General features: G+C 71.1%; 50 protein-coding genes (1 of these 50 running past the window's edge). 28 read left to right on the top strand and 22 right to left on the bottom strand.

Features of this window, described 5'->3' with window-relative positions:
- Window positions 1–604: the 3' portion of a DNA polymerase Y family protein gene (locus OO52_RS24915; protein ID WP_030645985.1), read on the top strand. It extends 416 nt beyond the left edge of the window; only the last 604 of its 1020 coding nucleotides appear in the window; its start codon lies beyond the left edge, outside the window; its stop codon occupies window positions 602–604.
- Window positions 601–873 (top strand): hypothetical protein, encoded by a 273-nt coding sequence (locus OO52_RS24910; RefSeq protein WP_158712555.1) that lies wholly within the window; start codon window positions 601–603, stop codon window positions 871–873. The genes OO52_RS24915 and OO52_RS24910 overlap by 4 nt, the downstream gene beginning before the upstream one ends.
- A 218-nt stretch (window positions 874–1091) precedes the next feature.
- Here the strand turns inward: OO52_RS24910 and OO52_RS24905 are convergent, their stop codons facing one another.
- The 3 genes from OO52_RS24905 to OO52_RS24890 all read right to left on the bottom strand — a co-directional run bounded on the left by OO52_RS24905 (window position 1092) and on the right by OO52_RS24890 (window position 3766).
- A complete protein-coding gene (locus tag OO52_RS24905; protein WP_030645981.1) occupies window positions 1092–1970 on the bottom strand; it encodes a GNAT family N-acetyltransferase in 879 nt (292 codons plus the stop codon).
- 426 nt (window positions 1971–2396) lie between these two features.
- The gene (locus OO52_RS24895; RefSeq protein ID WP_030645977.1) at window positions 2397–2729 is read right to left on the bottom strand and encodes an antibiotic biosynthesis monooxygenase family protein; all 333 of its coding nucleotides are present in this window, start codon (window positions 2727–2729) and stop codon (window positions 2397–2399) included.
- Window positions 2730–2914: 185 nt separating this feature from the next.
- Window positions 2915–3766: a helix-turn-helix domain-containing protein gene (locus tag OO52_RS24890; RefSeq protein ID WP_030645975.1), complete on the bottom strand. Its 852-nt coding sequence runs from the start codon at window positions 3764–3766 to the stop codon at window positions 2915–2917.
- Window positions 3767–3868: 102 nt separating this feature from the next.
- Between OO52_RS24890 and OO52_RS24885 the strand changes: the two genes are divergently transcribed.
- Window positions 3869–4678, top strand: a complete 810-nt coding sequence (locus OO52_RS24885) for an SDR family NAD(P)-dependent oxidoreductase (protein ID WP_030645973.1) — start codon at window positions 3869–3871, stop codon at window positions 4676–4678.
- A gap of 68 nt (window positions 4679–4746) precedes the next feature.
- On the opposite strand, the gene OO52_RS24880 is transcribed toward OO52_RS24885, so the two are convergent.
- Window positions 4747–5013 carry a hypothetical protein gene (locus tag OO52_RS24880; RefSeq protein ID WP_030645970.1) on the bottom strand — a complete coding sequence of 89 codons (267 nt, stop codon included), beginning with the start codon at window positions 5011–5013 and terminating at the stop codon, window positions 4747–4749.
- Window positions 5014–5309: 296 nt separating this feature from the next.
- Here OO52_RS24880 and OO52_RS24875 point away from each other — a divergent pair, with 296 nt between their 5' ends.
- Entirely contained in the window at window positions 5310–7289 is a 1980-nt protein-coding gene (locus tag OO52_RS24875; protein WP_030645968.1) for a hypothetical protein, read from the top strand.
- Window positions 7290–7781: 492 nt separating this feature from the next.
- Here OO52_RS24875 and OO52_RS24870 read toward each other — a convergent pair whose 3' ends face one another.
- Both OO52_RS24870 and OO52_RS24865 read right to left on the bottom strand, forming a co-directional pair.
- On the bottom strand, window positions 7782–7985 hold the full coding sequence (locus OO52_RS24870; RefSeq protein WP_030645966.1) for a hypothetical protein: 204 nt from the start codon (window positions 7983–7985) through the stop codon (window positions 7782–7784).
- Between the two features lie 420 nt (window positions 7986–8405).
- Complete coding sequence (locus OO52_RS24865) at window positions 8406–9164, bottom strand: DeoR/GlpR family DNA-binding transcription regulator (protein WP_030645964.1); 759 nt, start codon at window positions 9162–9164, stop codon at window positions 8406–8408.
- Between the two features lie 48 nt (window positions 9165–9212).
- On the opposite strand from OO52_RS24865, the gene OO52_RS24860 reads away from it, so the two are divergent.
- The 4 genes from OO52_RS24860 (at window position 9213) to OO52_RS24845 (ending at window position 12801) form a co-directional block, all read left to right on the top strand.
- Window positions 9213–9596, top strand: a complete 384-nt coding sequence (locus tag OO52_RS24860; protein ID WP_030645962.1) for a hypothetical protein — start codon at window positions 9213–9215, stop codon at window positions 9594–9596.
- The gene (locus tag OO52_RS24855; protein WP_106972051.1) at window positions 9593–10267 is read left to right on the top strand and encodes an NUDIX domain-containing protein; all 675 of its coding nucleotides are present in this window, start codon (window positions 9593–9595) and stop codon (window positions 10265–10267) included. The genes OO52_RS24860 and OO52_RS24855 overlap by 4 nt, the downstream gene beginning before the upstream one ends.
- A gap of 744 nt (window positions 10268–11011) precedes the next feature.
- On the top strand, window positions 11012–12247 hold the full coding sequence (locus tag OO52_RS24850) for an MFS transporter (RefSeq protein WP_051818485.1): 1236 nt from the start codon (window positions 11012–11014) through the stop codon (window positions 12245–12247).
- A gap of 215 nt (window positions 12248–12462) precedes the next feature.
- Window positions 12463–12801, top strand: coding sequence for a hypothetical protein (locus OO52_RS24845; protein ID WP_030645955.1), 339 nt, complete (start codon window positions 12463–12465; stop codon window positions 12799–12801).
- Window positions 12802–13088: 287 nt separating this feature from the next.
- Here the strand turns inward: OO52_RS24845 and OO52_RS24840 are convergent, their stop codons facing one another.
- Window positions 13089–13958, bottom strand: coding sequence for a helix-turn-helix transcriptional regulator (locus OO52_RS24840; protein WP_030645952.1), 870 nt, complete (start codon window positions 13956–13958; stop codon window positions 13089–13091).
- Between the two features lie 77 nt (window positions 13959–14035).
- Here OO52_RS24840 and OO52_RS24835 point away from each other — a divergent pair, with 77 nt between their 5' ends.
- Window positions 14036–14797: an SDR family oxidoreductase gene (locus tag OO52_RS24835; protein ID WP_030645950.1), complete on the top strand. Its 762-nt coding sequence runs from the start codon at window positions 14036–14038 to the stop codon at window positions 14795–14797.
- Window positions 14798–15149: 352 nt separating this feature from the next.
- Entirely contained in the window at window positions 15150–15359 is a 210-nt protein-coding gene (locus OO52_RS24830) for a tautomerase family protein (protein WP_030645948.1), read from the top strand.
- Window positions 15360–15481: 122 nt separating this feature from the next.
- Here the strand turns inward: OO52_RS24830 and OO52_RS24825 are convergent, their stop codons facing one another.
- Both OO52_RS24825 and OO52_RS24820 read right to left on the bottom strand, forming a co-directional pair.
- The gene (locus OO52_RS24825; protein ID WP_030645946.1) at window positions 15482–16774 is read right to left on the bottom strand and encodes a cytochrome P450; all 1293 of its coding nucleotides are present in this window, start codon (window positions 16772–16774) and stop codon (window positions 15482–15484) included.
- Window positions 16775–16809: 35 nt separating this feature from the next.
- Window positions 16810–18165: a glutamine synthetase family protein gene (locus OO52_RS24820; RefSeq protein WP_030645944.1), complete on the bottom strand. Its 1356-nt coding sequence runs from the start codon at window positions 18163–18165 to the stop codon at window positions 16810–16812.
- 339 nt (window positions 18166–18504) lie between these two features.
- Between OO52_RS24820 and OO52_RS24815 the strand changes: the two genes are divergently transcribed.
- The 11 genes from OO52_RS24815 to OO52_RS24765 all read left to right on the top strand — a co-directional run bounded on the left by OO52_RS24815 (window position 18505) and on the right by OO52_RS24765 (window position 29054).
- Window positions 18505–18693: a ferredoxin gene (locus OO52_RS24815; RefSeq protein WP_030645942.1), complete on the top strand. Its 189-nt coding sequence runs from the start codon at window positions 18505–18507 to the stop codon at window positions 18691–18693.
- A gap of 3 nt (window positions 18694–18696) precedes the next feature.
- Complete coding sequence (locus tag OO52_RS24810) at window positions 18697–19905, top strand: NAD(P)/FAD-dependent oxidoreductase (protein WP_030645940.1); 1209 nt, start codon at window positions 18697–18699, stop codon at window positions 19903–19905.
- A gap of 10 nt (window positions 19906–19915) precedes the next feature.
- Window positions 19916–20722, top strand: a complete 807-nt coding sequence (locus OO52_RS24805; RefSeq protein WP_030645938.1) for an acetoacetate decarboxylase family protein — start codon at window positions 19916–19918, stop codon at window positions 20720–20722.
- Between the two features lie 35 nt (window positions 20723–20757).
- Entirely contained in the window at window positions 20758–22221 is a 1464-nt protein-coding gene (locus OO52_RS24800) for an aldehyde dehydrogenase (protein ID WP_030645936.1), read from the top strand.
- On the top strand, window positions 22214–23140 hold the full coding sequence (locus tag OO52_RS24795) for a 3,4-dihydroxyphenylacetate 2,3-dioxygenase (protein WP_030645934.1): 927 nt from the start codon (window positions 22214–22216) through the stop codon (window positions 23138–23140). Before OO52_RS24800 ends, OO52_RS24795 begins: the two co-directional genes overlap by 8 nt.
- A gap of 28 nt (window positions 23141–23168) precedes the next feature.
- On the top strand, window positions 23169–24014 hold the full coding sequence (locus OO52_RS24790) for a fumarylacetoacetate hydrolase family protein (RefSeq protein ID WP_030645932.1): 846 nt from the start codon (window positions 23169–23171) through the stop codon (window positions 24012–24014).
- A 28-nt stretch (window positions 24015–24042) separates the two neighbouring features.
- Window positions 24043–24657 (top strand): TetR/AcrR family transcriptional regulator, encoded by a 615-nt coding sequence (locus OO52_RS24785; RefSeq protein WP_030645929.1) that lies wholly within the window; start codon window positions 24043–24045, stop codon window positions 24655–24657.
- Between the two features lie 192 nt (window positions 24658–24849).
- Entirely contained in the window at window positions 24850–25173 is a 324-nt protein-coding gene (locus tag OO52_RS24780) for a hypothetical protein (RefSeq protein ID WP_030645927.1), read from the top strand.
- A 120-nt stretch (window positions 25174–25293) separates the two neighbouring features.
- Window positions 25294–26754, top strand: a complete 1461-nt coding sequence (locus OO52_RS24775) for an APC family permease (RefSeq protein ID WP_030645925.1) — start codon at window positions 25294–25296, stop codon at window positions 26752–26754.
- A 90-nt stretch (window positions 26755–26844) separates the two neighbouring features.
- Window positions 26845–28335 carry an aldehyde dehydrogenase gene (locus OO52_RS24770; RefSeq protein WP_030645923.1) on the top strand — a complete coding sequence of 497 codons (1491 nt, stop codon included), beginning with the start codon at window positions 26845–26847 and terminating at the stop codon, window positions 28333–28335.
- A complete protein-coding gene (locus OO52_RS24765; RefSeq protein ID WP_030645921.1) occupies window positions 28332–29054 on the top strand; it encodes a gamma-glutamyl-gamma-aminobutyrate hydrolase family protein in 723 nt (240 codons plus the stop codon). Before OO52_RS24770 ends, OO52_RS24765 begins: the two co-directional genes overlap by 4 nt.
- A 75-nt stretch (window positions 29055–29129) precedes the next feature.
- On the opposite strand, the gene OO52_RS24760 is transcribed toward OO52_RS24765, so the two are convergent.
- The gene (locus OO52_RS24760; RefSeq protein ID WP_030645919.1) at window positions 29130–29702 is read right to left on the bottom strand and encodes a MarR family winged helix-turn-helix transcriptional regulator; all 573 of its coding nucleotides are present in this window, start codon (window positions 29700–29702) and stop codon (window positions 29130–29132) included.
- Between the two features lie 786 nt (window positions 29703–30488).
- On the opposite strand from OO52_RS24760, the gene OO52_RS24755 reads away from it, so the two are divergent.
- Window positions 30489–31802 carry a DUF1254 domain-containing protein gene (locus OO52_RS24755; protein WP_030645916.1) on the top strand — a complete coding sequence of 438 codons (1314 nt, stop codon included), beginning with the start codon at window positions 30489–30491 and terminating at the stop codon, window positions 31800–31802.
- Complete coding sequence (locus OO52_RS24750; RefSeq protein WP_030645914.1) at window positions 31799–32146, top strand: YidH family protein; 348 nt, start codon at window positions 31799–31801, stop codon at window positions 32144–32146. The genes OO52_RS24755 and OO52_RS24750 overlap by 4 nt, the downstream gene beginning before the upstream one ends.
- Before the next feature lie 54 nt (window positions 32147–32200).
- Here the strand turns inward: OO52_RS24750 and OO52_RS24745 are convergent, their stop codons facing one another.
- From OO52_RS24745 to OO52_RS52940, 3 genes are all read right to left on the bottom strand, one after another.
- The gene (locus tag OO52_RS24745; RefSeq protein WP_030645912.1) at window positions 32201–34993 is read right to left on the bottom strand and encodes a helix-turn-helix transcriptional regulator; all 2793 of its coding nucleotides are present in this window, start codon (window positions 34991–34993) and stop codon (window positions 32201–32203) included.
- Window positions 34994–35551: 558 nt separating this feature from the next.
- The gene (locus OO52_RS24740; protein WP_307819982.1) at window positions 35552–36892 is read right to left on the bottom strand and encodes an epoxide hydrolase family protein; all 1341 of its coding nucleotides are present in this window, start codon (window positions 36890–36892) and stop codon (window positions 35552–35554) included.
- Window positions 36893–37463: 571 nt separating this feature from the next.
- Window positions 37464–37847, bottom strand: a complete 384-nt coding sequence (locus tag OO52_RS52940) for a hypothetical protein (protein ID WP_231406264.1) — start codon at window positions 37845–37847, stop codon at window positions 37464–37466.
- Between the two features lie 388 nt (window positions 37848–38235).
- Here OO52_RS52940 and OO52_RS24730 point away from each other — a divergent pair, with 388 nt between their 5' ends.
- Together OO52_RS24730 and OO52_RS24725 are read left to right on the top strand one after the other, a co-directional pair.
- Window positions 38236–39087: a putative RNA methyltransferase gene (locus OO52_RS24730; RefSeq protein ID WP_030645907.1), complete on the top strand. Its 852-nt coding sequence runs from the start codon at window positions 38236–38238 to the stop codon at window positions 39085–39087.
- A 135-nt stretch (window positions 39088–39222) separates the two neighbouring features.
- Window positions 39223–39996, top strand: coding sequence for an HAD family hydrolase (locus tag OO52_RS24725; protein WP_234339882.1), 774 nt, complete (start codon window positions 39223–39225; stop codon window positions 39994–39996).
- Between the two features lie 13 nt (window positions 39997–40009).
- On the opposite strand, the gene OO52_RS24720 is transcribed toward OO52_RS24725, so the two are convergent.
- The 8 genes from OO52_RS24720 to OO52_RS24685 form a co-directional block, all read right to left on the bottom strand.
- Entirely contained in the window at window positions 40010–41443 is a 1434-nt protein-coding gene (locus tag OO52_RS24720; RefSeq protein ID WP_048910508.1) for a hypothetical protein, read from the bottom strand.
- Window positions 41444–41874: 431 nt separating this feature from the next.
- The gene (locus OO52_RS52160) at window positions 41875–43674 is read right to left on the bottom strand and encodes a TIM-barrel domain-containing protein (RefSeq protein WP_106972049.1); all 1800 of its coding nucleotides are present in this window, start codon (window positions 43672–43674) and stop codon (window positions 41875–41877) included.
- Complete coding sequence (locus OO52_RS24710; protein WP_158712554.1) at window positions 43671–44564, bottom strand: carbohydrate ABC transporter permease; 894 nt, start codon at window positions 44562–44564, stop codon at window positions 43671–43673. Before OO52_RS24710 ends, OO52_RS52160 begins: the two co-directional genes overlap by 4 nt.
- Window positions 44548–45609 carry a carbohydrate ABC transporter permease gene (locus OO52_RS24705; RefSeq protein ID WP_030645895.1) on the bottom strand — a complete coding sequence of 354 codons (1062 nt, stop codon included), beginning with the start codon at window positions 45607–45609 and terminating at the stop codon, window positions 44548–44550. Before OO52_RS24705 ends, OO52_RS24710 begins: the two co-directional genes overlap by 17 nt.
- A 49-nt stretch (window positions 45610–45658) precedes the next feature.
- Window positions 45659–46918, bottom strand: coding sequence for an extracellular solute-binding protein (locus OO52_RS24700; protein ID WP_158712553.1), 1260 nt, complete (start codon window positions 46916–46918; stop codon window positions 45659–45661).
- Window positions 46919–46967: 49 nt separating this feature from the next.
- Entirely contained in the window at window positions 46968–48209 is a 1242-nt protein-coding gene (locus tag OO52_RS24695; RefSeq protein ID WP_030645891.1) for a hypothetical protein, read from the bottom strand.
- A gap of 503 nt (window positions 48210–48712) precedes the next feature.
- Window positions 48713–49708, bottom strand: a complete 996-nt coding sequence (locus OO52_RS24690) for a LacI family DNA-binding transcriptional regulator (RefSeq protein WP_030645890.1) — start codon at window positions 49706–49708, stop codon at window positions 48713–48715.
- 107 nt (window positions 49709–49815) lie between these two features.
- Window positions 49816–52191 carry a glycoside hydrolase family 95 protein gene (locus OO52_RS24685; RefSeq protein ID WP_051818480.1) on the bottom strand — a complete coding sequence of 792 codons (2376 nt, stop codon included), beginning with the start codon at window positions 52189–52191 and terminating at the stop codon, window positions 49816–49818.
- A 130-nt stretch (window positions 52192–52321) separates the two neighbouring features.
- Between OO52_RS24685 and OO52_RS52935 the strand changes: the two genes are divergently transcribed.
- The 3 genes from OO52_RS52935 (at window position 52322) to OO52_RS24670 (ending at window position 55946) form a co-directional block, all read left to right on the top strand.
- Window positions 52322–54070, top strand: a complete 1749-nt coding sequence (locus tag OO52_RS52935; protein WP_158712552.1) for a right-handed parallel beta-helix repeat-containing protein — start codon at window positions 52322–52324, stop codon at window positions 54068–54070.
- 182 nt (window positions 54071–54252) lie between these two features.
- Window positions 54253–54780 carry a GNAT family N-acetyltransferase gene (locus OO52_RS24675; RefSeq protein WP_030645884.1) on the top strand — a complete coding sequence of 176 codons (528 nt, stop codon included), beginning with the start codon at window positions 54253–54255 and terminating at the stop codon, window positions 54778–54780.
- A 248-nt stretch (window positions 54781–55028) separates the two neighbouring features.
- Window positions 55029–55946 carry a DUF6891 domain-containing protein gene (locus OO52_RS24670; RefSeq protein WP_030645882.1) on the top strand — a complete coding sequence of 306 codons (918 nt, stop codon included), beginning with the start codon at window positions 55029–55031 and terminating at the stop codon, window positions 55944–55946.
- A 558-nt stretch (window positions 55947–56504) separates the two neighbouring features.
- Here the strand turns inward: OO52_RS24670 and OO52_RS24665 are convergent.
- A complete protein-coding gene (locus OO52_RS24665; RefSeq protein ID WP_030645880.1) occupies window positions 56505–57215 on the bottom strand; it encodes an HAD family hydrolase in 711 nt (236 codons plus the stop codon).
- Window positions 57216–57671: the final 456 nt, after the last annotated feature.

Here is a 57671-nt window from a genome sequence, read left to right as displayed (position 1 = left end):
GCTCCGCGACTACGGCATCCACTCGGTCGGCCTGCTCGCCGCTGTCTCCCCGGCCACCGTGCAGCGTCTGCTGGGGAAGAAGGCCGGCCGGCTCGCCGCCGACCGCGTCCGCGGCATCGACCCCCGCCCCGTCGTCCCCCGGGCCCTGCCGGCCTCCGCCGCAGTACGCCATCGCTTCACGAGCCACACCCTGGACGGCGCCGCCGTGCGGGCCGCCCTGCTCGACCTCGTCGTCCAGCTCGGCGTCCGGCTGCGCCATCGCGGCCAGGCCGCCCGCGCCCTCACCCTGACCCTGCGCTTCGCGGGCGGCACCGCTTGGGAGAAGACCCGCCGTCTGCCCGAACCCTCCGCCCACGACGAGGATCTGCGCGCCGTCGCCTACCAGTTGATGGACGCCGCCGGCCTGCAACGCGCCCGCCTGACCGGGATCGGCTTGCGGGCCGAGGACCTCGTCGATGCAGGTCAGGTCGCCGAGCAGATCAGCCTGGACGGCGCCCGGGAGTCCCGCCTGGCCGCCGAGCAGGCCATGGACCGCATCCGCGACAAGTTCGGCCCCGCATCCATCGGGCCGGCCACCGTCCTGCCCTTGCGCCCGGCCTCATGAACGCTCTCTTGGGGAGGCGAGACGGCGCGAGCGCGGCCCCGGACGCCCCGGAGCCGCACCGGCCACACCTGACCGCCTCCGGCCGTTACCACCTGCTGCTCGAATCCGGCGGCCGGCCGGTACAGCACGGCTGGTGGGAGCGCGAGGAGGTGGCACGGGACAAGTTCCGCCGCTGGGTAGGGGAGTACGGAAGCATGCCCGGCGCCCGCCTCACCCTCACGGACGAGCAGTCGGTCGAACCGCTGGCTGTCTGGCCCGACCAGCCATAGACCGGGACCCCGCTATGCGGCAGCCGGCCATCCTGGTCGTGCCGGCTCCTGCCCTGGCGCCCAAGACGGTTGTCACTGCCCCATGTTGAGGTTGTCAGCACCGTCGTGGGACACGCTGGGTGAGCGGGTCTTGCTGGTCGCCGTGCATTACCTCGCACGAATTTCACCATGCGGCAGCTCGCCCCGCTCTTGTCCAGGCCCGGACCGTCCGTCTGCCGCTATACGTCGAGTTGGTATTGGTGTGTCGTGTGGGTGGGTGTGTAGCCGAGACTGTCGTTGATCCGTCTCATGTGCGTGTTGCTGTCGGCGGTGTCGGTCAGGAGGCCGCCGAGGTCTGGATGACGCACATGGGCGTGTCGGATCGACTCGGCCTTCATCCATCGGCCGAGGCCGTGTCCACGGTGTTCGGGCAGTACGCCGGTGCCGTAGTGCTGGCCGTCACCTTTGCCGTCGCCGGGGACGACCAGCTCGGTGAACCCGGCGATCGACCCGTCGGCGTCGACGGCGACGACGGTGTGCAGGTGGTCGCCGCGCTGTTCGACGGCCTTCGCCGCGGCCCGGACACGGTCCACGTCCCAGGTCACCGTGCCGTGGTCGGCGTCATCCATAGGCATGTCGTCCATGGCGCGACGCGAGGCGGCGAACGTCTCGGCGAGGCTGTCCGGCACGGTTCCGTGCCATGACGTAAGCCGGTAACCGGGATGCGGACTCTCGATGATGCGGACGAGGGCGGTGGTGTCCACATCGGCCAGTGACAAGCGGGAGAACCTCAGGGTGAGGACCTTGCGGAAACCGCGCGTCGGCAGGAAGTGGTCGCCCGGCGAGCCGGCCTCGGCCTGCGCGATGACGCGGCGTCGGGCATGGGCCCGGGCAGCAGCCACGGCGGCGCCGACGAGCCGGGAACCGACGCCCTTGCGTCGTTCCGTGGGATGGACACCGAGGGTCAGCTCGGCCAGGTGCTCCTGTGCGGGATGGGCGAACAGCCGCAGGAAGGCTGTCCCGACAGGGATGGAATCGGCGTCGGACGCCAGCCATGCCAGACGCCGGCTGTTCGGCCCGTCAGCGGGGTCGGTCAGTGGGGTGATGCGAAGCGACAAGGTGTCTCCGTCGTGAGGAGGTGGCAAAGGTCGGTGCGCGGGCTCAATCGCTGGGCACTCCTGCACATGTGCGCCACACCTCCTCCTCGTCGACGGCGCCGGTCCCGAACAACATCGGACGGCTGGGAGAAGCTAGCTGACCCTCGGCTCCCCGGCAAAGGGTTAACGAGCAGCCGGTGCGAGCTTGCGGTCACAGCCATTCGCTGACGGCCGCGACCAGCTCGGTTGCCGCGCAGCGGACCGCGAGTTTGCCGCCCCTCGTGGCCAGGGCCCGGTGGCACCTGAGGCGATTGATGCCGCACTCGACCGCGTGCCGGTCCCGGTAGTCGATTTCGTCTGCCAGTCCGTCTTGACGCTGACCGAGGTCCAACGGTGACAGGCCGTCCTACAGGGGCCGGGCGTCAGTTGTCGGCCGGGCTCCCATCCTCAATCGCGGCTGAAGGCGTAGGCGCGCTCCACCCGCGCGACTTCCACGCTGTACGAGGAGTACCAGCGTTCACGTCCGAGTCGCTGTGCCTCGAGATGTTCGGGATGAGCCTTCCACGCCGCTATCGATGCCTCGTCTGCGTAGTAGATGACGACGAGGTCCCGGCCGTCCTCGTCCGTCAGCGACTCGCGGCCGAGATAGCCGGGCTGCGTTTCACCGAGTTCGGCCATGCGCTCACTCATGGCTGCGTAGCCCTCGAGGTCCGCTGCCGGCCGGGTGGTGATGATCACTGCGTAGTACGGCGGTTCGGGGCGGACGAACGAGGTTGTCATGCGGAGCCCTCCGTCGGTAAGGAGCGTACGGCGCCAAGGCTACTGACGTGATTCTTCGGTGGCTACCGCGTTGGACGACGAGCAGTCGGTGGAACGTCGGGAGCGGATCGGGGTGCCGGCGATGACGGCAGACGTCCGCGCCCGGCGACGTCGGCCGTATACGGCCCTCGACCCGGAGCGCGCCGTCAGGAGGCTGCGGCGCGCGCGGTGTTCCAGCTGGCCAGGATCGGCAGGACGCGGGCGGTGTGAGAGTCGGGCTGGGCCGTGTAGACGACGAGCCGCTGGTCCGGCTCGTGCGGCGCGCAGACGATCTCGATGTCGAAGGACAGCGGGCCGGCCGTGGGGTGCTGGATGTGCTTGGCCACCGACGTGTAGTCACGGACTGTGTGGTCGTCCCACCAGCGGGCGACATCGTCGTCGCCGGAGCGCAGCTCGGCCATGAGTGCCGCCAGACGGTTGTCGTGCGGGCGGCGAGCGGTCTCCCGGCGCATCGTGGCGACGGTGGCCGAGGCGAACTCCGCCCAGTTCACGATCCGTTCGCGGGCGGCGGGGTCCTGGAACATGTAGCGGACGAACGACGTCCCGGGCTCCAGCGGACGGCCGAGCACCTCTGTCAGCAGGGCGTTGCGGGCCAGGACCGTGCCGCGGTGCCCCAGGAGCAGCACCGGGACGTGGTCGAGGGTGTGCATCAGCCGCAGCAGCCCGGGATCGGGGCGCTGCATCGCGTGCGCGGTCGTCGCGGCGCGGTGCCGCGGCGTGGGCGCGGCGAGGTCGCGCAGATGAGCGTGCTCGACCTCGTCCAGGCGCAGTGCCCGGGCCAACGCGTCCAGCACCTCGTCGGAGATGTTGGCCTGGCGTCCCTGTTCCAGCCGGCTGTAGTAGTCCGGGCTCAGGCCGGCCAGCACGGCCAGTTCCTCCCGGCGCAGCCCCGGCACCCGTCTGGCCCCGGGAAAGGGTTCGATGCCCGCCTGGGAGGGGGTGAGGCGGTCCCGACGGGAGCGGAGGAACGCACCGAGTGCGGCGCGGTCGCGTGACATGCCTCCAGGGTAGGCGGCCCGTCGGCGCCCTGGGTGGTCCTGCCGTGCCCAGGTACGTCCTGACCTGGCCCGATGCCCTCGGGCCGACCTACAACGGGACCCATGACTTCCCTTCACACACATCACACGAAGATCGGCACCCCCCTCGCCCCCGGCTCCCGGCTGACCGGCCGTACCGCCGTCGTCACCGGCTCGACCAGCGGGATCGGCGAGGCGATCGCCCGCGTACTGGCCGGAGAGGGCGCCCACGTCGTCGTCAGCGGCCGGCAGGCGGCCCAGGGGCAGCGGATCGTCGAGGAGATCAGGCAGGCCGGCGGGCGTGCCGACTTCGTCGCGGCGGACCTGGCAGGCAGCTACGAAGAGCTCCGCGCCTTCGCCGCACAGGCCACGGGCGCGCTCGGCGGACGCGTCGACATCCTGGTCAACAACGCGGGCATCTACCCGGCCACGCTGACCGAGGACCTGCCGGATGCGGACCTGGACGCCATGCTCGCCGTCAACGTACGGGCCCCTCACGTCCTGGTCGCCGCGATGGCGCCGGCCATGGCCGAGCGGGGCCACGGCGCCATCGTCACCATCGGTTCCTGGATGGCCCGGCTCGGCAGCCCTTACGCCGCGATGTACTCCGCGACCAAGGCCGCTGACGAGCAGCTCACCCGCAGCTGGGCCGCGGAGTACGGGCCCCGCGGTGTGCGGGTGAACACCGTCGCGCCCGGGGCTACCCTCACGCCGGGCAACGAGGAAGCCCGCGCGCAGCTCGACGCGATGACCGCGACCACGCCGGCGGGGGTGGTCGTACGGCCGGACGACATCGCCAAGGGCGTCCTGTACCTCGTCAGTGACGACGCCGCCATGGTGCACGGCGTCACGCTCAACGTGGACGGCGGCCTCACCGCCACCCGCCTGGCCTGACCGGCACCCGTCCCGACCAGCCTCCGGCCTGGCCGCCTCCGCCGGGGGCGGTCAGGCCGGAGGCTCACCTACGACCCGTACCACCTGCCGACCGTGCGATCCGGCGACTGCCGGAGCTTGCTTCGTCCGGGGCAGGTGCTGTCCGTGCCATACAACCGCAGCACATCGAAAGCGACGAAGTGGGCCGGACACTCCTCGGCCTCCCGGGCCGCCCTGGCACCACGCCGGGCCAGCCGGTCCTGCGGCCGCTCGAAGTCCGGCCGACCCGTGGCGTCCCGGACGACCGGCTTGCCGCCCAGCGCGGTCGCGTCCGGTAGCTGCACGGTCCTGGCCACGACCCCGGCAAGGACACGGGTGCTGCTCCGGGTCGCACCGATCTTCGGACGGCGGGTGAAGATTTGATCATTTCTAGACTGCTCGGAGCGAAAAGCGTGAAGACCGGCTGCGTATTGTCGTCCACGCGTCCAACGGCGGGGGGCCGTGCGACGGCGTGGCGTGGCGGGGGGCCTGCGCAGTGTTCCGGCGCCAGGTGCTCACCGGATGTGATTCCGCTCGACCGCACAGCCCCAACGCTGGAACTCGGACGCGTTGTCGGGTGTGAGAGGCGCGCCCGTCCGAGACAGGAGCCGTAATGGCACTGAAGATACCGAGACCGCGGGCCACCGTTGCCGTGTGCGCGGCAGCAACGGTGACCGCACTCACGGTGGGCGCCGCTCTGCCCGCCACCGCCGCGGGATACACGGCGTCGGCCGGCCCGTTCGGTCCCGGCGTCAGCCTGACCGGCGCCGACGGCCAACAGAGCCTGATCGACGTCAAAGTGGCCGGGAACGGCACGGCCTTCGCCCTGTGGCGCGACAAAGCGGCCGGCTCCACCACCTGGGACGTCCAGGCCGCCGTCAGGCCCTCGGGCAGCGACACCTGGTCCGCTCCCCACTCCCTGTTCGCGAGTGATGACGCCACCGCCCCGGCCGTGCTGACCGTGACCGCCGACGGGCGCGCCGAGGCGGCCTGGACGACCGGCAGCGGCAACGACGGCTCGCTGGCCGCCGTCTCGGCCGGCTGGGACCCGGCGACGGGCCGGTGGTCGGAACCGATCACGCTCACGGCCTACGCCGGCCTGGACCTGTCGATGCCCCAGCTCGCCTCGGCGGCGGACGGCACCGTCACCGCCGTATGGGCCCAGGGCGACGGATTCTGGAACTACGAGGCGATGACCGCCACGCTCACCCCAGGCGCGACCGCCTGGTCGGCGCCTCACCGTCTGGGGTCCTTCTCCAACGGAGCCATCGAGCAGTTCGCGGTCGCTGTGGCCCCCGACGGAGCGGCCACCGCGGTCTGGGACGCCTTCGACAGGACCGATGACTCCCACGTTCTCTCCACCGTGACCCGTGCCGCTGCCGGCGCAGCGTGGAGCAGCCCAGCCGCCGTACCGGGCACGGACGCCAAGTCGACCGATGTGCAGGTGTCCATGGCCGCCAAGGGCACCACCACCGTGCTGTGGCAGAGCGCCTCGGCCGACGGGATCGAGAGGCTGAAGTCGATCAGCAGGCCTTCGCCGACGGGCAGTTGGGGACCCGTCCAGACCGCCGTGCCGGTCATCCAGGACAACGACGACAGCGGCCCGCTCACGGCCCCCAACGGCGACGTCACATACGTGTGGGCGGGCTGGACCGGCAGCGCCGGCATGCCGGTCGTGCAGGCCGTCACCCGAAGCGCGAGCACGGGCACCTGGTCCGCGCCGCGAACGCTGTCCACCGGCTACGTCGACTGGCAGGTCGACGCGTCCATCGGCGCGGACGGGACCGTACAGGTCGTGTGGCCGCAGACACCCGGCATCGACAACGGCAACGATTTCTACCTGGAGTGGGCCGTCCGGGCCGATGGCGCATGGAGCAAGGCCACCGCACTCGACACCACGCCGGTCGCCGACGTGCCCGACATGACCGCCCTGACGGGCGAAGTGGCGGCAGGACCGGACGGCCGGGCCACCGTGCTGGGACGGACGGCCGTCTACGCCCCCGGTTCCTCCGACCGCTACACCTCCCAGGTGTGGAGCAGATCGCAGTCCCTGCTGACCAAGCCGAACATCACCAAGAAGGCCACGGTGTCCGGGACCATCCGTACCGGTTCCAAGGTCACGTGCTCCGCGGCCTGGTCCGGCTACAACGCGACCGGCGTGTGGTCATGGCTGCGTGACGGCAAGACCATCTCCGGCGCCACCGGCAAGACCCGCACCCTCAGCTCGGACGACTACACCCACAAGATCGCGTGCAGGATCACGGTCACCAACGGCGCCGGTTCGGTCAACTCGACGGCACCAGCCGTCACGGTCGCCATCGGCCCTCCCCTCAAGGCGACCAAGGCCCCCTCCCTCAGCGGCACCGCCAAGGTCGGTCACACGCTGACGGCCGCACACGGCACCTGGTCTCCGACGGCCACGTCGTACTCCTACTCCTGGAAACGCAACGGCAAGGCCATCACCGGGGCCACCAAGCCCACTTACGTCCTGGTGAAGGCCGACAAGGGCCAGAAGGTCGCCGTGACGGTGACCGCCCACCGCTACGGCTGGACCGGCGGATCGGCATCCACCGCGTCTGTCGCGGTGCACTGAGGGAACACGCGCGTATGGGCCGGCCGGCTGAGCTCGCCTCACTTTCGGCGCGTGACTGACCGGCTATCGCCCGGACAGCACATCACCTCTGCAGCAGGCGGCGGTGGGCCGACCCGCCCGCCGCATCCTGGCCCGTCATCGCCCAGCACACCTTGGCCGTCAGCCCACCCGTGCCGGGATCGACCGCGCCGGCACGGGCGGCGCCTGGCTGCTGCCGACGGACCTCGACGCCTCCGCCCGCCCTGGGGGAGCCTGGATCATCCGCAGCGGAGCCAGTGCGTAGTGGCGGGCCTGCCATCGAGTGGGCCCTCGGCGGCGAGCGCCATCAGTGGGCGGGCCAGACACTGATCCGTGGGACCTGGACGGCAGACAGCTTCCCGCTGCTCTCGGCGCGAGGTCGACACCGCTGTCTTCCGAGTAGTTCGCCACGGTCGGGTTCGGGGAAAACGCCGAGTCCTCGAACCCCTGGCCTCGGATCTCCGCGGCGGCCGCCTACTGGTAGCAGGGGCTGCCGCACAGCACGGTGACCGTGCCGCTGCTGCCGCCGGCTGTCGTGGAGGTGGTGCCGTGGCTACTGGTCACGGGGACCTGGCTCGTCTCCCAAGGCATGGGGGCGGCCATGGCCTGTGGAGCGAGGGCGGTGAAAGCCGCGGTGGCCACGAACACGGCGGCGACCGCTCGCTTGCGCAGACGCATCTGTACTCCTTGATCGACGATCGGCCAGTGAGGGTTCGCTGCCGGAGCGCTGCCCGGACAGGCCGCCACTGCTGGTTGCCAGCTTCAAGGTTCGGGCAGCCCCAAGCCAGGTTCGCCGGGGAAATGCGGCGCATCTCCATACGATCAGCGCGAATGGCGAACTGCATTCCGGGCAGGTCGACGGCGCCTTCAAGGTGTCCCGTTGCTGGTGGTGATCAGGTGGCCGGCGACTGCCGGGCACGGGAAAGGGCGTGGCCGGCGGCACGGTGTTGCCGTGAGCGACCCCACCAGGCAACCGCACCCGGTGCGCGTGGGCACCGGGACGGCCCTGTTGGAAGCCGCAGTCGCTGACGTGTTCCCGCCCTGCCCTCCTTGAGCCCGGGTGGGAGCCCAGGCCGGCCCCTGTCCGGAGCGTGGTCGTCAGCCGGCCGTCAGGACCTCGACGCCGAGCTCCCTGACCTGTTCGACGACCGTGTCGTGGGGGTCGGCGTCGGTGATCAGGCCGCTGACCTTCTCCCAGGACAGGACGCGGAACCGCGAGGCCGTGCCGATCTTCTCCGACGAGGCGAGGATGTACGTGTCCGCGGCCCGAGCGGCCAGGGCCCGTTTCATGGCGGCCTCCTCGGCGTCGCCGGTGGTCAGACCTGCCTCGGGGTGGACGCCGGTGACGCCGAGGAGACAGAGGTCGGCGGAGACGTTCTGCGCCGCCTCGACAGCGGCCGCACCGCAGGCGACCGCCGAGTGCTTGAAGACACGGCCGCCGAGCAGGAAGAGCTCCGCCAGCGGATGGTCGAGCAGCGCCGCGGCGATCGTCGGACTGTGGGTGATCACGGTGCATGCGAGATCGTGCGGAAGTGCGCGCGCGACTTCGAGTGCGGTGGTGCCGCCGTCGAGGATCAGCGCACCGCCCGACCGCACCAGCCCGGCGGCGACCGACGCGACCTTCCGCTTGCCGTCCGGCGCCACGGTCTGCCGGGCGGCGTAGTCCACAACGGCCGGCGAAACAGGCAGCGCCCCGCCGTAAACGCGCTGGCAGAGGCCTTCGGCGGCGAGGTCGCGCAGATCGCGCCGCACGCTGTCCTCGGAGATGCCCAGTCGGGCGGCGACGTCCTTGGCGACGATCTTCCCCTCGCGGGCGAGCAGACCGAGCAGATGGTCGCGCCGTTCAGCAGCCAGCATGCACACTCTCTCCTGTTCTTGCACGTTTGTGCATGTAGTGTAGCCGTCATGACCGACAAGCCGATGCTGATCCTCATCGCCGGGCCGTACCGCTCCGGGACCGACGGCGACACGCAGGCCATGGCCGCGAACCTGGCCCGCCTCGAAGCCGCCGCCTGGCCCGTGTTCGCCGCCGGGCACCTCCCGGTGATCGGGGAGTGGATCGCCCTGCCCGTCCTCCGCTCCGCCGGCGCGGGTCCCACGGACCGGTTGGCCGACGAGGTGCTCTACCCGACCGCCGACCGCCTGCTCACCCACTGCGACGCCGTGCTCAGGCTCCCCGGCGACTCCACCGGGGCCGACCAGGATGTCGCCACCGCCCTCCGTCGCGGCCTGCCCGTCTACCACCACGTCGACGAGATCCCGCGCCGCACCCCGCAGGAACCCGCGTGACCGTCCGCCCCGGCATGGACATCCCCGACCACCGTGGCCGCACCGGACTCGACCAGGCCGGACGCGACCTGCACCGCAACCCCGACGTCGTGGTCCGCGATGTCGAGCTGACCTCCCAGGGCTGGCACGTCCTGCGCCGCACCACCTTCGACTACCGTCGCCGTGACGGACGTTGGGAGACCCAGCAGCGCGAGACCTACGACCGCGGCAACGGCGCCGTCGTCCTGCCCTACGACACCGCACGCGGTTGCGTCCTGCTCACCCGCCAGTTCCGCTACCCGGCCTACGTCAACGACCACCCCGACGGCATGCTCGTCGAAGCCGCCGCAGGACTGCTCGACGCGGACGACCCGCCCACCGCCATCCGCCGGGAGAGCACCGAGGAACTCGGCGTCACCCTGGGCCCGCTCACCCACGTCCTCGACGCCTACATGAGCCCCGGCTCCGTCACCGAGCGCCTCCACTTCTTCGCCGCTCCCTACACCCCGGCCGACCGGACCGGAACCGGCGGCGGACTGGAGGAGGACGGCGAGGATATCGAGGTCTTCGAACTGTCCTTCGCCGACGCCCTCGCCATGACCCGCGACGGACGCATCGTCGACGGCAAGACCATCCTGCTCCTGCAATGGGCAGCTCTCCACGGCCCGTTCGCTCCCGAGGCGCAGCGGTGACGGCCGCTCGGGCCGCGGGGTGGGAGGCCACCACGCACCTGCGTCCGGGCCACTCCCGAGGTATCGGCAACCGACCGGAACACCCCAGCCGATCGCGCGCCGCCCGGGGGAGGCCGCAGGCTCAGGGCACTGCTCCCGGCCGCCGCGTGTCCCCGGCCACGTGGGAACGCGGCCTGGCGACCGTGGTGGCCCTGCCCACCTGCTGGGCAGGGGCCGCGGTGGGTGGGCGGCGCCGGTGGCGCCGAGCCGTCCGCCGCCCGTCGTGGCCGGTGCCCTTACCATCGGCGTTACGGTGGGCGATCCGCGCCCGCACCCCGATGCGGCCCTGGGCGGCCGGGCGCTGCCGAGGCGCGCGTTTACGGCATGCGGCGTAACGCAGCGGACGGTGGCTGCGCCCCTGCGGCGCGGGGGCTCGTGGAGGTCTTCACCGCTGTGCACGTCTCACCTCCGCGGCTGCCGGTGTACGGCTCGCTGACGAGGTGGTCGTCGACTGGCCGCACCGGCATCTGCGCTCGGCGGCCGACGCGGGCGCCCTGGACGCCCGCACCGTGGTCTGCGTCCTGACAACGCAACGCCAATCGACCTGCCGCCGTCGGAGCTCGCGTTTCTCTGCCCGTCGGCTCCGTCGGGGCCATGGAACATCAGTGCGCTCGCCGCGGCGAGTCGGGACGGGCACCCCGTACGCCCGACGGTCCGATCCACACTTTGGAGCCTGCGGCGGCTCCGTCCCCTAGGTTTCACCCCATGGCCTCATCCGTCGATCCTGAACACCGAGTTGCCGAGGGGCGGCCGCGTCTGGTGACCCGCCCGCTGCTGTTGCGCTTTGTGACGGTCATCGGTTCCTCTGCGAGCTTCTACCTGATGCTGTCGGTCGTCCCGGCGTACGCGCAGAGTGTTCCAGGCGGGGGTAGCGACAAGGCGGGTCTGGTCACCGGTGCGCTGATGCTGGCCACAGTGGCCGGGGAGCTGATGGCCCCATGGCTGGCAGCACGCTGTGGCCACCGCGTGCTACTGGGGGCGGGGTTGTTGCTGCTGGGCGCTCCCGCACTGGTCCTGACCGCGTCGCAGAGCATGGGGTGGATCGTGGGGGTGTGCCTTGTCCGGGGGCTCGGCTTCGCGTTCACTCTGGTGGCGGGTGGGGCGCTGACGGCGTCGCTGATCCCGCCCGAACGCCGTGGGGAAGGGCTGGCCCTGATCGGCGTCATGGCCGGTGTGCCGTCGCTGGTGGGCCTGCCGCTCGGGGCCTGGCTGGCGTTGCACACGGGGTACGGGCCCGTCTGCGTGGTAGCGGCACTGATCGCCCTGGGCTCCATCGCCGCCGTTCCGGGCCTGCCCGGCCGGGAAGCGGCGGCGGGACCGCCCTTGGGGATCTTCGCAGCGGCCCGTTCCGGCACCCTCGGCCGTCCCACTGCCGTGTTCGCGGTGACGGCGGTGGGCGCGGGGATCGTCGTCACCTTTCTGCCACTGGCCGTGGCGCCCGGTCACTCCGGCGTGGTCGCCGCAGCGCTCTTCGTGCAACCGGCCGTCGCGACCGCATCCCGCTGGTCGGCCGGTCGGCGGGCCGACCGCCGTGGAGCCGCCGGACTGGTTGTGCCCGGGCTGGTCGCCTCAGCCGCCGGCATTCTCGTCGTTGCCCTCACAGCCGTCCCCGTCGCAGTCGTCGCCGGTGTGGCCGTGTTCGGGGCCGGCTTCGGCATCACCCAGAGCGCAACCCTCACGTTGATGTACTCACGGGTGCCGGCCTCCGGGTACGGGACGGTGAGCGCCCTGTGGAATGTCGCCTACGACGCGGGCATGGGCATCGGCGCGGTCGGCTTCGGCGCGATGGCCGGCTTGACCGGCTACCCCTGCGCGTTCGTCCTGACCGCGCTCATGATGCTGACAGCTGTCGTCCCGGCCTGGTGGGACCGAAAGACAACACGCAAGCAAGACGTGACGACCAGGGAGGACCGGGCAGTGACTGCGGAGGGGCAACAGTGAGGGGACTGTTCCGAAAACGGGGGAGAGTTGGCCGACCAACAGGACGACTCAAGCCTGCGTCCTCGTCCTGATCGGCGTGCACGCCGACGGCTCGCAGAAGCCGGTCGGGCTCAGGGACGGCTGCCGCGAGTCCGCCGAGTCATGGGCCGACTTGATTCTGAGGCGCCGAAGACAAACAGCAGGCTCCGGCAATGCAGCTGTGACAGCCTGCGGGCATGTCGGAGCTGCGGGTCCATGCGGGCCGTCACTACGCCATCCAGTTCCCCTACGCGTTGCCGGACGACGCCTGGTGCGTGGAGCTGAGCGAGGCCGTCCCGGCGCCGGCCGCCTGGCGCGAGATCCCTGACGCGGCTACGCACCTGCCCGGGGCCGCCTTCCTGGTGGCGATGATTCCCGACGAGGACCCGGACCGGGAGCCGACCGTCCACGTCCACAGCCACGATGAGCACGTCATCCCCTACGAGATCATGCGCTGGTTCATGGAACAGGTGGCCGAACAGGTCGACCGCTGCCGCATCGCGTTCGAGCAGGGAGAACCTGAAGCAGTGGAATGATCATGGGGTGGCTGGTGTGAGCACGGCGTCGGAGCCCTCCTGGACGGGGAGGGCGTATCCCCGGTAGGCAGTCACACTGCGGTAACCCGCCCTCTTGTTCGGGTTCTCCAAGTCCGCCAGTCGCAGGTCGGCCCAGCAGACGGCACAGTGCGTCGGCGACACGTACGGTCCGGCCGTATTCGGCGCCCATATCCGCCACGGTGGCCGAGGTGCCGGTGGGCTCCCGACGGTGCCGACGCAGTTCGGCGGAACGGAAGCGCAGGGCCGGGCTGAGCCGGCTGAGCCCTTCAGCGGGTCGAGTCGACGAATTCCTGGGTGCCGACGACCGTGAGCAGGTCGAGCAGACTGGCGCTGTCCGTGCCGACCGCGGGGGTGAACCAGAGCAGTCGTTGCCGCCCGTCCTCACTGAACAGGGTGAGGCAGTTGACCTCGATCAGGCCGAGCGTGGGGTGGTTGAGGCGCTTGCGGTCATCTCGCCGGAACGCCACGTCGTGGTCGGCCCACAGGGCGGCGAACTCGGAAGAGAAGTCGAGCAGCGCACCGATCATCGAGCGGGCTTCGACGTCCTTCGCGTCCCGCCTGGCGGCGGCTGCTCTCAGGTCGGCGACGAAGGCCCGGGACTGGGCCTCGTGGTCGGCTTCGGGGTAGAGCTGCCGGGCTTTGGGGTCGGTGAACCAGCGGTGGATGAAGCTGGCCCGGGCACCCCGGAAGCCGGACTGGTCTCCGAGCAGGGCCACCGCGAGTGGATTCTGCACCAGGGTGACGTGCAGGTCGGTGATGACCTGCGCCGGTGTCGAGGTCAGACGTTGAAGCAGGTCGAACATGCCGGGGTGGACATGGGACGCGGCCCCGCCCGGCACGGGCACCGGGCGACCGGCCAGATGGTAGAGGTGGTCGCGTTCGTCGGCGCTCAGCCGGAGCGCCCTGGCCAGGGCGGCGATCATCTGCTCCGACGGCTGGGATCCGGCTCCGCGCTCCAGCTCGTTGTAGTAGTCCACCGACGCCCCGGCGAGCTGGGCCACCTCGTCACGCCGCAGCCCGGGGACCCGGCGGCGGGGACCGGTGGGGAGGCCCACCTCGGCCGGGCGGATGCGTTCACGGCGCGAACGCAGAAAAGACCCCAGTTCGGTGTATTTCGCAGAACCCATGGGCCCCATTGTGCGCCAGCCCGGGGCGCGGACACAGGGGATGAGATCCCCTGGTTGCGCTGGTCAGGAGCGCTCACCCTGGAGACATGAACGCAAGTCCTTCCACTCGGCCGTCATCGGCCACGCGGGTCGCCGTCGTCACCGGCGGATCACGCGGCATCGGCCGGGCGATTTCCAGGGAACTGGCGCAGGACGGTCTGGCCGTCGTGGTGAACTACGCCCGTGACGCGACTGCCGCCGAGGAGACGGTGGCAGCGATCACCGCCGGCGGCGGGCAGGCGATCGCCGTCCAGGGCGACGTCGCCGACGAAGACGCGGTCGACGCGCTGTTCCGCCGGGCGGAAGAGGAGTTCGGCGGCGTGGACGCCGTCGTCAACTCCGCGGGCAGACTCGCTCTGTCCCCCATTGCCGAGCTCGATCTGGGGGTCCTCGACGCGGTGCACCGCACCAACATCCGCGGCACCTTCGTAGTCGCCCAGCAGGCCGCACGGCGGCTTCGGGCGGGCGGCTCGTTCGTAGCGTTGTCGACCTCCGTGATCGGTACGCAATTCCCCGCTTACGGGGCATATGCGGCGAGCAAGGGTGCTGTCGAGGCGATGACGCTGGTCCTCGCCCGCGAGCTGCGCGGTCGTGACATCACCGTGAACACCGTCGCCCCCGGTCCCACGGCCACGGATCTGTTCCTCGAAGGCAAGAGTGACGAGGAGGTCGACCGGCTCGCCAAGGCCCCGCCGCTGGAGAGGCTGGGGACCCCGCAGGACATCGCCCACGTGGTGGCCTTCCTCACCAGTCCGCAAGGCCACTGGGTGAACGGGCAGATCCTGCGCGCCAATGGAGGCCTGGTGTGACGGCACAGGCAAGCGTCGTCGTCACGGACGCCTCCAGCGGCTCCGGGAACCTCACCGCTTGAGCCCTGCCGAGGCCAGGCATTCACCGCCGCTCCACTCGCCGTGGCCCACGCCGGCTCGCTTGCCGACACCACCCGCGCCGCGGCGTACGAAGAGCCCTGCACCCGGCTCGGAGAGACGATGACCGAGGCCGTCGGCGCTCGCTTCCCGCACGGACGCCATGCCTCCGATCCGCACACCCCGCGCGCCAGCCCCTGACCACTCACCACATCCGAGGAACGGCCGCCGGCCGCACATTCCTCGACCAGATACTTCCCAGTTCGCGGAAGAAGCCAATCCAAGGAGAAGCACAGTGCCTTTCGCTCATTTCAAGGTCCCTGCCGGCACCATCACCGCCGAGGACAAGAAGAAGATCATCGAGCGCACCACCGACCTGTACGCCGAAATCTACGGTGAGCGGGCCCGCCCCACCACCGTCGTCCTCGTCGACGAGGTCGTCGACGGCGGCTGGGGCGTCGGCGGCAACGTTCTGACGGCCGCCATGCTCAACGGCGACGCCTGAGTACGACCACCCGTACGGGCCGGCGCCGCGCTGCCGGGCCCGTACGGGTGGCAAGGCCTGCGCCGACCGCCCCGCCGTGGCCCCGGCCCGCGGCGCGGACGGGGCCGGGGCGCCGCTGTGGATCAGGCCGGAGTGACCTCGACCGGCAGCTTCTTGATGCCGTTGACGAAGTTGGAGCGGACCCGCGGGACGTCGCCGGCCAGCTTGATGTCCGCCAGACGAGGGATCAGCTCCTCGAACATGATGCGGATCTCCGTGCGCGCCAGCAGGTTGCCCAGGCACAGGTGGGGGCTGCCCTTGCCGAACGTGATGTGGTCGTTGTTCTGCCGGGTGACGTCGAAGTCGTAGGGGTTGCCGAAGACCTCCTCGTCGCGGTTGCCGGAGGCGAACCACATGACGACCTTGTCGCCCTCCTTGATCCGCTTGCCGCCCAGTTCGACATCGCGCGTGGCGGTGCGGCGGAAGTGGTAGACGGGGGAGGCCCAGCGCAGGAACTCCTCCACCGCCGTCGGGATGAGGGAGGGGTCCTCCTGGAGGCGGGCGAGCTGTTCGGGGTGCTGGATGAGGGCCAGCATGGAGTGGGTGATGGTGTGGCGGGTGGTCTCGTTGCCGGCGACGACCAGGAGCAGGAAGTAGTTGTCGAAGTCCTGCGCGGAGAGGGGAACGCCGTCGCGGGGGGTCTCGTTGACCAGCTTGGAGATCAGGTCGGTGCCGGTGCCGCCGCGTCGCTGCCGGGCCAGCTCGCGGCCGTAGGCGAAGACCTCCAGGGAGGCGGGGGAGCGGAAGGGCAGGTCGCGGTACTTCTCGCTCTCCTCGCTGTGCAGCAGGACGTCCGCGTAGTCGGGGTCGGTGTTGCCGATGATGCGGTTGCCCCAGTCGATGAGCTGCTGGTTGTCCTCCGGGGGCACGTCCAGGAGCCGGGCGAGGACGTTGATGGGGAAGTCGGCGGAGACCTCCTTGACGAAGTCGAAGGTGCCCTTGGCGAGGGCCGCGTCCAGGGTGGTCGCGGTCAGGCCGCGCAGGAAGTCGGCGTAGCTGTTGATGACGCTCGCGCCGAACTGCCGCTGGAGCAGGCTGCGCAGGGCGCGGTGGCGGACCCCGTCCAGCTCCAGGATGGAGGCGCGCTTCTTGATCTGGTCGTCGTCGACCTCTTCGAGGTTGACGAACCTCGTCGAGGTGAAGGTCTCCGCGTCCCGGTCGACGCGGGCGATGTCGGCGTGCCGGGTGAGGGCCCAGAAACCGGAGTTGGGCGCCTCCTCGGGCTGCCAGTGGACGGGGTCCTCGTGGCGCAGGGTGTGGAACATGCGCCACGGGGTGACGCCGTCGGTGAAGTTGTCGAGGTTCGCGAGGTCGACGTCGGCCAGCGGCAGCGGCTCGGGTACGGCGTCGGTCAGGGGCCGGGCGGTGGTGGTCATGCGGTGTGCTCCTCGGTGTACCGGGCGGGCCGGCGTCACAGGTGGTAGGCGTACTCGGTGAACTCCCAGTCGGTGACGTGCCGTTGGAAGCGCGCGACCTCGTCGCGCTTGTACGCGAGGTAGGAAGTGGTGAAGTCCTTGCCGAGCACCTCGGCCAGCGCCGTGTCCGCCTCCAGGGCGTCGAGGGCCGCGGGCAGGTCCATGGGCAGCACGGCGGACTTCGCGGTGTCGTAGCCGTAGCCGTCCAGCGGTGCGGGAGGTTCCTCGCCGGCCAGTACACCCAGCAGGGCCGCCGCGAGGGTTCCCGCGATCAGCAGGTAGGGGTTGGCGCTCGCGTCGCCGAGGCGCAGTTCGAGACGGGAGCCCGAGCCGCGCTCCGGGGGGATGCGGATCATGGCGCTGCGGTTGTCCAGACCCCAGTCGATCAGCCAGGGCGCGAGGGTGTCGGGGCCGAAGCGTTTGTAGGAGTTGACCGTCGGGTTGGCCAGCGCGGCCAGTGCGGGGGCGTGGGCGAGGATGCCGGCCACGGCGTGGCGGGCGGTGGCGGAGAGGCCGTAGGGGGCGGAAGGGTCGTCGAAGACGTTGCCGTCCCGGTCGTCCACGCAGGACAGGTGGAGGTGGAAGCCCGAGCCTCCGACGCCGTTGAAGGGCTTGGCCATGAAGGTGGCGAGGCGGCCCTCTCCGCGGGCCAGTTCCTTGATCGCCGCCTTGAAGCGGAAGGCGCGGTCGGCGGCGGCCGTGGCGTCGGAGTGGGTCAGGTTGATCTCGAACTGTGAGCCGTCGAACTCGTGGTTGCCGCTGCTGACGCCGAGGTTCATGTCGCGCAGCAGGCGCAGGGTGCGCAGCAGGTGGTTGTCCCCGTCGGCGCGCAGGCCCGCCGTGTAGACGACGCCCGCGGTCTGGTCGTAGCGGCGCCAGCCGGCGGGGGTGCCGGGGGCGGCGTCGCAGAGGAAGTACTCCAGTTCCGGGCCCACCACCGGGCGCAGTCCGTGGTCGCGGCACCGGTCGACGACGGCGCGCAGCAGGTCGCGGGGTGACTCGGGGGCGGCCAGTCCGGTGGCCGGGTCGGTGACGTCGCCCAGGCAGGCGGCGACTCCGGGCTCCCACGGCAGGGGGACGAGGGTGCCGAGGTCGGGCCGCACGCAGATGTCGGGCAGGCCGGCGTCCAGGCCCCCGGGCACCGGGACCACGTCGCCCTGGGGGGTGGTGTGGTAGACGGCGCGGCAGAAGGCGAGCCCGTGGTCGCAGGCCGCGGGCAGGTGGTCGAGCAGGACGTCCCGGGCGCGTTCGGTGCCGATGAGGTCGGGATAGGTCACCCGGACCACGTCGATGCCCTCGGCGGCCAGCCGCTCCATGTGGTGGCGGACGGGTGAGGTGTCGGATGCGCTCACCGGTGTCTCCTCTAGGGGAAGGGGGCGCCTCCCAGAGCTCAGCGCGCTGGGGGAGGGGAGGGGGCGACGGCCGCGGACTGCGGCGAAGGGGCAGTGGGCCGCCGGGTTGTTTGGTGCCAAACGGTAGGGACGGGCGTCACCTTCCCGCAAGGGTCCTGTCGCAGAAATTTATCCATGCGGATAGCTATTGACCAGAGCCAGGCTCGTTCCTATGTTGTTTGAAGCCAAACGAGTTGGGGGTGTGGTGATCCGCACCCCTTTGGCCGGGGCCCGGCCCGCACGGTCCGGGCCCCCTCTCTCTTCTCCCCGACGCTCCCCTCAGCACCAGGAGGACCGGCCATGAAGGTCGTCGTCGACATGAACAAGTGCCAGGACCACGGCCAGTGCGTCTTCGCCGCACCCGACGTCTTCCGCTTCGACGACGCCGGACATCTGGCCTACGTCCCCGACCCCGACGAGGCGCTCCGGGACGAGGTCGAGGAGGCCGCCGACGTCTGCCCGCTCCAGGCCATCCGGATCGAGGACTGAGCCATGAGCGCGAACGTCGTCGTGGCCGGAGCGTCCATGGCCGGCCTGCGCGCGGCCGAGCAGCTCCGTGCCGCCGGCTGGGACGGGCCGATCACCCTCGTCGGGGACGAGCCCCACATGCCCTACAACCGGCCACCGCTGTCCAAGGAGGTCCTGGCCGGCAAGGCCCCCTTCGAGTCACTCGCCTTCCGGACCCGGGCCAGCGTCGCGGACGTGCGGTGGCGGCTGGGCACCAAGGTCGTCGCGGCCGACCTGGACCGGCGTGTCGCCACACTCGACAACGGCGAGTCCCTGGCCTACCGGGGGCTCGTCGCCGCCACGGGCATGCGCCCGAGGCGGCTGCGCTGCCCCGGCCCCGTCACCGGGCGGCACACGGTCCGCACGCTGACCGACGCCCAGGGACTGCGCGAGGCGCTGACCCGGCCGGGAGCGCGGGTGGTGATCGTCGGCGCGGGATTCATCGGCTGCGAGGTCGCGGCGACCGCCGTGTCACTGGGCGCCGCCGAGGTCACGGTGGTCGACCCGCTGCCGCTGCCCATGGTCGGCCCCCTGGGCGACCTGCTCGCCAAGGCGCTGCTCACGCGGCACGAGGAGCGGGGTGTCCGCTTCGCCCTCGGCACCGGGGTGACCGGGTTCGAGGGCGACGACCGGGTCACCGGGGTCGTCCTGGCCGACGGCACGGTCCTCGCCGCGGACGTCGTGGTCGAGTGCGTCGGCTCCCTCGCCAACACCGAGTGGCTCGACGGCAACGGCCTGGACCTGACCGACGGCGTGCTCACCGACGGCCACCTGCGGGCCGGCGGACGCCCCGACGTGGTCGCCGTCGGCGACGTCGCCCGCTTCCCCAACGCCCGCTACGACGGCGTACCCCGCCGTGTCGAGCACTGGTCGATCCCCACGGACACCGCCAAGCACGCCGCCCGCGTCCTCGCCGCCCACCTCACCGGCACCGACGCCGGACTCCCGCCGTTCGCACCGCTGCCGACCTTCTGGAGCGACCAGCACGACTTCCGTCTCCAGTCCTTCGGCGCCCCCGCCCTCGGCAAGGACGACGTACGCGTCCTGGACGGCGACCCGGACGGGGACGTCGTGGCCGGCTACCACGCCGGCGGCCGCCTCGTCGGCGTCGTCGCCCTCGGCGGCCCGGCCGCCGCGGCCGCCGCCTCCCGCTACCGCTCCGCACTGATCGAGCAGCCCGCCCTCACCGCGTAAGGAACCAGAAGTGATTAGCGTTCGTGGATACTTCCACCCCAAGACGGCGACGGGTGCCTCGTCGCTGATCCCCTCCCCGCCCTGGCACTACTCCGGTGACCTGCTCACCGTCGAGTACCGCACGGATCCCGCCCGGGTGCGTGAACTGCTCCCCGAGCCGCTCGAACTCGCCGACGAGGACCCGGGCGCGGTCGCCATGATCTGGGCCGACTGGCAGTCCTGCGCCGCCTCCGGCGAGGAACTGCTGGACCCGGTGCGCTCCCAGTACAAGGAGGCCTTCGCCGTCGTCCGCTGCAAGTACAAGGGGCAGACGTACAGCCGCTGCGTCCACATCTGGGTGGACAAGGACTTCGCCATCGCCCGCGGACTGCACCAGGGATACCCGAAGAAGCTCGGCTCCATCCACCAGACCCGCCCGCACCCCTACGGGCCCGCCCCCCGCATCGAGGCCGGGGCCCGCTTCGGCGCCACGCTGGCCGCGGCCGACCGGCGCCTCGCCCAGGCCGTCGTCACGCTGCGCGAGCCGTCCGAGACCAACGGCTTCGTCAACGGCCACCCGATGGCCCACCACCGCTGGCTGCCCTCCATCGAAAAGGGCAAGGGCCTGGCCCTCGACGAGCTGATCGAGTCCGGCGCCGCTTCCTTCGAGGGCGGGCAGGCCTGGGTCGGCGACGCCGACCTGGAACTGTTCGACTCGCCCACCGAGGAACTGGCCCGGCTGGAGATCCGCGAGCCGATCGCCGCGTACTACCGGCAGGTGGGCGTGGTCTGGGACGGCGGCCGACTGCTGGAGTCGAACACCTCCGGCGCCGAGTGATCCCGCACCGCACCCACCCCCAGGAGCCCAGCACCATGAGCGAACACCTCACCACCGTCGCCGGAGTCGCCGTCGACACCCGGCACTGGATCGGCGGTGAACGCGTCGCCTCCACCGACACGTTCACCGACGTCTCGCCCATCGACGGCAGCACCCTGGGCGAGATCGCCCGCGGCACCGCGATGGAGGCCGCGGCGGCCGTCTCCGCCGCCAAGGCGGCCTTCCCCGGCTGGGCCGCCACCCCGCGCGCCGAGCGCGCCCGCATCCTGCACGCCATCGCCGACGGGGTCGAGAAGCGCCTCGAAGACCTGGCCATCGTCGAGACGTACGACAACGGCGCCCTCCTGCGCTCCCACCGGCGCGGCGTGATGCCCCGGGTCGCCCACAACTTCCGCTTCTTCGCGGACTGGTTGCTGCGACTGGACCACGAGGACTTCCAGACACGGGGGCACACCAACCACGTCAGCTGGGACCCCGCCGGCCCGTGCGTCCTGATCACCCCGTGGAACGCACCGCTGATGCTGGCGACATGGAAGGTCGCCCCCGCGCTCGCGGCCGGCAACACGGTCGTCCTCAAGCCCGCCGAGTGGTCTCCCCTGACGGCTTCCCTGCTCGCGGACATCGCGGCCGAGGCCGGCCTCCCGGCCGGCGTCCTCAACGTCGTCCAGGGCTACGGCTCCGAGATCGGCGACGCGCTCACCTCGCACCCGGACGTACGGCGCATCAGCTTCACCGGCTCGGTCCCGACCGCGAAGCGCATCGCCGCCTCGGCCGCCGCGAACCTGACGCCCCTCAGCCTCGAACTCGGCGGCAAGTCCCCGCTGCTGGTCTTCGCCGACGCCGACCTCGACCTCGCCGTCGACCTCGCGGTGGAGCAGTACGACAACGCCGGCCAGGTCTGCCTCGCCGCCACCCGCATCCTGGTCGAGGACGCCGTCGCCGAGGAGTTCACCACCCGCTTCGCCGAGAAGGCGGCCCGGCTCCAGCAGGGCGACCCGCGGGACGAGGCCACCGACATCGGCCCCAACATCCACCCCCGCCAGGTCGAGAAGATCGACGGCTTCGTCCAGCGCGCCCTGGCCGCGGGCGCCCGCGTGGTCGTCGGGGGCCACCGCGGGGACGGGCTGTACTACGCGCCGACCCTGCTCACGGACGTGGCGCAGGACGCGGAGATCGTCCAGGAGGAGGTCTTCGGCCCCGTCCTGACACTGCAGACCTTCGCCACCGAGGAGGAGGCGGTCCGGCTCGCCAACGACACCCGGTTCGGCCTCGCCGCCACCGTGGCCACCGACGACCGCGAGCGTGCCGAGCGCGTCACCGCGCGGCTGGTGGCGGGCACCGTCTGGGTCAACTGCTTCTTCGTCCGCGACCTCCAGGCACCCTTCGGCGGCTCCCGCCAGTCCGGCGTCGGCCGTGAGGGCGGCACCTGGAGCTTCGACTTCTACTGCGACGTGAAGAACACCGTCACCGCGCCGAAGGGATTCAAGGACCATGGGTGAGATCGTCGGGGCGGGACTGCTCGCCCACGTCCCCACCATCGTGCTGCCGAAGGAGACGCGGCTGGAACTGAACGAGGGCAAGGAGATCACCCTCGTCACCGGCCTGGAGCAGCTCCGTGAGGACGTCTTCGAGCGCGACGACTACGACACCGTCGTCGTCCTCGACTCGCACTGGGCCACCACCGTGGAGTTCGTCGTCACCGCGCAGGCCCGCCGCGCCGGGCTGTTCACCTCCGAGGAGCTGCCGCGCGGCATGTGCCGGATGCCGTACGACTTCCCCGGAGACCCCGAACTCGCCCACAACATCGCCTCGTTCGCCGACCGGCACGGAACGTGGATCACCGCGATCGACGACGCGTACCTGCCGGTCTACTACGCCACGATCAACCTGTGGAAGTTCCTCGGCGAGGGACTGCCGGACAAGCGGTGGGTGACCATCGGCGTCTGCCAGACCGGCGACATGGAGGACCACCTTCGCCTGGGCCGCGCCCTGGCCGACGGCATCGCCGCGACGCCGGGCCGCCGGGTGCTGCTGATCGCCTCCGGCGCGCTCTCCCACACCTTCTGGCCGCTGCGCGAGCTGCGCGACCACGAGTCCAGCGACCCGGCGCACATCTTCACACCCGAGGCACGCGAGGCCGACCTCGAGCGCATCGCCTGGTTCAAGGAGGGCCGCCACGACAAGGTCCTCGACACCATGGACGAGTTCTGGAAGTACCGGCCCGAGGCGAAGTTCTTCCACTACCTGATGATGGCCGGCGCCCTCGGCGAGCAGGCGTGCGTCGCCCGGGCCCGCCAGTACGGCGCGTACGAGAACTCCATCGGCACCGGACAGGTCCACCTCTGGTTCGACCGGCCGGCCGACGGCTGGACCGGCACCGGCCTGCCCGCCCCGCGCACCCCGCACAGCCGCATCTAGCCGACGTCAGTCATCCAGGAGCACCCCCATGCCCGAATACCGCCGCATCCTCCTCGACGGCGCCGCCGTGGAAACCGTCCGGGACGGTGACGAACTGGTCGCCGGAGACGGCCGCCGCGTCAAGGCCGACGAGGCGCAGCACCTCCCTCCGGTCGTCCCCTCCAAGGTGATCGCCGTCCACCTCAACCACCGCAGCCGCGTCGAGGAGTTCGGGATCGGCCTGCCCGGCACCCCGACGTACTTCCACAAACCGACCTCGGCCCTGAACTCCCACAAGGGCGCCATCGTCCGGCCCGAGGGCTGCAAGTGGCTCAACTACGAGGGCGAGGTCGCCATCGTCATCGGCAGGACGGCACGCAACATCGACCCGGCCGAGGCGGGGCGGTACATCGCCGGGTACACCGTCGCCAACGACTACGGCCTGCACGACTTCCGCGACACCGACGCCGGCTCCATGCTCCGCGTCAAGGGCTCCGACACCCTCTGCCCGCTCGGCCCCGGCCTGGTCACCGACTGGGACTTCCGCGGCAAGCGGCTGCGCACCTACGTCAACGGCGAGGTCGTCCAGGACGGTTCCACCGACGAGATGACCTGGGACATGCACTACCTCGTCGCCGACATCGCCCGCACCATCACCCTGTACCCCGGCGACGTACTGCTGTCCGGCACCCCCGCCAACTCCCGGCCCGTCGAGCCCGGCGATGTCGTGGAGGTGGAGGTCGAGGGCCTCGGCCGGCTCACCAACCACATCGTCACCGGCCCCACCGCGATCCGCACCGACGTGGGGGCCCAGCCCACCGAATCCGAGGAGGTGCTGTCCACCGCGCTCGGCGGCGACTGGGAGTTCCGTGGCATCAGGCCGCCGAGGCGTTGACCGGGCCGTCGCCGGTAGGGTCGGCGTCATGACCGACTCCGTCGAGCCCGCCGGCGAGCGCCGTCCCCGCAAGCGCGTCAACCACTACGGGACGGGCCGGGTCGCCCTGCTGGACGCCGCCGTCCGCGTGGTGGCCCGCGGCGGACTGCGCAAGCTCACCTACCGGGCGGTCGCCGAGGAGGCCGGGGTCACCCACGGCCTGGTCGTGCACCACTTCGGTTCGCGTGACGCGCTGATCGAGGAAGCCGTGACCCATGCCGTCCGTACCTCGCTGACCAGCAGCACGCTCGACATGGGCACCGGTGATCCGGCCGACTTCGCCGGCGGGCTCACCGACATGGTGGAGAGCGGTCCGGAGCTCCAGGCGTTCCAGTACGAGCTGCTCCTGGAGGCCCGGCGCAGGCCGGAGCTGCTGCCGCACCTGCGCAGCCTGTACGAGGAGTACTTCGAGGCCACACGGCGGGAGCTGTCCCGCATGCTCCCCGCCCCGGTGAGCCGCGGCACGTCCCGGCTCGTCTTCGCGGCCCTGGAGGGCCTGGTCCTGCACCAGCTCGTCTTCGGCGAGCGCGAGGTCACCGAAGAGGCGCTCGGCGAGCTCAGGAGCCTGTTGCAGGGACTGGCCGAGGGCCCGACCGGAAGCTGACCGGCTCCAGGCGGGGTCGTTCGCGCATCCGGCGGCCGGTGCCGGGTCGCTGGCGCTGGCGGCGGCCGGTGCCGGGTCGTTGGCGCATTCGGCGGGCGGTGCCGGGTCGTTCGCGCTGGCGGCGGACGGTGCCGGGGCGTTGGCGCATGCGGCGGGCGGTGTCGGCTCGTTCGCGCTGGTGCGGGCGGTGCTGTGTTCTCCGTGCAGGCGGCGGGCCGTATCAGCTCGTTCGTACTGGCGGCGGGCGGTGCCGGGTCGTTGGCGCAGGCGGCGGACGGTGTCGGTTCGTTCGCGCTGGTGGCGGGCGGTGCTGTGTTCTCCGTGCAGGCGGCGGGCCGTATCGGCTCGTTCGTACTGGCGGCGGGCGGTGCCGGGTCGTTGGCGCATGCGGCGGACGGTGTCGGCTCGTTCGCGCTGGCGGCGGGTGGTGCCGTGTCCTTCGTGCAGGCGGCGGGCCGTTTCGGCTCGTTCGGGCAGGCGGCCCGCGGTGAGGCCGCCCGTGTCACGCCACGGTGAGAATGCGCTCTCCTCGGGATTCCCTGCGCCCAACCCCTTGTCAAACGGATAGTTCCGCCCCACGATGAGGCAACTCGTTTGGCCTGAAACGATCCTCCCCTTCCCTGGCAGGTGATCCGAGTGGACAGTCAGACGGCCTCCGCCGAGCGGACCGTACGGGACGCCCCCACTGCAGCCACGCTCAAACCCAACGCCCTCGGCGTCCTGGGCATCCTCTTCTTCGTCCTGTCCGGTCAGGCCCCGCTCACGGGAATCGCCGGCGCGGCTCCGATCTCCGTCGCCCTCGGCAACGGAGCGGGGACTCCCGCGGCCTACCTGCTGGCCGGAGCCGTCATCCTCCTCTTCTCCGTCGGTTTCGTCGCGATGGGGCGGCACGTCGTGGACGCCGGCGCCTTCTACACGTACATCGGCACCGGCCTGGGCCGGACCGCCGGGGCGGGCAGCGCGAGCGTCGCCCTCTTCGCGTACTGCGTCATCCAGGCGGCGATGTACGGCCTGTACGGCTCGATCGTCAGCGGGCTCGTGGCCGACCACACCCCGCTCCACGTGCCCTGGTGGGTGTGCACGCTGCTCACCATGGCCGTGGTCCAGGCCCTCGGCTCCGCGGGGATCGAGATGGGCGCCCGGGTCCTGGCCGTCTTCGTGCTCGCCGAGTTCAGCATCCTGCTGATCTTCGGCCTGGTCACCCTGTTCAAGGGAGGCGGCCCCGAGGGACTGGGCGTGGCCGACAGCTTCTCCCCGTCGTCGGCCCTCCAGGGCGCGCCCGGCGTCGCCGTGATGTTCGCCGTGGCGTCGATGTTCGGCTTCGAGGCCACCGCGATCTACGGCGAGGAGGCCAAGGAGCCGAAGAAGACGGTGCCGCGGGCCACCTATCTGTCGGTGGTCGTGGTGACCGCCTTCTTCGCCCTCACCTCCTGGATGCTGATCTCGGCCTACGGCGCGTCGAAGGCGCCGGCGGCCGCGGGCACGGCGCTGGCGAGCGGCGACTCCGCGGGGTTCGTCTTCGCGCCCATAGCAAGCCAGTTCGGCGGCTGGATCAACGACGTCCTGCCGGTCCTCCTGGCCACCTCCCTGTTCGCGGGCATCCTGACCTTCCACAACTCCGCCAACCGCTACCTGTTCTCCCTCGGCCGCGACCGTCAGCTCCCCGTCTCCCTCTGCCGTCTCAACAGCCGTCTCGCCCCGTGGGCCGCGGGCTGCGTGCAGACCGCGATCGCCGTCGTCCTCGTCGTGCCGTTCGCGCTGACCGGCAAGGATCCGGTGCTCACCCTCTTCTCCTGGTTCAGCGGGCTCGCCGTCCTCGCCATGATGTTGCTCTACCTGCTGACCTCGGTGTCCGTGGTGGTGTTCTTCCGCCGCCGACGGGTGGACGGCCGGATGTGGAACACGCTGATCGCGCCGGTGCTCGGCGCACTCGGCCTCGCGGGCGCGATCTGGCTCATCCTCGCCAACTTCACCACCCTCATCGGCGGCGAGGCGAGCACAGCGCTATGGCTCGTGCTGTCCGTGCCGGTCGTACTGGCGCTCGGAGTGGCCAACGAACGCCTCCGGCGCCGGCGCACCGCCCCCGACGCCCGCTGACACCACGTGGCCGCTCGCCCGCCCGGCACGCACCCGGGGCGGGCGGCCACCCGCCCTTCCCACCGCCGACCACCCGGTCTGGAGGACCGCATGACTGTTGCCACCCACGACGAATGGCTCCGCCGGGCGAAGACGCTCGACCTGCCCCGCACCCACCTCATCGACGGCGCCGAGGAGGCCGGCGGCGGCAGCACGTTTTCCGTGATCTCGCCCCGTGACGGACAGTCGCTGGCGGAAGTCGCCGACGGCGGCGCCGCCGAGGTCGACGCCGCCGTGGCCGCCGCCCGCCGCGCCTTCGACCACGGCCCCTGGCCGCGGCTCGCCCCCGCGGACCGCGGCCGCATCCTGCTGCGCGTCGCCGATCTCCTCGAGGCACACCGGTCCGAACTGGCGCTCACCGTCAGCCTGGAGATGGGCAAGCCCATCACCGACGCCCACGACATCGAACTGCGGGCCGTCATCAACACCTTCCGCTGGTACGGCCAGCTCGCCGACAAACTCACCGACGAGTCCCCGCACACCGCTCCCGACGCCCTCGCCCTGGTCACCCGGGAGCCGGCCGGCGTCGTCGGCGCGGTCGTGCCCTGGAACTTCCCCCTCACCCTCGCGGGCTGGAAGGTCGCCCCCGCCCTGGCCGCCGGCTGCACGGTCGTCCTCAAACCCTCGGAGAACTCGCCCCTTTCGGCGCTCCTGCTCGGCCGGCTCGCCCTGGAGGCCGGACTGCCCCCGGGCGTGCTCAACGTCGTGGCCGGCGACGGCCCGGTCGCCGGCCGCGCCCTCGGCCTCCACCCCGACGTCGACGTCCTGGCCTTCACCGGGTCCACCGCCGTCGGCCGCCACTTCCTGCGCTACGCCGCCGACTCCAACCTCAAGCGCGTCTGGCTGGAACTGGGCGGCAAGTCCCCCAACATCGTCCTGCCGGACGCCCCCGACCTCGACAAGGCCGCGGAGACCGCCGCCTGGGGCATCTTCTTCAACCAAGGAGAGATGTGCACCGCGCCTTCCCGGCTGCTGGTCCACTCCTCCATCGCCGAAGAAGTCACCGAGGCCGTCGTACGACGCGCCCGTGAGCTGCGCGTCGGCGACCCCCTCGACCCGGCCACCGAGATGGGCGCCCTGGTCGGCGAGCAGCACCTCGCCCGCGTGCTCGACCACATCGACGCCGCGCGGCGCGACGGCGCCCGCCTGCGCACCGGCGGCACCCGGATCCTCACCGAGACCGGCGGCGTCCACCTCGAACCGACCGTCTTCGACCAGGTCGCACCGGACAGCCGGCTGGCGCGCGAGGAGGTCTTCGGGCCCGTGCTCTCCGTCCTCACCTTCGACGACGTCGACCAGGCCGTCAGCCTCGCCAACGCCACCGAATACGGCCTCGCCGCCGGCCTGTGGACCTCCGACCTGTCCACCGCTCACCGAGTCTCCCGCGCCCTCAGGGCCGGCACCGTGTGGGTCAACTGCTACGAGGAGGGCGACCTCACAGTGCCCTTCGGCGGCATGAAGCAGTCCGGCAACGGACGGGACAAGTCGGTCCACGCCCTGGAGAAGTACACCGAACTGAAGACCACCTGGATCCAGCTGTGACCCACCGCCCGCTGATCGCCGTACCCGCCCGCTTCTCCGCCACCGCCTCGGCGCTGCGCTACGCCGCCGAGGTCAACGCGCGCGCCCTGATCGAGGCCGTGTGGCGGGCCGGCGGCGAGCCCGTCACCCTGCACCCGCACGCCCCGGACGGCAGGGCCGACCCCACCGAGGTCGCCGCCCGCCTCACCCGCTTCGACGGCCTGCTGCTCCCGGGCGGGGGCGACATCGCCCCCCACCGCTACGGAGCGGCCGAAGCGCACCAGGCCGTCTACGACGTCGACGACGAGCAGGACGCCTTCGACCTGGAACTCGCCCGTCAGGCGCTCGCGCACGGGACGCCGCTCCTGGCCGTCTGCCGCGGCCTTCAGGTGGTCAACACGGCCCTGGGCGGAACCCTCCACCAGGACATGGGCGGCCCCGGGCGCGAGCACCGCCACGTGCGCCACCCCGTCTCCATCGTTCCCGGCTCGGCCCTGGCCAGGGCCACCGGCGTCGACAAGGCGGAGGCGTCCTGCTACCACCACCAGCACGTGGACCGGCTGGGGGAGGGCCTGACCGTCACCGCCCGCGCCGCCGACGGGACCGTCGAGGCCGTCGAACTCGCCGACGGGGGACGGTTGTTGGCCGTGCAGTGGCACCCCGAGGACACCGCGCACGAGGACCCGGCGCAGCAGGCTCTTTTCGACGCGCTGGTGAGCGCGGCACGCGGGACGGCCTGACGACGGCCGGAGAGGACGAGAGGCCGGGTATCCGGCGCGCGGTGCCGGGCCGGGACGCCGTCGCCGGCCCCCGGGTCAGCGCTTGGGGCGCCGTCCGCTGCGGCGCGGCGTCGGGTACTCGCCGTTCAGGAGCGACCTGCGGCGGTCCTCGCCCTCCTCCTCGATCTGGAGTACGACACGCCGCAGCCCGTCGGCGAGACCGCGGCACTCCGCGTCGCTCAGCCGGGCGGTGACGAAGGCCTCCTCCTCGTTGAACGCGGGGAACACCCGGCGCATGAAGTCCTCGCCCTCCCCGGTGAGGGCCAGCAGGACGAGGCGCCCGTCGGTGGGATGACCGGCGCGCCGCAGCAGCCCGCGCGACTCCAGCGTGCGGGAGACACCGGTCAGCGTGCCCTTGGAGATGCCCGCCTCCTCGGCCACGTGCCGGGTCTCGGACTCACCCCACACCCACACCACCCACAGCACCACGAAGGCGGTCCAGGTCAGGTCCGAGCCGCGCAGCACAGAGTTCTCCAGGTGCTGGCGCACGGCGGACGCGGCCCGGTAGATGTTGGCCACCGCGGCCATCTGCTCGCGACGCAGGGGGATGTCGCCGAGCTTCTCCGCGGCGAGCTTCTCCGCCTCGCTGATGGACCGCTGGCTGGGCACCGTGGCTCCCTCACGTCGTCCCTGGACCGCGCGCCCGGAGGGACGGCGATCGTTCGGCTCCAAATTGTACGGGGAGGACATCCACACGTGGGTCACCCGGAGGCCGAGATCCCGTCGCTCACCTCGGGGGGAGCGGGGCAGGCGTGGGAACGTCTTCACGCCCGCGACGGTTTCCTGGTCGTCGGCGAGGCGACTCTCCGTGGCGAGGCGCCCCCGCTCGCGGCAGTCTCCGTTCGTGCGTGCCTCCGGCGCGGTCCGCCCAGGCCGGCCCGCCCCACCTGTTCGCGTGCCTCGTTCGCCCGACCCGTGCCGACGGCGTCCGACGGCCCACAGGGCGGCGCCGGCGGCAGGCCGTACAGCGTGAGGCCACGGACTGACAACTCGTCACCGACCGTGCGGCGGGGCCGTGAGGGCGGCGATCGGAGCCGCTACGTGTGCCGGCACGGCGCCACCAGCTCCGCCGTCTCGATCTCGATGCTGCCGTCGGGCCGACCGGTGCCGCGGTGCACACTCCGCCCGGTTGCATTCAAGCCCGCGCCGGCCGCCCGGCGGCGACGGGGACAGGTCGGTTCGTCGGAGACCGGCCACGCGGACGCGGGTAAACCGGGATCGTCCACGGCACCGAGAGCCGCGTAAGCCGCGCGGACACCACGCACGCTCGTCAGTCGGGGTCGGTCAGCCGGCTCACCGCCTTCCGCCTCGCGTCGCCAACGACTGAGGACCGTGCCAGCCTGAGGAGGGGCGCACCGCCCTTCGTCCCCGAGTACCGAGGGCAGGAGCAGCGTCATGACGAAGCTGGCCGATGACCTGCGGACACTGAGCCGTGAGGCCTACATCTACCTGTATCCGCTGGTCACGATGGACGTCACGCGCGAACAATGCGTGAGCGTGCCGGCGGGTGTCAAACCCGGGCTCGGGCCGCCCAACCAGTTCCACCACATCCGTGAGTTCCCGCCCGCGGACTTCCGGCTCGTGGTGCGCCCGAACTTCGACACCCTGTATTCGGCCGCCTGGCTGGACCTGACCCGGGGACCGGTCGACATATCCGTACAGGACACCGGGGACAGGTACTTCCTGCTGCCGATGCTCGACATGTGGACGGACGTGTTCGCCGCGCCTGGCAAGCGCACGACAGGCACCGGCACACAGCGCTACACCCTGGTGGCGCCGGGTGAACAGGTCGGAGATCCCCAGGGCGCCACGATCATCCAGGCGCCGACGCCCTACGTGTGGGTCATCGGCCGGACGCAGACCAACGGTCCCGACGACTACAAGTTCGTCAACGACATCCAGGACGGCTACACGATCACCCCGCGCACACCGGCGCCCGGTCCGGCGGAGCAGGGCGCCGAACCCGCGACCGGGGAACCGCTCTCCCTCGTCAACGGGCTGAGCGCCGCCGACTTCTTCCGCCGCGGTGCCGAGTTGCTGCGCGTGCATCCCCCGCACGCCACGGACTTCTCCGTCCTCGCCCGCATCGCCGGTCTCGGTCTCGTCCCCGGCCGCCCCTTCACGGACAGCGACTTCACTCCGGAGCAACTCGCGGAGATCCAGGCGGGAGTCGACGAGGCCCAGCAGCAGATGCTCGCCGCACGCACCTCGTTGGGACGGCAGGTCAACGGCTGGGCGGTCGTCACCGAGAACATCGGGGTCTACGGCAACGACTACTTCCAGCGCGCCGTCGTCAGCATGGTCGGGCTGGGCGCCAACCAGCCCGAAGACGCCGTGTATCCGGTTCTCGGCGTCGACGCCGACGGAGAGCCGTTGGTGGGCGAGCGCGACTACGTGCTGCACTTCGACGCCGACGAGATGCCCCCGGTCTCCGCCTTCTGGTCGGTCACCATGTACGACGCGGCCGGCTTCCAGGCACCCAACGAGCTGAACCGCTTCGCCCTCGGCGACCGCGATCGGCTGAACTACAACGGCGACGGCTCCCTCGACATCCTCATCGGCCACGCCCGCCCCGGCCCCGAACGCGAAGCCAACTGGCTGCCCGCCCCCACGGGCCCGCTGGGCGTCACCCTGCGCCTGTACGCGCCCCGCCCGGAGGTCCTCAGCGGGCGCTGGGCACCACCCGCCGTACGCAAAGACCGCAGATGAGTGAAGACGTGCCCAAGGGGGCGACTCCCAACACCGGCAGCCGCGCTCGCGACCACCTGGCCAACGAACGGACCTACCTCGCCTGGTTGCGCACGGGCATCAGCATGGCCGCGCTGGGCGTAGCCGTGGCCAAGTTCGCGCCGCACCGTGGAATCCATGCCGTCGCCGCCGGGGCCATCATGCTGCTCGCCGGCCTCCTCATCAGCGGATACGGCACGATCCGCTACCGCTCGGTGGGCCGTCAGCTCGACCTCGGGCTCTACGCACCGGCCCGGCTCGGCCTGATCATCGCCAGCACGGTCATCACCCTGATCGCCATCATCGCCGTACTGGTCCTGATCTGACCGGCCGCCGCGGTGCCGGTGACCGGGGGCCGATCTCCGGCATGACGATCTGCGTCAGGCCGTGTCCTGTCGCCGCAGCGCGTCCCGCAGCGCCACCCGGGAAGCGATGCCGAGTTTGGGATAGATCTGGTACAGGTGCGCGCCGACCGTGCGGTGGGAGATGAACAGCCGTTCGGCGATCTGCTTGTTGGTCAGGCCGGTCGCGGCGAGTTCCGCGATCTCCCGTTCCTGCGCGGTGAGGGCGACACCGGTCCCGCCCTCGTCACGCGGGACGATCCGGCCGGCCGCCCGCAGCTCCTTGCGCGCCCGATCCGCCCAGCCGGTGGACTCCAGCTGCTCGAAGGTCTCCAGTGCCGCCGACAGCGGAGCCTTGGAGTCGGACAGCGCGCGGGACCGGCGCAGCCGCTCCCCCTGCGCGAGCCGCACCCGGGCCACGGTGAACGGCCACTGCTCCGCGTCCACGGCGGCCAGCGCCCTGGCGAACAGACGGGCCGCCTCGGCGTCGTCCTCCGTGGCCAGCGCCTCGGCGGCGTCGGCCAGTACGGCCAGCCGGGGCGAGAGCCCGGCGATGGTCGTCTCCTCGCGCAGGGCGCGCACGTGTGCGACCGCCTCGGCGCGCCGGTCGGTACGGACCGCGGCTTCCACCAGCTCGAAGAACACCCACGAGGCGTGTGCGATGTACGGGGGGAAGCTCCCGGCGGGGCTGATGGCGGTCAGCTTGCCGTACGCCGCGTCGAAGTCGCCGTCGGCGATGTTCGCCAGGGCGTGCACGTGCAGGGCGCAGTGGACGGCCTGCCGGATGCCACGCGGCGCCGCCCAGCTGATCATGGCCTCGGCGAGCGCGTGAGCCGTCTCGGTGTCGCCCCGGGACGCGGTCACCAGGCCCTTGGTGTATTGGAAGAACCAGGTGCAGACCGAGTACCCGGACTTCGCGCACTGCGTCAGCCCCTCCTCGGACAGCTCCAGTACCGAGGCCCACTTGCCCCGGTGGTAGTCCTCCAGGCACAGGTGGAGCAGCGCGCCGATGTGCCGGCGCACCGCACCGCCGTCGCGGCCCTGCCGTACCAGCCGCCAGGCCGCCTCTCGGACCGCCGCCAGCCGGTCCGGGTAGACCGCGGCGGTGCCCACCCGCACGATCCGGGCGGGGTCGGTCTCGTGGGTCGTACCGGCGATGATCTCGTCCAGTTCCCGCAGGGTCGCGGCGTCGGCGTGCGCCGGGTCGCCCCAGGTGCGGGCAGCCACCAGCAGCAGTGGCGGGGGAGCGGGACGCAGCCGGGCGACGGTCGCGTGGTACGGCGCCCACAACTCCTCGCGGGCCCCGTAGTTGCACAGCAGCAGCAGGAAGTGCAGTGCGTCGACGAGCGCCGGGTCCTCGGCGTCGAAGCCGTGGTCGCCCTCCTCGATGGCACCGACCAGCAGACGGTGGGCGGTCGCCAGGTCGCCGTCGCTGTTCAGCACGAGCTGGACGGCGGCGTTGGCGGACCGCAGCGACGCTCCGTGGCGGGGGTCCGCCCGCCAGGCGTCCTCCAGCAGCACCGACGCGCTGCTGAGCGCGCCGATCGCCTCGGCGCCCACATACGCGGCTTCCGCCAGCCGACGGGCACGGTCGGTGTCCCGGGGGCTGAGGTCGCCGGCCCGGGTGAGGGCGGCGATCGCGGCGACGGCGTCCCCGCGGCCCTGGATGTGCCGCGCCGTGTGTTCCAGTAGCGCGGCGACCTCCTCGTCGGGCTGGAGCGTGGCCTCGCCCAGGTGCCAGGCCCGGCGTTCCGGTTTGTCGGTCAGGACCCCCGCCAGGGCGCGGTGCGCCGCGCGCCGGGCGCTGCTGGTGGCCTCCTCGACGACGGCCGACTTGATCAGCGGGTGCCGGAACACCAGGCGGCGCGGAGACTCCTCCACGCGGACCAGCCCGTCCTGCTCGGCGGGGTCCAGGTCGCTCAGGTCCGCGTCGCCGTCCGTGGCCCGCGCTGCGGCGGACAGCACGCCGAGATCGCCTGTGTCGTCCAGCGTGGCGAGCAGCAGCAGTGTGCGGGTCGCGGCGGGCAGGGAACGGACACGGCCGGCGAACAGGGACTTCAGTCGCTCGCTCAGTGGCAGCACGGCCGGAAGGACTTCCCGGGCCCGGCGCTGGTCCGCGCGCAGCGCGTCGGGCAGCTCCAGCAGGGCCAGCGGGTTGCCCTGCGCGGCCTCCAGCAGCCGTCGGCGCACCGGGTGCGCCAGGTCGGGGAAGTTCGCGTCGACGAGCCGGGCCGCGGCTTCCGGGCCGAGGGCGGGCAGCTCGTAGGACGGCAGGCCGGTGCCGTCGAAGAAGCTGTCCGTGCCTGTACGGGAAGCGGCGAGGAAGCGGATGCGGTGGCCGGACAGCCGTCGGGCGAGGAAGCCGAAGACGGCGGCGCTCGCGCGGTCCACCCAGGGAAGGTCGTCCACGACGAGCAGGACGGGCTCGTCCTCGGCCGCCGACCGCAGCAGGGCCAGCGCCGCGTTGCAGACGACCAGGCGCTTGGGTGCCGGTCCGGCGCCGAAACCCAGAGCGACGTTCAAGGCCTCCCGGCCGAGGGCGTCGAGCCGGTCGAGGATGCCGTGCAACGGGAGCAGGACCTGGTTCAGCGCCGAGTAACCGACGTCCGCCTCGAATTCGGCACCGGCCGCGCGCAGCACCCGCGCACCGTCCCGCGCGGCGGCCCCGGCCAGGGCGTCCAGCACCGCCGATTTGCCGACGCCGGGCTCGCCGGACAGCAGCAAAGTGCCGCCCGGATGGCGCTCCAGCAGCGCGGAGACGCGGGCCAGGTCGTCCTCGCGTCCGACCAGGGAGGCGGGGGAGCCGAGTCGTGGCCCGTCAGGGAAGTGCACGAAACCTCGTCCCTTCCCGGCCACCACCGGCCGTCACGGCGGCGTCACGGACAAAGCCGCATCGCACCGGACCCGTGGTCCCTGTCCTCGCGCTGCGTGCCACTGGCGTCCCTTCGTCGGCGCCCAGCCATTGTAGGAGCGCGCGGACCGGGGCGCGCACCGCGTCGCCGCAGGTCGCGGGGCGATCGCGGTGGGCCACCGAGGGGGTGTGCCCCCGACGTCCGGGCGGTGCGTTCCCCGGTCGCCGGAAGAGCGGATGCCGCCGGGAACGTCCAGTGCGGGGAGGCGGAACCGCGGCGTTGCCGGGCGTGGCTGACCATTCCCACTCCTGACGGGGCTGTCGGGGTGGTCGTCCCGGTGCGCGGGCCCGCTCACGGCTCGGGCGTCGGCGTCCTCGTCCAGGGCCTCGGACGCCTTGCCCGACGCGCTGCTCTTCGGCGAGGCGGACGCGGAAGGGCTCGCGGAAACCGTGAGATCGGGCAGGCCGGGAGCCGGCTCTGGCGTGGGCCTGCTCCCCGAGCGAGCGAGGCGTGTGTGCAGGCCGCCCGAGGGCATGGCCTAGCGCAGTGACCTGAACGCCGTACGGAGCTCTTCGGCCAGTAGCTGCGGCTGCTCCCAGGCCGCGAAGTGGCCGCCCTTGTCGACCTCGTTCCAGTGGATGAGGTTGCCGTAGGCCCGCTCGCCCCAGCTGCGCGGCGCAGGGTAGATCTCGCCCGGGAAGACGGTCACCGCGACCGGGAGACTGGGGATGTCGACGGCGTTGAAGGGGCCTCCACCTGCTTGCGTGCCCTCCCAGTAGAAACGGGACGACGACGTCGCGGTGCCCGTCAGCCAGTAGAGCGAGATGGCGTCCAGCATCTCGTCGTAGGTGAGGACCTTCTCGGGCTCGCCGCCGGAATCGGTCCACTCCGCGAACTTGTCGTAGTAGTACGCCGCCATGGCGACCGGCGAATCGGTGAGCGCGTAGCCGATCGTCTGCGGAGTCTGGTTCATCATCGCCGCGTATCCGAAGCCGTCGCGGTAGAAGTGCAGCAGACGGTTGTAGGCCAGCTTCTCGCGCTCCGACAGGCTGGCCGGCGCGGGGTCGAAGTTGCGCAGGTGACGCAGAACGTCCGGGGGGACCGTCCCGGGCATGTTGACGTGGATCCCGAGGAGCCCCTTGGGCTTCTGCGCAGCGAGCACCTGGGAGATGATCGAGCCGTGGTCGCCTCCCTGGGAGACGTACTGGGTGTAGCCGAGGCGGAGCATGAGTTCGTTGAACGCGACCGCGACCCGGGCCGGGTTCCAGCCGGTCGAAGTCGGCTTGCCCGAGAAGCCGTAACCGGGCAGCGTCGGGAGGACCAGGTGGAAGGCGTCCTCTGCCCGGCCACCGTGAGCTGTCGGGTTCGTCAGGGGCGCGACGACCTTCAGCAGCTCCACGATCGAGCCGGGCCAGCCGTGCGTCATCAGCATCGGCATGGCGTCGGAATGCGGGGAGCGGATGTGCGCGAACTGGATGTCCAGCCCGTCGATCTCGGTGATGAACTGGGGCAGAGCGTTGATCTTCGCCTCGGCCTTGCGCCAGTTGTACCCGGTGCCCCAGTACTCGATGAGCGGGCGGAGCTTCGCCAGTTGGGCGCCCTGCGACCGGTCGCGGACCGTCTCCCTGTCCGGCCACCGCGTCTGCTTCACGCGCCGCCGAAGCTCGTTGAGCTCCTTCTGCGGGACCCTGACGCGGAAGGGACGGACAGCGGCACTTCGCCGCGCGTCGCCAGAGGCGGCGGCGCTCGCCGGCGACGCCCCGCTGGTCGCTGCCTGCGCCTGACCGGTCAGGCCCATCTGCGTGACGGCGACGGCACCTGCGGCAAGGCCCAGGAAGCCGCGACGACCGGTGTTGCCGCGTCCAGTGTGGTCGGTCATACCCATAAGACTTCCGTTCCTCGGACGAGCGACAGCTCGTTTCGTGATGGTCTCGGGCGAGAGTCATGGAGGGGCCTCGACTGAACACCAGGGGCATCACCGGTCGAGGCGGTGATGATCGTGGCATGTGTGTGAGTTACCGGTCAACCAGGTGACGATTGGTTTCAAGCCACCGTGTGGGGTGGGGCGGCCCGCCTACCGGCGGGTCGGTCAGCGGGCCCGCACCGCCCGCCGTACATCGTCCAACGGGTGTGTGTACGGGTGCCACACCTCAGCGCTGAGCCGCGTCGGCCGGACACCGGCCGACCGCAGACGCGTCGCGCGGTCACGTGTGAACACGGCAGCGCCGGTATAGCCCTGAGGGGGCGTTGCCTGACCCGCTACCGAAGGGGACGCCACCGCGATTGGCCTGATTGTGCGGCAGTACGGCGTGACGCGCCGGCTTCTGTTCGACGCCGATCTCGCTCTGCTCTCGACTGCTGCCTCTGCCGCACCTGCTGTCGTGCGATCGGTGACACGTATGCCGAATACGGCCGTCCCGCCCGCCAACGGCGTGTCAGTGGGTCACGTATCAGTGGGTCACGAGTACAGCGGCGGCCAGCATGACGAGCACGGAGACGCCGCAGAATGCCAGGTGTGAGCGCGGATAGTCGTACCGCTCGCGCGTCACTCCCTCGTTGATCTCGTGCGCCCAGACTGCGAACAGCTTGCGAGTCGGATACATGCCGATCGTCAGCCCGATGAGCGCGAACGAGCACAGGACGAGCATGTCTGACAGCGGGAAGCCGCGCCAGGATCCGAATGCCACCGCTCCGGTGCCGCACACCACCCAGATGAAGGGGTAAACCGTCCAGAACCTCTGGAACGGTATCCATTTCGCCATGGCGGAGCAGTGGATCACAAGGGCAGCGACAGCCAACAGCCACGGCCAGTCCGTGGTAACCGACGTGAACACGACTTCCCCCTGGGTTACTTGAACCGCAAACAGTAGCAGCGGACGCAGGCGTGTTCGTGGAGTAAGTCCCTGCCCGTACACCGTGGACACGGCCTCGGCCGATGGACGAAGACGGCGTCGATCCGGCACGCCCACTCCGACTCCGACGGGGAGTGCCGGGCTTCGTCCGATGCTCGTAGACTCATGACGTGGCATTCATGAGCACCCCGCACTGCTGCTTCCTGTGATCGGAAGGCGTTGAGGGCGATGCCGGACGGCGTCGCCCTCCTTCGTGTGCCTGCTCCGTGAACCACCCTCCCGACGCTGTCCGCCCCTTCATGGGGCAGTGACGCTCTGAGCGCGCGTGCAGGCACGGTCTCTTCCCTTCCCCCTTCGCCAGGAGTGCCTTGTGCCTGTGTCGCTTCCCCCTGCCCTCGAACGGTCACTCGATCTGCTGCGCTGCCCGACTTGCCGTACGCGTCGCCTGCACCCCGACCGCGGCGCACTGCGCTGTCCGGCGGGTCACACCTTCGACATCGCCCGCCACGGCTACGCCGGCCTGCTGACGGGCACCCGCGCCACCAGCGGCGACGACGCAGCCATGGCCCAGGCCCGAGACCGGTTCCTGTCCACCGGTGCCTACGCGCCCATCCGCCAAGCCGGGGCCCGCCTGGCGGCCGACGCCGTGTCCGAGCAGGCCACGGTTGTGGACGCGGGATGCGGCACGGGCTACTACCTGGCCGGCGTGCTCGACCAGCTGCCCGGCGCCCGTGGTCTGGGTCTGGACACATCGGTGCGCGCGCTGCGCTCGGCAGCCCGTGCCCATGAGCGAGCCGCCGCGGTGGCCTGGGACGTCTTCCGCCCCTTCCCGCTGGCCGACGGGGTGGCCGATGTCGTGCTGGACGTGTTCGCCCCGCGCAACCCGCCCGAGTTCCACCGCGTGCTGCGCCCGTCCGGCCGGTTGATCGTGGTCCGTCCCACCGACCGGCACCTCGTCGAGCTGCGCGGCCGAGTGCCTGCGATGGTCACGATCGACCCGGTCAAGGAACAGCGCCTGCACCGGGCGCTGAACCCCTTCTTCGAGGCCGTCGTCACCGAACAGGTCGAGTACCCCGCGGCCCTGGCCAGGCGGGATGTCCTGGACCTGCTGGCGATGACGCCGAGCGCACGCCACCTGAACCGTGCGGACCTGAACGATGACGGGCTCCTGCCCGATCAGGTCACCGTCTCCGTGCTGGCCACCGCCTACCAGCCTCGCTGACCACGGGCGGGCGCGCCCGCGCACCGACGCGCAGTGGGCACAGCTGGCGCCCTGCCTTCCCCGCACCGCAGGGAAGGCAGGGTCTCACCCAGGTGGGCCAGACTCGGAAGCGGCCGTCGTGGGGAGGCACTTCACATGCCTGTGATCTTCTTCGACGTCGGGGGGACCCTGGCGGATGCGCGCGTGGAGCCCGACGGCTCTCTGACACTGCACCCCCGACCGCGCGTCATGGCCGTGCTCGACGCCCTCCGCGACGTACGCACCGGCATCATCTCCGACCCCGGACCGGGCGCCGGCGCCGCGTCACGTGCCGCGGCCGCGCTGCACGAGGCGTTCCCCGGCCGGTTCGCGGACGAGGCTCTGGTGCACTGGGGGGCGAAGGACGGTCGCGGGATCTTCGACCGGGCGGTCGCCGGCGCGGGGGAGGCCACGGCCGACGACTGCGTCTTCGTGGGCGAGGACGCCCGGGAGCGCGCGTTCGCCCGCGAGGCGGGGATGCGCACGGCGGCCGACCCGGTGTTCGCCCGCGCCGCGACTCAGAACCGTCCGGTGCACCGGGCGTGGATCGAACTGCCGGACGGCCGGGGCCTGCCCGAGCTGACCACAGCCGTGAACGACACGGAGGCCGTCGTCGTGCGGCGCGTCTCCGAACGGCTCGTGCTCGCGATGGTGACCACGCGGGGCACCGAAGCACTCGAACGCGCCGGTTTCCCGGTGGACCTGCAAGAACTGGTGGACAGCGGACCGGTGGACGACGCCGAGCGCCGGGCGTCCGAGAAGTTCATCAGTGATCTGCTGGCGCGGGGCGAGGCGGTGTACGAGGGCGAGGAGCCGACGCCGCGAACCACGCACGTCGTCACGAGCGAGGACGACGGACGGCTCACCGTCCGCCGTCTGCGCTTCCGTTGACCCGGACGAGCACTCAGTCGAAGCACCTTCGGACCAGGGCGAGCCCCTCACCGGTCGTGCTCCGGCTGATCTCATGGGTCTTCAGCCGGGCGGGGTTGTCGTCGACGAACGCCGCGGCGGTCCGGTGCTCCTCGGGCACGTGGACGCGGCCCCGCCTGAAGAGGTCCTCCAGGTACGACGTGGCGACCTGCTCGGGGTCGGAGGGCCGCACCGAGCCGCCCGCGGGGTCGGAGCTCGCGATGCCGAAGCGCCGCTCCTGCGCGGGGGCGGACAGGGTGAGGGACTGGGTGATGCCGTACATCGCCCCGTGGACCGTGACGGCCGTCAGCCCCTCCTCCTCACTGCCGCCCGGAGTCACCTCCGCCATTCCGGCGCCTCGGCGAGCCACCTCCGGCTCGGTGATGGACGTGGCGGCCTCCAGGGCGAGGATGCCGTGGCGGACGAACGCCGAGCGCAGGGACGGGCCGTATCTGCCGCCGTTGCGGCGCTGGTCCGCGGCGATCATGTGACCCGCGACCTGCGCGTAGTACGCGGACACCACGGGCGCGGCCACGACGGCGTCCACCAGCAGCTGTCCCGCGATCTCGGCCGCCCTGGCCAGGCCGGCCTGGTCCTGCAGGTCCTGCTGGCGGAAGATGCCGGCGACGATCTTCAGGAAGGCGCCGCTGAACACTCGGGAGAAGGAGTGCGGTTCGCTGGACAGCGTGTTCGCGGGCCCGCTGGGCGGCAGGTGGACCGGGTCGCGGTAGAAGAAGTTGTTCGCCATGTTGCGCAGGCAGTCGGGGTCGACCGCGTTCGGGTGGCCCTGCCGGATCGCGGCGCCCAGTTGCTCGGCCATCCTCGACACCCGCGAGGACAGCTCCAGGTCGCTCTGTGTCTCGGCCAGTACCGCGATCCGCAGCGGTTCCAGCCGGAGCGAGGCCAACAGCGCGCTGATGTCGCCGAAGGCTTCGTGCAGGGCGGCTGTCTCCGCGCTCGCGGCGTTGAACAGCTGGGGGCGCAGGGCGTCGAGGATCGCGTGCCCCGTCTCGTGCGCGACGATCTCGGGACTCTCGCAGGCGGCGACGGTGACGCCCGCCACCGTGCTGCGGAAGAAGAACAGGCCCTTACGGTCGTAGAAGGCGTTGAGGTCGACTCCCGCGTTGAGGTGCGCGGTGAGGGCGCGACCGACCGTCGGGTGCCACTGGGTTCCGGTGGGAACCAGCGGCCCCCAGGTCTGGGCGGCCCGGCTGAGGGCGTCGGCCGCCACCCAGTAGCGGAACGCCTCGGTGCCCGGCCCGGCACCGTCCGGCTGCGGCGCGGTGTCCGCGATGGCCGTCGGGAACGGCTGCGTGTCGAGCTGGGGAACGGGATGCGGTACCGGCATGTTGACCCGGGGAGGGAACCCGGGGTCGTCCTCGTACACCAGAACCGTCTGGGTCGTCGCTGTCTGTTGCTGCACCGTCATGGTGACTCCCAGAGAGGGGAGATGTTGCGGAGGATGGAAGTTGACGGGGAAACTTTTGCCAAGAGCCCGTCGTGTTCAGTACGAGCCCGCGGCAGCCCGGCGTCAATTCGAACAAGGCGGACGGGTCCCTCCAGCCGGTGCGCCGTGGCGGCCGGACAGGCGCTTGCCGACGGCCCGGGGCCGGTGCGCCCTGCCCGAGGACCGGGCGAATGACATGACGGCCGGACGGGTGACGGTGCCGGCGTGAGCCGCGTACGGCCACGGGATGATCGATCGCCCCGACCCGCTCCACGGCGGGAGCGGGTCCGCCCGGCCGACCCCGTCGCCCGCGCATGCCGTCTGAGGGGTCGGCCCGGCCGGACGAGGGCACTGCGCCCAGGCAGGTGAAGGTGGAGTCCCGCTGCGCGGCCGGCGGCAGGGTCCACCCGCCGTCACAGTTCCGGGCCTGGGTCGAGGTCCGGGTGGCTGAGACGGGCCAGACCACCGGAAGGCACCGGGAGGACCGACGGCCCGGACGCCAGCTCCGCGAGCGACCGGTGGGTTCGACGGCCACGCGCGTCCCAGATCTCCAGCCGGACGCTCATCGGGAACGCGTCGTTGACCACCAGCGGCGCGCTGTCGTCCGCGTTGGCGATCAGTACCTCACGCCACGGTCCCTTCGGCAGGGTCACCGCCTGCGGCGCGTAGCGGGCGACGACGTGTCGGTCGCCGTCGTGGGCGGCGATCAGAGGGTAGAGCAGGTCGGGCCGCTCGGGGAGCAGTTCGCCGTGGAGCAGCGTCTGCCGGTACACGCGCCACACGCGCAGCCAGAACGCCAGCGCGTCCGACGGCGCGTCGTCGAGCCGTACGAGGTCCACGGACACCTGCGGGACACCGAACAGCGCGTTGATCAGGTGGTGTGCGACGCGCTCGGCGGTGTCGTCCGCGGCCCACATGATCGGGTCGCTGTGGATCGGCGTGCCGGGCCGGGCCATGCGCAGGTCGATGATGCCGACCCGGTTCTGGGTCGCGCTCAGCGGGCAGTCACCCACGCGGAGCATGGTGGCGAACCGGCCGACGGCCGGGTGCACGTACGGCTCCCGGAACTCGATCAGCGGCTGGGGACCGGCTTCCCCGATGGCGTCCGTGATCTCCGCGAGCAACCGCACGGTCGCCGCCACGGGGGAGTGGGGCGACGGATCGTCCGCCACCGGCGTGCCGAACCGTTCGAGGAAGTCGAGCTTGACGCCGTCCGCGCCGGTCTTCACCACGAGGTCACGGATGCGCTCCACGAGGTGGCGACGTGTGGCTTCGTCCCGCGGGTCGAGGACCGCCGTGTCGAGTTCGGTCTCCTCGTACCGCGTGGCGAGACCGGCATCACGAGCGCGTGCGCTGAACCCCAGGAATGGGGTGCCCACCCACCACATGGTGCGCAGTCCCCGCGCGCGGAGATCGGCGATCATGCCGGCCGGATCGGGGAACTTCTCCGCGGCCGCCTCCCAGTCGCCGCACGAGCCGTAGCCGCGGGCCAGGGACGTGGTCTGCCAGCCGTCGTCCACGATGACCACGCCGAAACCGAGCGCGGCGGCGCGGTCGGCCTGGGCCAGTACTGCCGCGGCCGTGACGTCCTGGTGGGCGAAATACCAGGTGCACAGCACCGCGTCCTCCGCGCCGGGTGCCACCGCCGGCACGCTGTCCCGTTGCAGCCAGCGCCCGGTGTCCGGTACGGCCTCGGCGAAACGGCGGCCGGAGACGTCGAGCAGCAGCCGGATCTCCTCGCCGGGCGGGGCGTCCTCCACGGTCACCATGACCGCGAAGTCCGCGCTTTCCTCGACCAGTCCGGCCCGCACGGAGGTGCGGTGGCTGCCCGCGTCGAGCGCGTAGACGAGACCGGTCCGGTCCTGGCGCACCAGCAGGGCACCGATGGGGATGCCGGCGAGCGCCGTGGTGTCGGCCGGGTCTCCCCAGGACGGCGGGATCGTGGCGTGTGGCGCGGTGCTGCCCGGACGCCACCAGGTGACCGCGTCCGCCGCCGGGATCAGGACGGTCAGCTCCAGCGCGGCACGGCCGGTGCGGAACGAGACCTCCCACACCCCGGCGTCCCTTTCGGTCGCCTGTGCGGTGTCGGTCGCCTGGAGCCGAAGCCCGCATGCCGCCGCGGTCGCGCCCAGGAGCACGGGTTCCTGCGGTGGGGCGTGGTCCCGCCCGGGCACCCAGAAGGACGCCGGTGCCAGGGATCGAGTGTCAGTCATTTGTTTCCAGAGAAGGAGATTCCGCCGATGATGTGGCGTTGTGCGAGGAAGAAGATCAGTGCGCAGGGCAGGGTCACGACGACGGTCGTGGCCATGAGCAGTGGTGTGTTGGTGCCGTTCACCGACTGGAATCCGGCGAGTGCCAGCGGCAGCGTCTTCCACTTGTCGTCGGTGATGTAGATCGCGGCCTGGAAGAAGTTGTTCCAGTACGACATGAACTGCAGGACCGCGGTCGCGATCAGCACCGGGCGCGACAGCGGTAGGTAGACCGACCACCAGATGCGGAACCATCCGGCGCCGTCGAGGATGGCGGCGTCCGTCAGTGATTCCGGCAGCCGCAGGTAGAACTGGCGGAACAGGAAGATGAAGAAGGCCGACCCGAAGAAGGTGGGCACGATGATCGGCCACAACGTGTTCATCATGTCGAGGTTCTTGAACAGGATGAACTGCGGAACGATCGTCACCTCCTGCGGCAGCAGAAGAGTCGCCAGCACGATCCCGAACAGCACGTTCGAACCGCGGGCCCGGATCCGCGCGAACGCGAAACCCACCAGTGACGACGAGTAGACGACCGCCACCACCGGCACCAGGGTGCTGAGCAGCGAGTTGCGGAAGTACCGCCAGAAAGGGAACGAGTCGAGGCCGCTGGAGAAGTTCGACCACTGCCACTGGACGGGCCACAACGCGATTCCCCCGCTGGAGACACCTTCCGGTGTGCGCAGCGCCGTCGCGATCATCCAGAGGAAGGGGTAGACGAACACGACCGAGCCCACGACGAGAACGGCGAGCGCGGTGTAGCGCGCGGCCGGCGTCCCGTCGTGCCGCGATCGCCGGTCGTGCGCGGTCCTTTCGGCCCGTGCGCGAGGCATCGTCTTACTTGGCGCGGACACGCCGCCTCCCTTCCTTGGGACGCTGGGATTCGTAGTAGACCCAGAAACTGCTGCCCCGGAAGACGATCGCCGTGAGCACCATGATCATGAGGAAGAGGATCCAGGCGAGGGCCGAGGCATAGCCCATCTGGAAGAACTTGAACGCGTTCTGGTACAGGTACACGACGTAGAACAGCAGGGAGTTGGAGGGGCCGCCGCCGTTCTGGGTGATGACGTAGCCCTGGGTGAAGGTCTGCATCGCGTAGATGAGTCCTGTCACCACGTTGAAGAAGATGACCGGGCTGATCTGCGGAATGGTGATGTTCCATAGGACGCGGAGGCGGCCGGCGCCGTCGAGTGCGGCCGCCTCGTAGAGTTCGGACGGTATGTCCTGAAGCCCTGCCAGATAGATGATCATGTTTCCGCCGACGGTCCACAGGCTCATGAGGACGACCGCCGACAGCGCCCAGTCAGGGTCGAAGAGCCACTTCGGACCCTCGACACCCAGCGCCCGGAGCACCCCGTTGACCAGGCCGTGTTCGGGGTTGAACACCCAGATGAACAGCACGGTCTGGGCGACCCCGCTCACGAGGGAGGGCAGATACCAGATGGTGCGGAACACATGGATGCCGCTGACTTTCACGTTCATCAGCAGCGCCACCGCGAGCGACAGCACCGTCTGCGCCGGGACGCTGAGCACCGCGTACAGCAGAGTGACCTTGACGGCCTGTCCGACATCCGGGTCGTGCAGCGCCTGCCGGTAGTTGGCGAGCCCGGCGAACTTCGCCGGGCTCAGCAGATCCCAGTGGGTGAACGACAGGAGCAGGGAGTAGACCATCGGACCGCCCGTGAAGAGCAGGAAGCCGACGATCCAGGGGGAGACGAAGAGCCAGAACGCCGCGGTCGCGCGACCGATCCACCTTCGTCTCACGGCGAGCCACATGGCGGCCCCGAGAAGCCCGAAGACGACGGCCACCATGATGACGAAGGCGACGATGGGCTGGAGTGCCACATCCAGGTGGAACCGTGCGAGGAGGCCCTCCAGGCCCTTCACTATCTCTGACATGTTGAGGATCGGTCCTTCTCGGTGCCGCTCGCGGCCGTCCGCCTAGGGGTTACTTGGTCGCGTCGAGCATCTGCTGGCACTTGTCCTGAAGCTGCGGCAGCACGGTCGCCGGGTCCTCGTGGCCGGTCCCGATCGCGGTGCGGGAGTTCAGCGCGGTCGAGAAGGTGCTCTCGATCTGGACCTTGTTCTTCACATACGGGGTGGTCACCGCGTGCTCGACGGCGTCGACGAACGCCTGGAGATTGGCCTTGGGCGCGGCGGACTTGAAGGCGGCGAGCGAGTCGTCGACCACGGGCACGCCCAACGCGGACTTCTTGGACGCCAGCAGGTTCTGGGCGGCCGGGTCGGTGCTCATGAACTTCGTGAAGGTCTCGGCGGACTTGACCTGCGCGGCGCTCGCGCTCTTGGCGATGCCGAGGCCGTCGACCTCCATGGGCTCACCGCGGCCCGGCATGGGGACGAGAGCGAAGCGGGAAGAGTCCAGCGCGGCGAACTTCGAGATGTTCCAGGGGCCGAAGTCGGGCAGCGTCGCGACCTTCCCCTGTGCCAGCCACTGGAACATGTCCTGGCCCTGGGCGGCGATCGAGGTCGGTGTGAAGCCGTTGGGCTTCACCGAGTCGACCACGGTCTTCGCGGCCCGGATTCCCGCCGCGTCGCCCATCGTGCACTTCGTGCCGTCGGCGTTGTAGTAGGAGCCCCCGTCGGCCAACAGCCATCCGTCGTACCACAGAGGTGCGGAGCCGTAGACCTTGGACGATCCGGAGCCGCTGGTCATCTTCCTCGCGGCGGCGACGAAGTCCCGGGTGCTGAGCGGCGTCGTGCCCGAGGGCACCGGGAGGCCGGCCTTGGTGAAGCTGGTCTTGTCGATGGCCATGACCTTGCTCTTGGCCACGAATGGAACGGCGTAGTCGGTGCCGTCGACGTTGCCCGCCTTGGCGACGGCCGGGGAGTAGTACGCGCTCTTGTCGACGGTGACCGGTTTGAAGACGGTGAAGAAGCTCGGCAGCGAGGTGTTGGAGATCGCGGCCACGGTGGGGGCGTCACCGCCGGCGATGGACGTCTGGAGCTTCTGCTCGTAGTCGCTCTGGATCCAGTTGGCTTCGACGTGGATGTCGGGGTGGGCCCTCTCGAAGGCGGCGACCATGCTCTTGATCGTCGCGTTCTCCTCGTTGCTGCCCCAATAGGCGAACGAGATGGACGCGGAATCGTCGCCGCTGTCTCCAGGGGTGGCCCCGCTCTCGTTGCTGCACGCGGCGAGGGAGGCCATGCAGCCGACGACTATGGCGGCTGTCACTGCGGTTCTCAACACGGGAAGGTCCTTGTCGTTCGATTCGGTGCCGTTGGGGAGGTGTTGCGGTTCATTTCCGTAGAGGAGTCGCGGTGGTGTCAGCGTCGGCGGTGACGCGCACCCGTCCGCCGACGGGGACGTCCACCCGGGTGGTGCGGCCGTCCGGCCAGGTGCTGGTCCAGGTGACGCCGCTGCCGGCGGTCACCCACAGTTCGCTCGCCTCGTGTCCCTCGTGGCGGACACCGATGGTCGAGGTGCCGGCGGCGATCTGGTCGACCTCCAGCCAGGCGTCCGCCGGGATGTGCGAACGGGTGCGTACGTCGCCGTCGCGTGGTCCTACGCTCAGGCCGGTCAGGCCGGTCGCGATGTGGGCGACATGAGTGAACGGCACCTCCGGGTAGTCCGCGCGGGATTCCGCCAGGAACCGGATCCACCGAAGGGCTTCCTCGTCACGCCCGTAACGCAGATACGCCTCGGGCAGGTAGGTGAAGGCTTCGATGTTGTGCGGCGGGCTCTTCTCCAGGCAGGCGCTGAGGAAGTCCAGGTGGGCGGTTCCCCGGTCGCCGGGCCGCATGAGGCCCTTGACCGCCGGGAACCACGTGCTCTCCAGCCCGAATCCGCTGACCGGCCCCTCGCGGGTGAAGCCGGCCGTGTAGTGCTCGTGTTCCGCCAGCCACCAGCCCTCGGCGAACTCGGTTTCCAGAACCGTCGCCCGTTCGGCGTTCCAGCGCGCGAACTCCGGGTCCAGCGCGGCATCGGCCGCGACCCCCGCGAGCGCGGCGTGGGCCGCCCACTGGCTGGCGATGCCGTCGGCCGCCACCAGCAGGTGCGGCGGATGTTCCACCTCGTTGTACGTGGCCGTGCCCTGAAAGATCTGGCCGCTGCCGCGCTCACCGGCTACTCCGGTGCCCAGTGGGTCGTGGGCCTGCACGAACGAGGTCAGAGTGGTGCGGATGAACGAGGAGATCTCCGGCGTCCGCAGGAACCGCTCGTCGCGCGTCCAGCGGTACTGCTCGACGGCCTTCTCCACCAGCTCGAACGGCGCCGGGATCTCGCGGACGAAGTCGTCGTCGTCGTGGTAGTCGATGGCCGCGGGTGTGCCGTCGAACAGGAACGCCCACAACGGGTACCAGCCGCGCCGCTCGGTGGCGGAGGCGGCGAAGTGCCGGAGCATCGCCAGGTTCTCGGTGTCGAGGCCGAGGAGGTGGCCGCCGAGCATCTGGTGGGCCAGATCCCGTGAGTAGAACATCGGCCGGTCGGTGAGGCCCGCCCAGTAGCTCGGCAGGAAGTCCGCGCGCCGTCCGGTCTGCACCCACTCCCGGGCTCGCTGTGACGCCCAAATGAAAGACTCGACAAGATCCGTCATGCTGGATCGAGCGTGAAGCACGGTGTTTCGCGGCCTGGAGCCGCTGAGACGTGTGGAGGGCTGCGGAAATAGTGGTCCCTGCGCCATGAAAGGGAGTGTTACACGCACGTCAACTTCACGTCAATGGATCGATGTTTCAAACCTGTTCAACGGCACACGTGTGCTCATCATCGCAGGCAGAGCTGAGACGAGCAGCGTCGCGAACGTCCGATGTGTGTCCGAAAGTGCGCCATGCCTCGCACGGAGCAGCCCCTCGGCTCGTTCCGGGCCTGCGCTGGGCATGTGTGCGGTCGGCGGATGACGTGTCTATGAAAGGCCCGTCAATCACCCGTCAATGGATGGAGCTGACGAGCTACGAGTCGGCAGGGTGGAGGGACCACCGGCGTCATGCGCCCGGTTGTGTGTGGGCGATCGGAACCGGCAAAGGTGTCAGCGGGACGCGGAACGCTTCAGGAGCGCGGCGGCGCAGTGGAGCCGCGCACGATCAGCTGCGGGTCGAACAGCAGCTCGCCCGAGGGGACCAACTTGCGGTTCACCAAGTGCACCATCGCCGTCGACACCGACTGCGCGAGCCGCTCGACGGGCTGACGCACCGTGGTCAACGGCGGATCGACGAAGTCCATGACCTGCGAGTCGTCGTAGCCGACCACCGACAGGTCCTCCGGGATCGACATCCCCCGGCGGCGGGCGGCCCGGATCGCGCCGAGAGCCATGTAGTCGCTGGCCGCGACGATCGCCGTCACCCCCAGGTCGAGCAGCGTCTCGCCGGCGGACATGCCGCCCTCGACGCTGTAGACCTGCCGGACGGCCAGCCGTTGCGGATCGGCGACACCGCGCGCGGTCATCGACTGGACGAACCCCGCCAGCCGGCGCTCGCTCGGCCGGTTCCCCACCGGTCCCACGATCAAGCCGATGTCGCGGTGACCGAGCCCCCACAGGTGGTCGACCGCCAGCTCCGCAGCGACGGCGTCATTGGTCGAGAAACTGGGCGAGGGGTGACCCTCGATCGCGCCGTTCACCAGCACGAAGGGGATCTTGCGCTCCGCGAGCAACTGGTAGACGGTCGGGTCGGCGCCGATCAGGGTGTTGCTGGCGGACGCGAAGACCGCACCGGCGATGCCCAGGTCCATCGTCGAGGAGATGAAGTCGATCTCCTGAAGCCCGCCCACGGTGGTGGAGGCCACGATGGCCCGGAAGCCCTGCGACGCGAGCGCCGACTCGATCAGCTCGCACAGGTGGCCGAAGAACGGCTGGGCCAGCCCGGGGGTGAGCACCACCACCAGCTGGCTCTGTCCCCCGCGGTCGTAGCCCAGCTCGCGGATCGCTTCCTCCACCTGGCGCCGTGTCGCCGTCGCGACGACCCCGCGGCGGTTGATGACGCGACTGACTGTGGCCTCGCTGACGCCGGCTCGCGCCGCGACGTCGCTGATCCCGACCTTGGCCATGACTCCCTCTGCGGTGAACGGCGCCGCCTGGCGTGCTGCGAGTGTACCGGGATCACGCCAGGTCGAGCGGCCGCCCGCCCCCGCCGGAGCCCGGGCGGGGGCTTCGCTCAGCCCTCCACGGCCAGCAACCGCCCGCCCGCGCCGGGACGCACGGTCCATGGCCCGCGGGCCAGATCCACCTCCACCGACGCGTCGCCCAGCGACACCCGCACGGTACCCACCCGGTCCGAGCGCCGGCGCAACCGCGCCTCGATCAGCCGCCGCTCGTCGTCCCAGGCCAGGTCCACCACGGCACCGGGCCGTGCCACCAGCCCCCGCATCCGTCCGGCGGGCCAGTCGGACGGCAGTGCCGGCAACAGGTCGACGGTGCCGGCGTGGCTCTGCAGCACGCACTCCGCGATCGCCGCCGTGAACCCGAAGTTGCCGTCGATCTGGAACGGCGGATGGGCCGACAGACGATTGGGGTAGAGGCCGCCGTGCTCACCCACCGCCGCCGGATCCACCTCACGCAGCGCCAGATCGATCAGGGCGGGCAGCCGCTCGGTATGGCGCAGCCGGGCGCGCAGCGCCAGCTTCCAGGCGAGCGACCAGCCGGTGGAGTCGTCACCGCGTACGTCGAGTGTCCGGGCCACCGCGGTCGCGTGCTCCGCCCGTACGCCGGTCCCGGGAAACGCCTCGTAGAGAGGTGACAGGTGCCGGTGGGCCGGCTCCGCCATGACGTGCGGGCCCCGCCATTCCCGTACCGTCCCGTCCTCGTCGGTCTCCGGCCCCGGCAGCCGGCCCAGCGCGGCCCGCGCGGCCCCGGCCACGAGGTCGTCCGGTTGTCCTGCCAGCTCCGCCAGAGCGGTGGCCGAGGTGAACACCTCGCGCGCGATGCCGATGTCGATCGCGGAACTCACATCGACCGCCCTCGGGCCCGTCGGCGTGATGAAGCGGTTCTCCGGCGACGACGAGGGGGAGAAGCCGAGCGTGCCGTCAGGCAGTTCCACCAGCCAGTCGAGGAGGAACCGCGCCGCGCCCCGGACAATCGGCCAGGCGCGTTCCCGGGCGAACGGCAGGCCGGCGCCGAAGGCCACGTGGTCGGCCAGGTGCCGGCACAGCCAGGCTCCCGCCAGCGGCCAGAACGCCCATGCGGGGTCGGCCTTTCCCCGGCCTACGGGTGAGGTGTAGGCCCACACGTCGGTGTTGTGGTGCGCGCACCAGCCCCGTGCTCCGTACAGCCTCCGCGCGGTCTCCGCGCCCCGGACGCTCACCGCCTCGACCAGGTCGAACAGCGGGGGCAGGCACTCGGGCAGGTCGGTGACGTCCGCGGGCCAGTAGTTCATCTGGGTGTTGATGTTGATGGTGTAGTTCGAACTCCACGGGGGGCGCATCGAGTCGTTCCACAGCCCCTGGAGCGTGGCCGGCGGCCCACCGGCCCGCGAGGCACTGATCAGCAGATAGCGCCCGTAGTGGAAGAGGAACGCCAACTGCCGCAGCCGCTCGTCGGCGGGGACGTCCCATTCGAGTACCACCCGCTGGTACAACCGGGCGTGGTCGGCGCTCTGCCGCTCACGCAGTGCGGCGGCGCCCCGCCGTACGGCCGCGTCGAGGTCCTGGCGGGCCGCCGCCAGAGCGTCGCGCTCATCACCGCGCGGTTCCGCGCCGATCGCGGTGAAGGTCGTGCCCGTGGTCAGCACGATCTCGGCGTGCCGCACACCCCGCGCCACCAGCACAGGGTCGCCGCCCGGGCCGGTGCCCGCCGCCTCGCCCGCGGCGACGTCCTCCCCGTCGTGCGACCAGTGGAGCGCCACCGCTCCCCGCAGGCTGGCCCGGTCGTCGTCATAGACGGGCGAGGGCGCGTCGGGTTCGTGCGGCGGAGCCACATCGGACGGCATCCGGGTCGTGAGCCAGGCCAGCCGCTCACCGCAGCCGCGCTCCAGGACCCGAAGAGGGGAGTCGAGGCCGACGGTGAGGTCGACCCCGGGGCCCGAGGCGACGTCGATGGTCATCAGCAGCGCCCGGTCGGGGTGCGAGACCACGGTGCGCCGTACCACCACCGCTCCTCCCGCCTCGTAGCGCACGACGTGTTCGGCCGTCCGCAGGTCGAGACGGCGGGAGTACCCGGTGATCTCGCCCGGCGGGTTGGCGACACCGACCGTCAACTCGGCGAAGGGCAGGTATGCCTGGGTCCAGCGTTCCTGCAGACGGCGGACCGCCGCATCGGCGCGGGCGTGGTCGCCCTCGGCGAGCGCCCGGCGGGCCTCGGCGACAGCCTCGCGCGCCGTCGCGGCTCCGACCCGGCCGTGGGCGAACTCGCCGGCGGGAGAGCCCGACCATGCCGTGCCGTCGTTGAGCAGCACCCGCTCGCGCTCCACACCGCCGTCCGGCATGGCACCGATCCGGCCGTTGCCGAGTGGCAGCATCTCCAGCCAGTGACCGGCCGGCCGGGCGAAGGAGAGCCGGTGCGGGGTCTGCGCAGGGCCGTGGGAGTAGGCCGGCACGATGCCTCCTGGAGTGTAAGGCGGAGTGGCTACACTGACGCGCCAAGACTTTGACCGGACATTAGGGCAACGTCAACTCCACCGGCCGTCCGGGAGGACGTGGGCCCGGCACCCCGAACAAGGAGTATGCGTGGCGCTTCGCACCATGGTCGATGTCACCGCGTTCGGCGCGGACCCGAGCGGTACCCGCGACAGCGCCGCAGCGGTCGCCGATGCCCTGCGCGCGGCCTGCGCCGCGACGGCGCCGGTGACCGTACGGTTCCCGCCCGGCCGTTACCACTTGTATCCGGAGCGGGCCGAGCGCCGCGATCTGTACGTCTCCAACACGGCGGGCGCCGATCGGCGTCACCTGTCCAAGACCATCGCACTCCTCGTGGAGAACGCCCACGACCTGGTGATCGACGGCAGGGGTGCCGCCCTGGTGCTGCACGGCGCGCAGACCGCCTTCGCGGCGATCGACTCGGCCGACGTCCGCTTCGAGGGGTTCTCCTTCGACTACGTCTCGCCCCGGGTCGTCGACGCCACGGTGGCCGACGCAGGCACGGACGGCGTCACGGCCTGGCGGGAGCTGGCCCTGCCCGCGGACACCCGCTTCCGGATCGACGGTACGACCGTCACCTGGCTCGGCGAGCCCAGCCCCGTCGACGGCGAGCCGTACTGGACCGGCACGAACGCGATGGAGTACACGCAACTGCACGATCCGGTGGCCCGGCGCACCTGGCGGGACCGCAACCCCCTGTTCGACGACGTGGCCGCCGTCCGTCAACTCCCCGGCCACCGCCTGCGCCTGTCCTACCACTTCGCCGACGCCCCCGGTGACGTCGGGCTCGTCTACCAGATGCGCACGACAGTACGTGACCATCCGGGCGCCTTCGTAAGCGGCAGCCAACGGGTGGAGGTCCGTGACGTCGCGGCGCACTACCTCCACGGTTTCGGCCTCGTCGGGCAGATGAGCAGGGACTTGACCGTACGCGACGTCCGTTTCCGCGCCGACCCGGCCACCGGCCGCACGTCGGCCGGGTTCGCCGACTTCATCAACCTGTCGTCGATGGCCGGTCATGTGCGGATCGCCGACTGCGTCTTCGACGGACCGCACGACGACCCGATCAACATCCACGGCACCTACCTCGTGGTGGCCGACCGGGTGGCGGACGACATCGTGACGCTGGCCTACCGACACCCGGAGACGGCCGGCTTCCCCGCGTTCCGGCCCGGTGACACGATCGAGTTCACCGCTCGTGCCACCCTCGACACCGCGGCCGGCTTCACCGCGCGCCTGACCGCCGCCGACGGTCCCCACGACCGGGACGACGCACAGGACCGGCGCATCATGACCGTGACCCTGGACCGCCCCTTGCCCCCCACCGTCACGCCGGAGCACTGGGTCGCCGAGAACGTCACCGCCACGGCGTCGGTCCACATCGTCGGCAACCACTTCGTCAACGTGCCCACCCGCGGAGTCCTGGTGACCACCCGGCGGCCGGTCGTCATCGAAGGCAACCTCTTCGACGGCGTGACCATGGCCGGCGTCTACGTCTCCGCCGACGCCGAGGAGTGGTACGAGTCGGGGCCGGTCGCCGACCTCACGATCCGGGACAACACCTTCCTGCGTCCGTCCACTCCCGCGGTCCTCATCGCACCGACCAACCCCGTCCTCGACCCCGCTCACCCCGTGCACCGCAACGTGACGATCAGCGGCAACGTCTTCGAGGACGCCCAGGCCCCGGTCGTGCGCGCCCGCTCCGTCCGCGGGCTGACCGTCACCGGCAACCACCTCACGGGCACCGGCGCCGGTGCCTACACCGAGTCCCGCCTCGTGGCCGCAGAAGGCTGCTCGGACGTGGTCGTGGAGGGAACGTCGGGCACGCTGCGGCCGTGAGCGGAGAGCCCGTACTTCCCTGTGCGGGCGGTAGGTTGAGGGTGACGCTCGTGTGGGGAGAGACGTTCGACGGTCCTGCGCACTGATCAGTTCGGTCGGCTGCTGCGGGCGGTGGGGGAGCGCGTCGTCCACGCCGGCCACACGAGGGGGAACCTGTGGTCGAGAGGATCAGGAGTCGTCCCATGTCCGATGAGATCAGCCTGCGCCCGGTAACCGCTGAGGATCTCGACGTGTTCGAGCGTGAGTTCAACGCGCCTGAGGGGACGGGTCCGTACCAGTGGTTCGGCTTCGGCTCACCGGCCGGCCTGCGCCGGCGGTTCGCGGAGACCGGCCTGCTCGGACCCGACGGCGGCATGCTCTCCGTGGCGGAGGCCGGCACGACGGTGGGCCGGGTCGAGTGGTTTCCCAGCACCTGGGGGCGACCCGCCACCTCCACCTGCTGGAGCCTGGGGATCGGCCTGGTGCCGGCCGCGCACGGCCGCGGCATAGGCACCCAGGCCCAGCGACTGCTGGCCGAGTACCTCTTCGACCACACCAGGGCCGAACGGCTCCAAGCCTGGACGGACTGCGCCAACTTCGCCGAGCAGCGTGCGTTGGAGAAGGCGGGCTTCGTCAGGGAGGGCGTGCTGCGCTCCGCTCAGTGGCGCGGTGGCCGGTGGCACGACCAGGTGATCTTCTCCATGCTCCGCGCGGAGCGCCCCGGCGGCTGACTGAAGTGACTACAAAGCGGCGATCGATCTGAAGGGCCCACGTGCACCCTCGCCGGTGAGCACGTCGACGAGCATTCCTCCCTCCTCCTCGTGCTCCGTGCGGTGTTCGCGGCGGGGCGGTGTGCGTCGCCCTGTGCGTCCGGCACATCCAGAACCGGATCCGTGATGAGTACGAGCACGGCTTCGAGCCTCGCCGACTCACGGGTGCCGGGAGGCCTGGGGTCACAGGGGTGTGTCAGAGTCTGCGCATGCTCGAGATCGTGGTGAAGACGGAGAACTGGGAGCGGCACGTCCGTGTGTCCGCCGAGGAGCTCGCAGGGCTGGTCCGGCGGATCGGCGGTGAGGGTGACCGGTTCCTGGTGGTCCAGCGGATACCCGACCTGCCCGACGTCTTCGCCCAGGTGTGGCACGAGACCGGCGGTGACTACACGCTGGAGCACCGCGACGGTGCCGCTGACCGACACTTCCAGGCCATGGTCGACGGGCCGGAGGCCGTGATCGCGGCGATTGCCGGTTGGTCACGCCAGGAGGCCGGATGGGACGCTGGTCTGGCTTGGTCGCTGCTGGACATGGGCCCCGCCCGCGAGGTGCCCCCGCTCGACCTCGGCGAAGACCAGCGCGAGGAGTTGGAGAAGCGCGTCCGGGGGGTCCTGGTCGGCGGCTACGCGACTCGCGCCGAACTGGCCGAGCTCGCTGAGGAGTACCTGGTCACCGGAGACCGCCGGCCCGTCTCGCGCGAGCAGGCACAGGCGCTGGCCGACCGGCTGTGGCTGGAGCGGGTCGCGGAGCAGGCCACGTGGCAGGGCGAGACGGACCCTGAGCGGCTGACCCGCGCGTTCACCGTTCTTCAGGACGCCGGTATCACGGCCCGAGAGAACTTCACCTGTTGCCGTAGCTGCGGCCAGTCCGAGATCGGTGGTGAAGGCGGCCCCGATGCCCGTGGCTTCGTCTACTTCCACACCCAGTGCACGGACGCCGCCGCAGCCGGCCACGGACTGACACTCCTCTACGGCGGCTTCGACGGCTCGTCCGAGACCACCGCAGCCATCGGCCACGAGGTCGTGGCGGCACTCGAAGCAGTCGGTCTCCACACCGAGTGGGACCATGACCCCGGCCGGGCCATCACCGTCACCCCCCTGGACTGGCGCCGCCGCCTGGTCGGCTGAGACGCCGTTCCCACTGTTCCGGCGGGTGGTGCCGCCGGCCGGGGTGAAGCGTCAGTGGGCGGGGCCCGACGGTGGGCAGGTGCCCGCGAGACCCTGGCAGCAATCGGAGCCGGGAGAGGATGCGGGCCAGGCTCCACCGGATTCTCTGGTGCGTGGGATCCCGCCGATCCGCTCCAGGCGGGGGCCGCGTTTTCGGCGGTCAGCACCAGGCTGTGCCGCAGGAAGCGCAGGCCCGGCGGAGGCCTGTCTCCAGGCGTCGGCTGACCGCGCGACGCTCGTCACCGTGCGCACCCAGGGCGGCGGGGTGCAGGCCTCCCGCCTCGCCGTCACCGCCCGCCAGGCACGCGTTCGCCGGCTCATCGGCCGGAATCCGACGCTGAGTACGCGCGACACCTGTATGGCGAAAACTCGGTACGCAGCGACCGCGCCGGACCCGGGCTTCACGAGCCGGTCGCCCCGCCGCGCAGCGGTCACCCCGTCCTTGTCCGGGGCGAACCGCTGCGTCAGGCTCTCACCGTTCTGCGTGTTGCTCACGGAGCCCCGCGCGGGCGCGTCCCCTCAGGGTTCCGACGCCGGATCGGCAGTGTCGAGGGAGTTGGCCCAGGCCAGCAGTTCGGGGGCGTCCAGCGCCGGTAACCACAAGTCGGCCCGGTCGGCGCCGTCGCCCGGCGGCCGGCGGCCGACGCCCAGTACCCGCAGTCCGGCGCGGCGGGCTGCTTCGACGCCGGTCAGGGAGTCCTCGATGGCCAGCGCCCGGTGCGGGCGGACACCGCAGAGCCGGGCCGCCATGGCGTAGAGGTCCGGGTGCGGCTTGGGACGCAAGCGGTCCCCGGTGTCCGGGGCGACGATGTGCCGGAAGTGCGAACGCAGCCCGGCCCGTTCCAGGCTGCCTTCCACCACCACTCTCGGGCAGTTGCTGGCCACCGCGAGCGGCAGCCGGGCGGAGAGCAGCCGGACGAGCCGGGCCGCGCCCGGCATCGTCACCGGGGCGTCGGTGACGAGCGCCAGGAAGTGGTCGAGAAGCGCGGCCGTCAGGTCTTCCGCCAGTTCCGGCTTGTGCGCCGACCGTGCCATCAGCCGGCCGCAGTCCTCGTAGTGCAGGCCCGTGGCCTGCTCCGCGAACCCGGGCGGTGGCTGAAGCCCGTACTCCCGGAAGGCCCGGTTGCGGGCTTCCCGCCAGTGGCGTTCGCTGTCCATCAGGGTGCCGTCACAGTCGAAGACGACGGCTTCGGGCGACCAGTCGAGAAGATCGTGGGCCGTGGTGCTCACGGGGCCTCCTAGGTGTCCGCACGCATGAGCGTGCGACATTTCCGACTATCAACCGGAAACGGAAAGATAGTGACGGCTACGTTATTTCCGTCCCGGCAAATCGGGCAATAACTCTATTCAGTGACTCGACTGCGCCCCGATCGTGGCGTATGGCCGTGCGACGGCGGCGAGAGGCCGCCGGCCGACCGTGGCCCGCAACAAAGCGGCGGGAAGGACCAGTTGGGGCCCAAGCGCGAGGGAGCGCGCAAGATCCGACGGGAACCGAGCCCCCGGCCCCCTCGTCGGCGTTGTCATTCGAAAGAAATACGTAATGACCGCTCAAGTGTGGCCAATTCCGCTCCGGGCGTGCGCTGGCGCACTAAGACCGTGTCCTATGTGGCGGTGGTTCGTTGGTCAGGTCATGGGGCGGGATACGTGGAGTTGGATTGTTCCGGATGGGCTGTGGGAGATCGCGAA

This window comes from Streptomyces flaveolus (genome assembly GCF_000716535.1).
GTDB classification, from domain to species: Bacteria; Actinomycetota; Actinomycetes; order Streptomycetales; family Streptomycetaceae; genus Streptomyces; species Streptomyces flaveolus_A.
Note: the sequence above shows the minus strand (reverse complement) of the source record. Positions and strands in the feature narration are given on the sequence as shown.

Excerpts from the sequence above, each read along its gene's own strand:
- OO52_RS24860 (WP_030645962.1), top strand. The coding sequence starts at position 9,213 with ATGACCGACAAGCCGATGCTGATCCTCATCGCCGGGCCGTACCGCTCC.
- OO52_RS24890 (WP_030645975.1), bottom strand. The coding sequence starts at position 3,766 with ATGTCACGCGACCGCGCCGCACTCGGTGCGTTCCTCCGCTCCCGTCGG.
- OO52_RS24895 (WP_030645977.1), bottom strand. The coding sequence starts at position 2,729 with ATGACAACCTCGTTCGTCCGCCCCGAACCGCCGTACTACGCAGTGATC.
- OO52_RS24835 (WP_030645950.1), top strand. The coding sequence starts at position 14,036 with ATGAACGCAAGTCCTTCCACTCGGCCGTCATCGGCCACGCGGGTCGCC.
- OO52_RS24790 (WP_030645932.1), top strand. The coding sequence starts at position 23,169 with ATGCCCGAATACCGCCGCATCCTCCTCGACGGCGCCGCCGTGGAAACC.
- OO52_RS52160 (WP_106972049.1), bottom strand. The coding sequence starts at position 43,674 with ATGACTGACACTCGATCCCTGGCACCGGCGTCCTTCTGGGTGCCCGGG.
- OO52_RS24850 (WP_051818485.1), top strand. The coding sequence starts at position 11,012 with ATGGCCTCATCCGTCGATCCTGAACACCGAGTTGCCGAGGGGCGGCCG.
- OO52_RS24845 (WP_030645955.1), top strand. The coding sequence starts at position 12,463 with ATGTCGGAGCTGCGGGTCCATGCGGGCCGTCACTACGCCATCCAGTTC.
- OO52_RS24785 (WP_030645929.1), top strand. The coding sequence starts at position 24,043 with ATGACCGACTCCGTCGAGCCCGCCGGCGAGCGCCGTCCCCGCAAGCGC.
- OO52_RS24865 (WP_030645964.1), bottom strand. The coding sequence starts at position 9,164 with ATGCTGGCTGCTGAACGGCGCGACCATCTGCTCGGTCTGCTCGCCCGC.
- OO52_RS24690 (WP_030645890.1), bottom strand. The coding sequence starts at position 49,708 with ATGGCCAAGGTCGGGATCAGCGACGTCGCGGCGCGAGCCGGCGTCAGC.
- OO52_RS24815 (WP_030645942.1), top strand. The coding sequence starts at position 18,505 with ATGAAGGTCGTCGTCGACATGAACAAGTGCCAGGACCACGGCCAGTGC.
- OO52_RS24810 (WP_030645940.1), top strand. The coding sequence starts at position 18,697 with ATGAGCGCGAACGTCGTCGTGGCCGGAGCGTCCATGGCCGGCCTGCGC.
- OO52_RS24870 (WP_030645966.1), bottom strand. The coding sequence starts at position 7,985 with ATGCGTCTGCGCAAGCGAGCGGTCGCCGCCGTGTTCGTGGCCACCGCG.
- OO52_RS24740 (WP_307819982.1), bottom strand. The coding sequence starts at position 36,892 with ATGACCGACCACACTGGACGCGGCAACACCGGTCGTCGCGGCTTCCTG.
- OO52_RS24800 (WP_030645936.1), top strand. The coding sequence starts at position 20,758 with ATGAGCGAACACCTCACCACCGTCGCCGGAGTCGCCGTCGACACCCGG.
- OO52_RS24840 (WP_030645952.1), bottom strand. The coding sequence starts at position 13,958 with ATGGGGCCCATGGGTTCTGCGAAATACACCGAACTGGGGTCTTTTCTG.
- OO52_RS24885 (WP_030645973.1), top strand. The coding sequence starts at position 3,869 with ATGACTTCCCTTCACACACATCACACGAAGATCGGCACCCCCCTCGCC.
- OO52_RS24825 (WP_030645946.1), bottom strand. The coding sequence starts at position 16,774 with ATGACCACCACCGCCCGGCCCCTGACCGACGCCGTACCCGAGCCGCTG.
- OO52_RS24750 (WP_030645914.1), top strand. The coding sequence starts at position 31,799 with ATGAGTGAAGACGTGCCCAAGGGGGCGACTCCCAACACCGGCAGCCGC.
- OO52_RS24705 (WP_030645895.1), bottom strand. The coding sequence starts at position 45,609 with ATGTCAGAGATAGTGAAGGGCCTGGAGGGCCTCCTCGCACGGTTCCAC.
- OO52_RS24755 (WP_030645916.1), top strand. The coding sequence starts at position 30,489 with ATGACGAAGCTGGCCGATGACCTGCGGACACTGAGCCGTGAGGCCTAC.
- OO52_RS24720 (WP_048910508.1), bottom strand. The coding sequence starts at position 41,443 with ATGACGGTGCAGCAACAGACAGCGACGACCCAGACGGTTCTGGTGTAC.
- OO52_RS24675 (WP_030645884.1), top strand. The coding sequence starts at position 54,253 with ATGTCCGATGAGATCAGCCTGCGCCCGGTAACCGCTGAGGATCTCGAC.
- OO52_RS24770 (WP_030645923.1), top strand. The coding sequence starts at position 26,845 with ATGACTGTTGCCACCCACGACGAATGGCTCCGCCGGGCGAAGACGCTC.
- OO52_RS24670 (WP_030645882.1), top strand. The coding sequence starts at position 55,029 with ATGCTCGAGATCGTGGTGAAGACGGAGAACTGGGAGCGGCACGTCCGT.
- OO52_RS24725 (WP_234339882.1), top strand. The coding sequence starts at position 39,223 with ATGCCTGTGATCTTCTTCGACGTCGGGGGGACCCTGGCGGATGCGCGC.
- OO52_RS24910 (WP_158712555.1), top strand. The coding sequence starts at position 601 with ATGAACGCTCTCTTGGGGAGGCGAGACGGCGCGAGCGCGGCCCCGGAC.
- OO52_RS24875 (WP_030645968.1), top strand. The coding sequence starts at position 5,310 with ATGGCACTGAAGATACCGAGACCGCGGGCCACCGTTGCCGTGTGCGCG.
- OO52_RS24795 (WP_030645934.1), top strand. The coding sequence starts at position 22,214 with ATGGGTGAGATCGTCGGGGCGGGACTGCTCGCCCACGTCCCCACCATC.